The 47,895-nt window shown below is 39.1% G+C and carries 51 protein-coding genes and 2 riboswitches; of the genes, 31 read left to right on the top strand and 20 right to left on the bottom strand.

Going from position 1 to position 47,895, the window contains the following annotated elements:
- Positions 1-405 precede the first annotated feature (405 nt).
- On the top strand, positions 406-966 hold the full coding sequence (locus LJD61_RS19475) for a TDE2712 family protein (RefSeq protein ID WP_456298961.1): 561 nt from the start codon (positions 406-408) through the stop codon (positions 964-966).
- Positions 967-1,065: 99 nt separating this feature from the next.
- Here LJD61_RS19475 and gyrA read toward each other — a convergent pair whose 3' ends face one another.
- The 15 genes from gyrA to dnaA form a co-directional block, all read right to left on the bottom strand.
- Positions 1,066-3,474 carry a DNA gyrase subunit A gene (gene gyrA / locus LJD61_RS19470; RefSeq protein ID WP_255229259.1) on the bottom strand — a complete coding sequence of 803 codons (2,409 nt, stop codon included), beginning with the start codon at positions 3,472-3,474 and terminating at the stop codon, positions 1,066-1,068.
- A 213-nt stretch (positions 3,475-3,687) separates the two neighbouring features.
- Positions 3,688-5,142 carry a phosphatase PAP2 family protein gene (locus LJD61_RS19465; protein ID WP_255229253.1) on the bottom strand — a complete coding sequence of 485 codons (1,455 nt, stop codon included), beginning with the start codon at positions 5,140-5,142 and terminating at the stop codon, positions 3,688-3,690.
- Between the two features lie 125 nt (positions 5,143-5,267).
- Positions 5,268-6,095, bottom strand: a complete 828-nt coding sequence (locus LJD61_RS19460) for a MetQ/NlpA family ABC transporter substrate-binding protein (RefSeq protein ID WP_255229252.1) — start codon at positions 6,093-6,095, stop codon at positions 5,268-5,270.
- Positions 6,096-6,313: 218 nt separating this feature from the next.
- A complete protein-coding gene (locus tag LJD61_RS19455) occupies positions 6,314-6,982 on the bottom strand; it encodes a methionine ABC transporter permease (RefSeq protein ID WP_255229251.1) in 669 nt (222 codons plus the stop codon).
- Positions 6,966-7,988 (bottom strand): methionine ABC transporter ATP-binding protein, encoded by a 1,023-nt coding sequence (locus tag LJD61_RS19450; protein ID WP_255229250.1) that lies wholly within the window; start codon positions 7,986-7,988, stop codon positions 6,966-6,968. The genes LJD61_RS19455 and LJD61_RS19450 overlap by 17 nt, the downstream gene beginning before the upstream one ends.
- 67 nt (positions 7,989-8,055) lie before the next feature.
- Positions 8,056-8,163: riboswitch (SAM riboswitch) on the bottom strand.
- A 60-nt stretch (positions 8,164-8,223) separates the two neighbouring features.
- Positions 8,224-8,330, bottom strand: a riboswitch (SAM riboswitch).
- 56 nt (positions 8,331-8,386) lie between these two features.
- Entirely contained in the window at positions 8,387-9,181 is a 795-nt protein-coding gene (locus tag LJD61_RS19445) for an ABC transporter ATP-binding protein (protein WP_255229258.1), read from the bottom strand.
- The gene (locus LJD61_RS19440; protein WP_255229249.1) at positions 9,156-10,052 is read right to left on the bottom strand and encodes an ABC transporter permease; all 897 of its coding nucleotides are present in this window, start codon (positions 10,050-10,052) and stop codon (positions 9,156-9,158) included. Before LJD61_RS19440 ends, LJD61_RS19445 begins: the two co-directional genes overlap by 26 nt.
- Positions 10,049-11,089: an ABC transporter substrate-binding protein gene (locus tag LJD61_RS19435; protein WP_255229257.1), complete on the bottom strand. Its 1,041-nt coding sequence runs from the start codon at positions 11,087-11,089 to the stop codon at positions 10,049-10,051. The genes LJD61_RS19440 and LJD61_RS19435 overlap by 4 nt, the downstream gene beginning before the upstream one ends.
- Positions 11,090-11,336: 247 nt before the next feature.
- Positions 11,337-11,756 carry a HutP family protein gene (locus LJD61_RS19430; RefSeq protein WP_255229248.1) on the bottom strand — a complete coding sequence of 140 codons (420 nt, stop codon included), beginning with the start codon at positions 11,754-11,756 and terminating at the stop codon, positions 11,337-11,339.
- A 13-nt stretch (positions 11,757-11,769) separates the two neighbouring features.
- Positions 11,770-13,692 (bottom strand): DNA topoisomerase (ATP-hydrolyzing) subunit B, encoded by a 1,923-nt coding sequence (gyrB, locus tag LJD61_RS19425; RefSeq protein WP_255229247.1) that lies wholly within the window; start codon positions 13,690-13,692, stop codon positions 11,770-11,772.
- 20 nt (positions 13,693-13,712) lie between these two features.
- Positions 13,713-13,982: an extracellular matrix regulator RemB gene (gene remB, locus LJD61_RS19420; protein ID WP_255229246.1), complete on the bottom strand. Its 270-nt coding sequence runs from the start codon at positions 13,980-13,982 to the stop codon at positions 13,713-13,715.
- Between the two features lie 53 nt (positions 13,983-14,035).
- Positions 14,036-15,145, bottom strand: coding sequence for a DNA replication/repair protein RecF (gene recF / locus LJD61_RS19415; RefSeq protein WP_255229245.1), 1,110 nt, complete (start codon positions 15,143-15,145; stop codon positions 14,036-14,038).
- Between the two features lie 19 nt (positions 15,146-15,164).
- Complete coding sequence (yaaA, locus tag LJD61_RS19410) at positions 15,165-15,371, bottom strand: S4 domain-containing protein YaaA (protein ID WP_255229244.1); 207 nt, start codon at positions 15,369-15,371, stop codon at positions 15,165-15,167.
- A 311-nt stretch (positions 15,372-15,682) separates the two neighbouring features.
- Positions 15,683-16,774, bottom strand: a complete 1,092-nt coding sequence (gene dnaN / locus LJD61_RS19405; RefSeq protein WP_255229243.1) for a DNA polymerase III subunit beta — start codon at positions 16,772-16,774, stop codon at positions 15,683-15,685.
- A gap of 226 nt (positions 16,775-17,000) precedes the next feature.
- Positions 17,001-18,335 (bottom strand): chromosomal replication initiator protein DnaA, encoded by a 1,335-nt coding sequence (gene dnaA / locus LJD61_RS19400; protein WP_255229242.1) that lies wholly within the window; start codon positions 18,333-18,335, stop codon positions 17,001-17,003.
- Between the two features lie 701 nt (positions 18,336-19,036).
- Between dnaA and rpmH the strand changes: the two genes are divergently transcribed.
- The 9 genes from rpmH (at position 19,037) to noc (ending at position 26,662) form a co-directional block, all read left to right on the top strand.
- Positions 19,037-19,171, top strand: coding sequence for a 50S ribosomal protein L34 (gene rpmH, locus LJD61_RS19395; RefSeq protein WP_255229241.1), 135 nt, complete (start codon positions 19,037-19,039; stop codon positions 19,169-19,171).
- 51 nt (positions 19,172-19,222) lie between these two features.
- Positions 19,223-19,573 (top strand): ribonuclease P protein component, encoded by a 351-nt coding sequence (gene rnpA, locus LJD61_RS19390; protein ID WP_255229240.1) that lies wholly within the window; start codon positions 19,223-19,225, stop codon positions 19,571-19,573.
- Complete coding sequence (gene yidD / locus LJD61_RS19385; protein WP_255229238.1) at positions 19,570-19,779, top strand: membrane protein insertion efficiency factor YidD; 210 nt, start codon at positions 19,570-19,572, stop codon at positions 19,777-19,779. The genes rnpA and yidD overlap by 4 nt, the downstream gene beginning before the upstream one ends.
- A gap of 130 nt (positions 19,780-19,909) precedes the next feature.
- Entirely contained in the window at positions 19,910-20,572 is a 663-nt protein-coding gene (locus tag LJD61_RS19380) for a YidC/Oxa1 family membrane protein insertase (protein ID WP_255229237.1), read from the top strand.
- A gap of 4 nt (positions 20,573-20,576) precedes the next feature.
- Positions 20,577-21,257 carry an RNA-binding cell elongation regulator Jag/EloR gene (gene jag / locus LJD61_RS19375; protein WP_255229235.1) on the top strand — a complete coding sequence of 227 codons (681 nt, stop codon included), beginning with the start codon at positions 20,577-20,579 and terminating at the stop codon, positions 21,255-21,257.
- 47 nt (positions 21,258-21,304) lie between these two features.
- Positions 21,305-22,684 (top strand): tRNA uridine-5-carboxymethylaminomethyl(34) synthesis GTPase MnmE, encoded by a 1,380-nt coding sequence (gene mnmE, locus LJD61_RS19370; RefSeq protein WP_255229234.1) that lies wholly within the window; start codon positions 21,305-21,307, stop codon positions 22,682-22,684.
- A 394-nt stretch (positions 22,685-23,078) separates the two neighbouring features.
- On the top strand, positions 23,079-24,953 hold the full coding sequence (mnmG, locus tag LJD61_RS19365) for a tRNA uridine-5-carboxymethylaminomethyl(34) synthesis enzyme MnmG (protein ID WP_255229233.1): 1,875 nt from the start codon (positions 23,079-23,081) through the stop codon (positions 24,951-24,953).
- Positions 24,954-24,960: 7 nt separating this feature from the next.
- A complete protein-coding gene (rsmG, locus tag LJD61_RS19360) occupies positions 24,961-25,680 on the top strand; it encodes a 16S rRNA (guanine(527)-N(7))-methyltransferase RsmG (RefSeq protein ID WP_255229232.1) in 720 nt (239 codons plus the stop codon).
- A 190-nt stretch (positions 25,681-25,870) separates the two neighbouring features.
- Positions 25,871-26,662 (top strand): nucleoid occlusion protein, encoded by a 792-nt coding sequence (noc, locus tag LJD61_RS19355; protein ID WP_333783160.1) that lies wholly within the window; start codon positions 25,871-25,873, stop codon positions 26,660-26,662.
- Between the two features lie 222 nt (positions 26,663-26,884).
- Here the strand turns inward: noc and LJD61_RS19350 are convergent, their stop codons facing one another.
- Together LJD61_RS19350 and LJD61_RS19345 are read right to left on the bottom strand one after the other, a co-directional pair.
- The gene (locus tag LJD61_RS19350) at positions 26,885-27,154 is read right to left on the bottom strand and encodes a TMEM165/GDT1 family protein (RefSeq protein ID WP_255229230.1); all 270 of its coding nucleotides are present in this window, start codon (positions 27,152-27,154) and stop codon (positions 26,885-26,887) included.
- A gap of 1 nt (position 27,155) precedes the next feature.
- Positions 27,156-27,428 (bottom strand): hypothetical protein, encoded by a 273-nt coding sequence (locus LJD61_RS19345; RefSeq protein WP_255229229.1) that lies wholly within the window; start codon positions 27,426-27,428, stop codon positions 27,156-27,158.
- A 102-nt stretch (positions 27,429-27,530) separates the two neighbouring features.
- On the opposite strand from LJD61_RS19345, the gene LJD61_RS19340 reads away from it, so the two are divergent.
- The 5 genes from LJD61_RS19340 (at position 27,531) to LJD61_RS19320 (ending at position 31,340) form a co-directional block, all read left to right on the top strand.
- Positions 27,531-28,304, top strand: a complete 774-nt coding sequence (locus LJD61_RS19340) for a ParA family protein (protein WP_255229228.1) — start codon at positions 27,531-27,533, stop codon at positions 28,302-28,304.
- The gene (locus tag LJD61_RS19335) at positions 28,304-29,134 is read left to right on the top strand and encodes a ParB/RepB/Spo0J family partition protein (RefSeq protein WP_255229227.1); all 831 of its coding nucleotides are present in this window, start codon (positions 28,304-28,306) and stop codon (positions 29,132-29,134) included. The genes LJD61_RS19340 and LJD61_RS19335 overlap by 1 nt, the downstream gene beginning before the upstream one ends.
- Positions 29,135-29,244: 110 nt before the next feature.
- Positions 29,245-30,111: a PhzF family phenazine biosynthesis protein gene (locus LJD61_RS19330; RefSeq protein ID WP_255229226.1), complete on the top strand. Its 867-nt coding sequence runs from the start codon at positions 29,245-29,247 to the stop codon at positions 30,109-30,111.
- A 403-nt stretch (positions 30,112-30,514) separates the two neighbouring features.
- On the top strand, positions 30,515-31,012 hold the full coding sequence (locus LJD61_RS19325) for a DUF4446 family protein (protein WP_255229225.1): 498 nt from the start codon (positions 30,515-30,517) through the stop codon (positions 31,010-31,012).
- A 46-nt stretch (positions 31,013-31,058) separates the two neighbouring features.
- Positions 31,059-31,340: a YkuS family protein gene (locus LJD61_RS19320; RefSeq protein WP_255229224.1), complete on the top strand. Its 282-nt coding sequence runs from the start codon at positions 31,059-31,061 to the stop codon at positions 31,338-31,340.
- A 56-nt stretch (positions 31,341-31,396) separates the two neighbouring features.
- On the opposite strand, the gene yyaC is transcribed toward LJD61_RS19320, so the two are convergent.
- A complete protein-coding gene (gene yyaC / locus LJD61_RS19315; RefSeq protein WP_255229223.1) occupies positions 31,397-32,059 on the bottom strand; it encodes a spore protease YyaC in 663 nt (220 codons plus the stop codon).
- A 380-nt stretch (positions 32,060-32,439) separates the two neighbouring features.
- Between yyaC and LJD61_RS19310 the strand changes: the two genes are divergently transcribed.
- From LJD61_RS19310 to LJD61_RS19300, 3 genes are read left to right on the top strand one after another with little or no spacing between them, the layout of a single operon-like run.
- Positions 32,440-33,525: a DUF5711 family protein gene (locus LJD61_RS19310; RefSeq protein ID WP_255229222.1), complete on the top strand. Its 1,086-nt coding sequence runs from the start codon at positions 32,440-32,442 to the stop codon at positions 33,523-33,525.
- An 8-nt stretch (positions 33,526-33,533) separates the two neighbouring features.
- Entirely contained in the window at positions 33,534-34,139 is a 606-nt protein-coding gene (locus tag LJD61_RS19305; protein WP_255229220.1) for a CvpA family protein, read from the top strand.
- 11 nt (positions 34,140-34,150) lie between these two features.
- Positions 34,151-34,783, top strand: a complete 633-nt coding sequence (locus tag LJD61_RS19300; RefSeq protein WP_255229219.1) for a hypothetical protein — start codon at positions 34,151-34,153, stop codon at positions 34,781-34,783.
- Here the strand turns inward: LJD61_RS19300 and LJD61_RS19295 are convergent.
- Entirely contained in the window at positions 34,780-35,943 is a 1,164-nt protein-coding gene (locus LJD61_RS19295) for a DUF4097 family beta strand repeat-containing protein (protein ID WP_255229217.1), read from the bottom strand. The genes LJD61_RS19300 and LJD61_RS19295 overlap by 4 nt on opposite strands.
- Positions 35,944-35,957: 14 nt before the next feature.
- Positions 35,958-36,320, bottom strand: coding sequence for a DUF2089 domain-containing protein (locus LJD61_RS19290; protein ID WP_255229216.1), 363 nt, complete (start codon positions 36,318-36,320; stop codon positions 35,958-35,960).
- Between the two features lie 340 nt (positions 36,321-36,660).
- On the opposite strand from LJD61_RS19290, the gene yedF reads away from it, so the two are divergent.
- From yedF to dnaB, 13 genes are all read left to right on the top strand, one after another.
- Positions 36,661-37,245 carry a sulfurtransferase-like selenium metabolism protein YedF gene (gene yedF, locus LJD61_RS19285; protein ID WP_255229215.1) on the top strand — a complete coding sequence of 195 codons (585 nt, stop codon included), beginning with the start codon at positions 36,661-36,663 and terminating at the stop codon, positions 37,243-37,245.
- 209 nt (positions 37,246-37,454) lie between these two features.
- Positions 37,455-37,913, top strand: a complete 459-nt coding sequence (locus LJD61_RS19280) for an NUDIX hydrolase (protein ID WP_255229214.1) — start codon at positions 37,455-37,457, stop codon at positions 37,911-37,913.
- 142 nt (positions 37,914-38,055) lie between these two features.
- Complete coding sequence (locus LJD61_RS19275; RefSeq protein ID WP_255229213.1) at positions 38,056-38,910, top strand: mechanosensitive ion channel family protein; 855 nt, start codon at positions 38,056-38,058, stop codon at positions 38,908-38,910.
- A 77-nt stretch (positions 38,911-38,987) separates the two neighbouring features.
- Positions 38,988-39,212 (top strand): DUF951 domain-containing protein, encoded by a 225-nt coding sequence (locus LJD61_RS19270; protein ID WP_255229212.1) that lies wholly within the window; start codon positions 38,988-38,990, stop codon positions 39,210-39,212.
- Positions 39,213-39,306: 94 nt separating this feature from the next.
- A complete protein-coding gene (rpsF, locus tag LJD61_RS19265) occupies positions 39,307-39,591 on the top strand; it encodes a 30S ribosomal protein S6 (RefSeq protein WP_255229211.1) in 285 nt (94 codons plus the stop codon).
- Positions 39,592-39,611: 20 nt separating this feature from the next.
- Positions 39,612-40,019, top strand: coding sequence for a single-stranded DNA-binding protein (locus LJD61_RS19260; protein WP_255229210.1), 408 nt, complete (start codon positions 39,612-39,614; stop codon positions 40,017-40,019).
- Between the two features lie 60 nt (positions 40,020-40,079).
- Positions 40,080-40,295: a 30S ribosomal protein S18 gene (rpsR, locus tag LJD61_RS19255; protein WP_255229256.1), complete on the top strand. Its 216-nt coding sequence runs from the start codon at positions 40,080-40,082 to the stop codon at positions 40,293-40,295.
- A 194-nt stretch (positions 40,296-40,489) separates the two neighbouring features.
- Entirely contained in the window at positions 40,490-40,804 is a 315-nt protein-coding gene (locus tag LJD61_RS19250; protein WP_333783158.1) for a MazG-like family protein, read from the top strand.
- A gap of 10 nt (positions 40,805-40,814) precedes the next feature.
- Complete coding sequence (locus tag LJD61_RS19245) at positions 40,815-41,783, top strand: YybS family protein (RefSeq protein ID WP_255229209.1); 969 nt, start codon at positions 40,815-40,817, stop codon at positions 41,781-41,783.
- Positions 41,783-43,780: a DHH family phosphoesterase gene (locus LJD61_RS19240; protein ID WP_255229208.1), complete on the top strand. Its 1,998-nt coding sequence runs from the start codon at positions 41,783-41,785 to the stop codon at positions 43,778-43,780. The genes LJD61_RS19245 and LJD61_RS19240 overlap by 1 nt, the downstream gene beginning before the upstream one ends.
- Entirely contained in the window at positions 43,780-44,226 is a 447-nt protein-coding gene (gene rplI, locus LJD61_RS19235; RefSeq protein ID WP_255229207.1) for a 50S ribosomal protein L9, read from the top strand. Before LJD61_RS19240 ends, rplI begins: the two co-directional genes overlap by 1 nt.
- 16 nt (positions 44,227-44,242) lie before the next feature.
- Positions 44,243-46,063 carry a Lon family ATP-dependent protease gene (gene lonC, locus LJD61_RS19230; RefSeq protein WP_255229205.1) on the top strand — a complete coding sequence of 607 codons (1,821 nt, stop codon included), beginning with the start codon at positions 44,243-44,245 and terminating at the stop codon, positions 46,061-46,063.
- 14 nt (positions 46,064-46,077) lie between these two features.
- Positions 46,078-47,409, top strand: a complete 1,332-nt coding sequence (dnaB, locus tag LJD61_RS19225) for a replicative DNA helicase (RefSeq protein ID WP_255229203.1) — start codon at positions 46,078-46,080, stop codon at positions 47,407-47,409.
- Positions 47,410-47,895 lie beyond the last annotated feature (486 nt).

The following is a 47,895-nucleotide window of genomic DNA, read 5'->3' as shown; positions in this document are numbered from 1 at the left end:
CTACTCAAAAGAATTACATTCTTCATATCTAATACTGTTTAGTTTTCAAAGTCCATTTCACCGCCGGCTCATCGTGCCGACCTTTCCTATATTATCACGCATTAAACGAACTGTCAATATGATTTTTAGTTTTTTTCAACAGACCGCTTGCTGTGATTTTGTCCTGCGCTCCAGCAGGAATTATATATTATCATGAATTATTAGAGCTGTCAATATATTATTTATTGTTCTTTTTTCCATCTGTATTCACCAGATTGCATCAAATAATCACAACCAGCCGCGCTATTATTATTGGCCCGGATTATACTTTTAGATGCATGAAAAAGTATAAATTTTCCTTGCAAAATTGATTAAAAAAATAATGATAAAACTGACGATAAAACCAATGAACGTGTTATAATAATAATGAAAAAATCAAACAAGTATAAGCTGGGAGGTGAAAAGCGTTACCAAAACAATAATATTTGGCAACGAATTTACATGGCAAATATAAAAACAAATTTAAACGGTCTCGAGATCACACTGTTTTTTTGGAATTCAGTGATGGCAAAAGAAAAGGTGAATGAAAGCTTTTTGAACGATCTTTGTTCTATGAGAGAATTCTCATATATATATAATGAGGATTTTAACAGCGAATCTCTCAGAAGGGTGCTTAGCGCGCTGAATAACAAAGAACCTTTTTCCGGCAATAAGGCAGAAAGGAAGTACTATTCAAACAATCTGATGATACTGGAATACATAGATGAAGTTCAGCCTACTATTGATGCAATCAAAAGACTAAATCTGAACAAGCTCGGAGAAAGCGCTGAAGAAGATATGGAGATAATAATCGTACCGGCAACGGTTGGCAGCGTTCAAAAAATCGATAATATATTATTGGTAGACTTTTTTAGCCTGAAAAATACGGAAAATGGATTGGTTATCTCCGGTGAAAGCTTAGAAGCTGCTTTAAGAAATAAGATTTAGGGCAAGTTTGCAAAATAGCAAAAACACGGTTTTCTCACATCTGAAAACCGTGTTTTTCTATAAACTGAAACTTTCACCGCAGCAAAAGCCTTTTTTATTTTAGCATTCTTCATCTGGCACTATCTTGGCCAAGGCAACCACACTATCATTCTCTGCAAGCTTCATCAAAGTAACTCCCTGAGTGCTTCTGCCCATTACGGATATGCCATCGATAGCCATTCTTATTATAATGCCTTCGGCGCTTATCAGCATCACTTCGCAGTCATCCTTGACTACCTTTGCACCTACTAGATATCCCGTCTTTCCTGTGATATTAGAGGTTTTTATCCCCTTACCGCCGCGGCTTTGGACTCTATATTCGCTCAAAGGCGTTCTTTTGCCGAAGCCTTTTTCGCTTATTACCAGAAGCTCAGCATTCTCTTCCACTATATCTAATGCTATAACGCTATCATCGGGATTTAGGGTAACTCCCTTTACTCCCATAGCGCTTCGTCCCATATCCCTGACATCTGATTCGGGGAATCTGATGGACAGGCCATGCCTTGTTATAGCCATCAATTCCGATGTACCCCTTGTCAGCTTGACAGAGATGAGTTCATCCTCATCGCGCAATGTTATGGCATTGAGCCCTGTAACTCGCTGGGATGCATACTGCTTCAGCTCTGTTTTCTTTATGGTTCCCTTTTTTGTCATGAATATCAAATAGCCTTCGTCCTCAAAGCCTTTTATGGGAATTACGGCGCTCACCTTTTCATCTCCGTCAAGATGAAGCAGATTTACCAAAGCTGTTCCTTTTGCTTGTCTTCCGGCTTCAGGAATTTCATAAGTCTTAAGCCTATACATCCTGCCTTTGTTTGTAAAGAACAGCAGATAATTATGGGTTGAGGTAATAAACAAATGCTCAACGAAATCGTCTTCTCTCGTTTGAAGGGCTGTGATACCCCTGCCTCCTCTTCTCTGGCTCTTATAAGTATCCGCAGGAAGTCTCTTTATATAGCCATAGTGAGTCAAGGTAACGGCTACCTCCTGCTCATCTATCAGATCCTCTTCATTGAACTCTTCGGCGGACTGAGTTATTTTGCTCCTTCTCTTATCTCCATAGACCTTCTTTATTTCCAACAGCTCATTCTTAACTATATTTGATACCATAAGCTCGCTGGCCAGTATAGAATTGTAATATTCTATATCCTTTATGAGAGACAGGTATTCTTCTTCGATCTTGCCTCTTTCCAAGCCTGTAAGGCTCTTCAGCCTCATTTCCGCTATAGCAGTGGCTTGAGCATCGGATAAACCGAATCTTTCCATCATTCTCTCTTTGGCTTCAGGCACCGTTTTTGAGCTCCTCAAAATATTGATGATTTCATCGATATTATCTAGAGCAATCCTCAAGCCTTCCAATATATGAGCTCTTTCTTCCGCTTTTCTGAGATCATATTGGGTACGCCTTATTATTATTTCCTTCTGATGGGCAATGTAATGGTTTATCATGGTCTTTAAGTCCATTACCCTCGGCTGCCCTCTATCCAGAGCCAGCATTATTATGCTGAATGTATCCTGCAATTGGGTATGCTTATATAAAAGGTTCAAAACTACATTGGCATTGGCATCTCTCTTTAGCTCGATAACTATTCTCATGCCTTCTCTGTCGGATTCATCCCTCAGATCAGAAATGCCTTCAATCCTTTTATCCTTTACAAGGTCGGCAATCTTTTCAATAAGATTGGCCTTATTCACCTGATAAGGTATTTCATAAACCACAATCCTCTGACGATTGCTCGACATAGCTTCAATTTCAGCCTTAGCTCTGACTATAACCCTGCCTCTTCCTGTAGCATATGCCTTCTTTACTCCTTCTCTTCCCATTATCAAGCCGCCTGTAGGAAAATCAGGAGCTTTAATATGCTTCATCAACTCATCCAGTTCAATATCCGGATCATCTATACTTGCAATGACCCCGTCTATGACCTCGTTTAAGTTGTGGGGAGGGATTGATGTCGCCATACCAACTGCAATACCGTTGCTCCCATTGACCAATAAATTAGGAAATCTGGAAGGGAGTACAGAAGGCTCCTTTAAGCTTTCATCATAGTTTGGAATGAAATCTACGGTTTCTTTATTGATGTCCCTCATCATTTCCATAGAAATCTTGGCCATCCTCGCTTCTGTATAACGCATGGCAGCCGGGCTGTCTCCGTCAACAGAACCAAAGTTTCCGTGACCGTCAATAAGCATATATCTATGTGAAAAATCTTGTGCCATTCTTACCATAGTATCGTATACGGCCGCATCACCATGCGGATGGTATTTACCAAGCACTTCACCTACTGTGGTTGCAGACTTCCTATGAGGCTTATCCGGTGTAAATCCCAAATCATGCATTGCATATAGTATGCGTCTGTGTACGGGCTTAAGTCCGTCTCTTACATCCGGCAGTGCCCTTTGTACAATAACGCTCATGGCATAATCTATAAAGGATTTTTTCATCTCATCTTCTATGTTAATTTGCATAACATTTCCCTCTAAATTTTCCAATAACAACACCTCCTTCGTTTATAGAGAATAACATCGGCAGTTTTCCACCCAAATATAATTTAATTAAATATAAATATGGGAAATACCGATGGATTTAACAGCGTGCCTTTAACCCGTTGCTTTCAGGCACGATAGAATGGGACACTATAATTATAATTCTACGGCAGATTTTTGTCCAATTTTTTAATATTATTTCCAATTATCCATGATTATACAAGCTATAAGCCAAGATGTTCCTAACAACAAGCCGGCAAAAACATCGCTGGCATAATGAACTCCTAAATACAGCCTGCTGAATGCAATAATGATGGGAAAGATGATGAAAAAGCCTGTCATCAATCGCTTATATGGTCCATTATAATATTTGAATACCATATATGCCAGCATTGCATAAAATGTAAAACCAATAAAGGAATGGCCGCTGGGAAAGCTGTATTCTTTTTCTATTATTATCGCATACTCAGGCCTTGCTCTTTTGAATATATTTTTAATAAATATTTTGATGAAATTGGCTCCCAGAATATTTATTAAAAGTATAAATCCCGCCTTTAGCCTTTTCCCCCTGAACACCAGCAAACAGAAACAAAGCGCAACGGCAAAGGGTAAAAATGCAGAGGACGCAAAAAAGCTTACCCCATGCATAAAGCCTGTCATAAAAGCATTTCTCATCGGCATTATCCATCCGTTTACCGTTTGATCCATATGGGCCACAGTATCATTTCCTATCCCATAGGCCAAACCTGCTGCTAAAGCTAAAATAATAATTTCAGCAGCTATGGCATATTGAATCAGGCTTTTGAAAGGCCCTAAGCTATTATCCGAATTTCTAAATATAAAGATGTAGAACAATATTCCTATGATCAGAAAAATTACCGGGATATAGAGATATAATAAAAACTCATATCGTAGCTGTAAAAAGAAAAATTCGAAGGAAAAAGACATCAAAACAATGGATAGAATCAAAAATATAAACCCGCCATAGTTGTTTACAAGCTTTTTATAAACAGCTGCTGCATATTTGTTATTGCTGATGCCCCTGGAAAATAAACCTGATGATGCCATGTGTTTCCCATACTTTTTTTTCTTGATCAAATAATATATAAAGTATGCCAAAGCTCCGGCTGCTGCTATCCCTATGGTAAGCACATCAAAGTATTCGCTTATTATTCTCTGGGCCTGATCTCCCATCATATAGATTATTGCCCCTTCTGCGAAGAATCTGATTCCTCTCCCCAGGATGGAAGCGTTGACAAATACAGATTTCCTTATCTTGAATACTCCGGAAGCTATTGTGAAAAGCTTGTAAGGAATTGGGGTAAGGCCTGCTATAGCAACGGCCCATCCTCCATATCTGACAAAGTATTCTTCCACTTTCTTTATCTTCTCCTCGGCAAAGAATTTCAACAAGATAGGCCTTCCTGCCTTTGCACCGATATAGTAGCCGAATAATCCCCCTATAACCGAAGAAAAAGTTGTCAAAGCCGCATAAAATAACGCAAGCTCATGATTGATTATAGCCAATGGTATCAATATTAAATCCGGAGGTATAGGAAAAAATGAAGATTCGGCAAAGGACACTATAAAAAGCCCAAAACCTCCATATTGAACTATTATATCTACCATTGCCTTTACCCACTCGCTCATATGGCTCTCCTCAAAAATAAAGAATATAGGCAGCCATTAAATTACATTATTAATGACCACCTATATATTATACTCTAAACTCTGCTTTTTGTCTTATTGTTCAGTCAATCTCATTGTGCGCTTTATTAATATGCAGCGATTATTGCACCTTCATATTTTTCTTCAATAAATTTCTTTACTTCCGGACTGTTCAATGCATTGGACAATTCTTTCAAATCTTCTCTTCCTTCATCTCCGCCTCTTATAACAAGCGTATTGGCATAAGGTGAATTTCCGTCTTCTATCAGCAATGCATCCTTAACAGGGTTGAGATTTGCCGGAATGGCAAAGTTGGTATTGATTATGGCAGCATCTACATCTTCCAAGATCCTTGGCAGCTGTGCGGCCTCAATAGCCTGGAATTTAAGGTTTTTGGGGTTTTCTACCACATCATTCTCCGAAGAGCTTATGCTTCCTCCATCCTTTAGCTTGATGATTCCGTTTTCCTGAAGCAATAGCAAGGATCTGGCATTATTCGTAGCATCATCCGGGATTGCTATGGTGCTGCCGTCTTTTAATTCGGCTATACTATTTATTTTTTTAGAATATAATCCTAAAGGCTCCACATGAACCTTAGCTGCAGATACAAGGTTTAAACCTCTTTCTTTATTGAAATTATCCAAATAAGGCTGGTGCTGGAAGAAGTTTGCATCCAATTCTTTGTCTGCAAGTGCTGTATTTGGTTGAACATAATCATTAAAAACGATCACTTCAAGCTTTATGCCTTTCTTTTCTAATAAAGGCTTAACCACTTCCAATATCTCTGCATGGGGGATTGGGGTAGCTCCTACCTTCAGCACCGTTTCCTTCTCATTTTCTGCGGCTGCCGGTGCAGCCTCTTCCTTGGGTGCGCATCCAATGGTAAAGGATGCTAGTAATGATAATGCTAAAACTAGTGGTAATATTTTTTTCATATCTATAAAACATTCCTTTCATTTTTTATTTAATTCTTATTTGTCTTTCAACTGGCCAGGTTGAAAAACAGTGAAATATATATCAATTATCGATAATTATTTTTTTATACATTGCATCACGTTGGTAAAAAAATCCTCCAGTGTTTCTTCGTGAAAAGTTCCGTGCCTTTCAGTGGTTTCCGTCTCCTCTTTTGTCGCATTATTTATATTTTGTAAATCTATTTCAGTAACTTATTATATATCCTGCTCCCAATGCCCTGTATTATCTGAACCACTAAGATCAATACTATGACAGTCCCTATCATGACATCTTTTTGGAATCCCTGATACCCGAATCGTATGGCTAAATTTCCAAGGCCCCCGCCTCCTATGGCACCTGCCATAGCCGAATAGCCTATGAGATTTATTACTGTCAAGGTTATGCCTGATGCTATGGAAGGCAATGCTTCCGGTATCATCACCCTGAAAACTATCTGCTTTACATCGGCACCCATTGATTGAGCTGCTTCTATGATTCCGGGGCTTATCTCCTTTATTGCATTTTCAATGAGCCTGGCTACAAAGGGTATGGCTGCTATGGTCAATGGCACTATGGCTGCAGTTGTGCCTATCCTTTTTCCCACGATGAGCTTTGTCAGCGGAAAGACCGCAATCATCAGTATTATGAAGGGGAAGGATCTTGCTATGTTTATTACCCCGTTCAAAGCTTTATTCAAGCCCTTTCTTTCCCAAATATTGCCTTCCTCCGATATTGCTGTTATGATGCCCAGAGGCATTCCGAAAACAACCGAAAACAATGTGGATGCAAACACCATATATAGGGTTTCATAAAGAGGCTTGGGCATTAAAAGCATTATTTTTTTTATTGTTTCAATTAGAACTTCCATTATATTTCAACTCCTCTACTATGATGCCTTCATCCTTTAAGTATCCTATGGCAGCCTCTATTTTTTCATCTGTTCCCCTAAGGCCTACTACCAAATTTCCATAGGTTCTTCCTTGTATGCTGTTCATCTGCCCTGCCAGGATGTTTGCCTCAATATCGAAATTCTTTATGATTTTATATATCAACGGCTCTTTTGCCTTGTGGTCTAAAAATGTAATCCTCACAACCTCAGTATTTTCAGGATCATCTATTATATTTCTGTCAATGTTTAAGGATACGTCCTTTATAAAGCTCTTTGTGATAGGATGAGACGGCTTTGAAAATACATCATAGGTATTCCCCTGCTCCACTATACTTCCATCTGAAATCACAGCTACTTTATTGCATACCTCCTTTATGACCTCCATCTGATGGGTTATCATCACAATTGTTATTCCCAGCGTCTCATTTATGCTTTTCAGCAGCTTGAGTATGGAAGATGTGGTATTTGGGTCCAGGGCAGAAGTAGCTTCATCGCAAAGAAGTATTTTAGGGTTGGTAGCCAAAGCTCTGGCTATTGCTACCCTTTGCTTTTGTCCCCCGCTGAGCTGGCTGGGATAAGAGAGCTTTTTATCCTTTAGATCTACAATATCCAATAGCTCATCTACCCGTTTCTCCATTTCTCGTTTATCATATTTCATTATTTTTAACGGAAAGGCTATATTTTCTCTGCAATTCTTCCTGCTCAAAAGATTAAAATGCTGAAATATCATTCCTATATTTCTTCTCATATCCCTGAGCTCGCCGTCATTCAGCTTAACGATATCCTTATCCTCAATGAAAACACTGCCTTTCGTAGGTTCTTCAAGCCTGTTTATGCATCTGATGAGAGTTGATTTTCCTGCTCCGCTTAAGCCTATTATGCCGAAAATATCACCCTTCTCAATCCTGAGGTTAATGTTTTTGAGAGCTTCCGTATTTCCTTCCTTGCCTGTATATGTTTTGTAAAGGCCTTTTATATCGATCATCTTAGTACCCCCTCCGGTGTTAAAAACAAATAAAAAATCCCTCAATGATAAAAGAGGGATCACACCTCTCTTATCTCTCAGCTTTACGCTGCTGGAATTGACACCGATGCATTCGAATGAGAATGCCGGTTGTCGGGCTTCATCGGGCCAGTCCCTCCACCTCTCTTGATAAGAGCATAATATTAAATTTTATACAATAAAAAAACTCTTCTGAAAAACAGAAGAGGATAATTCCTTTCTATCTTTCAGCTTATGCTGCTGGAATTGACACCGATGCAATCAAATGAGAATGCCGGTTGTCGGGCTTCACAGGGCCAGTCCCTCCACCTCTCTTGATAGAATAAATATTCATTTATATAATAGTATAATACGCCCTCTTAACTATGTCAACTATTTTTTTATGCCAGCATCAAACGATCGCTGATGATATCTGACGATTCCTTTTGGCTGAATAAAGCTAAAAGCTTTTCTGCAGTGAGGGACTCTTTATCTTTATCTCTTATATCCAAAACAATTTTACCTCTGTGCATCATTATAAGCCTGTTCCCCATGCTTATGGCCTGCTTGAGATTATGGGTGACCATAAGTGTGGTTATTTTGCATTCCTTCACTATTTTATCTGTAAGCCCTGCAATGATCTCAGAGGTTTTGGGGTCCAAAGCGGCCATATGCTCATCCAGCAGCAAAAGGCAAGGATTTGATATGGCTGCCATCAGAAGGGCCATAGCCTGCCTTTGCCCCCCGGATAGGAGCCCTACCTTTACATCAAGCTTATCCTCCAATCCTAAGAACAATTTTGAGAGGGAATCTTTGATGTCCGATATTTTATTCTTTTCAATACCCCATGAAAAGCCGTATCTATTATTTTTATTCCATGCCATGGACATGTTCTCCAGTACGGTCATAGAAGGCGAGGTTCCCATCTTAGGATCCTGAAACACTCTGCCTATCAGCCTGCTGATTTTATATTCAGGGGTTTTGGAGATCTCTTTTTCATTGAGCAGAATCGAGCCTTCATCGCTTTGTATGCATCCTGAGATAATGTTTAATAAAGTGGATTTTCCTGCTCCATTGCTGCCTATGATCGTTATAAAGTCTCCATCTTTGATTTCCAGGGATAGTCCTTGAAAAAGCTTATTTTCATTGACCGTATCCCTATTAAAGGTTTTATGCAGATTTTGTATCAGTAACAGCTTTTACACCCCCAGAAAGTAGATTTCTCCCAAACTTAACCTTCAAACCGCCGTTATAAACCGCAAGGGCAGCTATTACTATAACAGAGGTTATAAGCTTTAAATCCGTGGGAGGCAAGCCGGCCTTCAAGGCTATGGCTATACTGCCCTTGTAAAGCAGTGATCCGAAAAGAGCGCAGGCTGTACCAGATATTATAGGTAATGCTTTTAATATGGTTTCTCCCATTATGATAGAAGCCAGGCCCATAACTATTATTCCGCTCCCCATTCCTACATCGGAAAACCTCTGGTATTGAGCCATGACAGAGCCTGCCAGAGCCACCAATCCGTTTGAAAGCATTATGCCCATTATTTTGATAATTCCTATATCTACGCCTAATGATGTGACCATGGTATGATTATCACCGGTAGCCTTCAATATAAACCCAAACTTTGTCTTGAACATCAAATCAAGAAGCAGCTTTACGATCAAGGCCAATATCATTATCACAAATACGGGAGGAATTTCTCCCGAGAAAATAGTTTTTGCATTGAAAAAAGGAGTATTAGCCTTTCCCATGATCCTCAGATTTATAGAATATAAGCCTATCATCACCAATATGCCCGAGAGCAGATTTGTTATCTTAAACTTAACATTCAGCACTCCTGTAACAAATCCCGCAGCCATGCCTGCACATATTGAAAGCATACAAGCCAGAATGGGATTGGCTCCTTTTACCAAAAGCATCGCCGTGACAGAGGCACCCAGCGGAAAAGTGCCTTCAACCGACAGATCTGGAAAATCCAAAATTTTATAAGTTATATAAACCCCAAGGGACATGATAGAAAATAAAAGTCCCTGCTCCAATACCCCTATCCAGAAATTGTTCAATTGGCTGCACCGCCTTTTATGATTTCAGCCTTGTCTATTATTTCCTGGGGTATGGAAATATTTAATTTCTTTGCAGCATCAGAGTTTATTGTAAGAGCTGTATCTTTTTCATATAGAGTCTCTATCGGCATATCCTCAGTCTTAGCACCGCTCAATACTTCAAAAGCCATAAGCCCCGTCTGGAAGCCGAGCTTGTAGTAATCTATTCCTTCTGTGGCAAGAGCACCGCCTTCCACATGGGCTCTTTCCGAACCTATTACTGGTATATTATTCTCAGTGCATTTCTGGGATATTATAGCCATGGATGAAGCCACCATATTATCTGTAGGCACGTATAGAACGTCTATCTTGCCCTTCAGCGAGTCAACAGCCTGAGGTACTTCATTGGTGCTGGTAATTCCGCTTGCTATTATTTCCAAGCCGTATTCACCGGCTATTTTCTTTGCCATTTGAACCTGTATTTCTGAATTTCTTTCACTGGTATTATATAAAATACCTACCTTTTCAGCGTCAGGTATAAGCTTTTTAAGAAGCTCAAATTGCTTGCCCATAGGTGCAGCATCGCTTGTGCCTGTGACATTTGTTTCTGATCTGTCCAGAGATTTTGCAAGACCTGCATCTACAGGATCCGTAACAGCAGTTATGAGTATTGGTATATCCTTTGTGGCATTATAAGCTGCCTGGGCTGTAGGGGTTGCTATTGCAAATATCATATCTTTTTTGCTGCTTGCAAAATTTTGTGCGATAGTCTGAGCCGTAGGAATATCACCCTGGGCATTCTGGAAATCTACCTTGAGGTTCTCACCATCTTTTAAGCCTTTTGAAGCCAATGCATCGATAAAGCCTTGGCGAGCGGAATCCAAAGCCGGATGTTCGACTATTTGCGTTATTCCTATTTCTATGGGTTTGTTTGTCTGGGCTGTGGTCCTGGAAGCTTCATCGCCTGCCGGTGCTTCTGCATTGCTGCATCCGGAAAATAATGAAATGATCAATAAAAGAACCACAAAAAGAACTGATAATTTTTGTTTTACTACCATACTACCATCCTCCAAATATATATTTAGTTTTTCTTCAAATCCATCAGGCAAGTCATAATATAGCATATTTATACTTCCTGTGGATCAAAAAAACTGACCATGATAGGCCAGCCTTTTCTGCAATACCACGCTGTAAACTACCATTCTACCAAACTACAATTTCAATAAATATAAATAAGATTGTATTATATAGAAAGTGAAATGTCAATAAAAAAAATAATATTGGAATATTTTAAATATCCCAATATTATTTAAAATCCGGGACAGCCCGGTGGGCTAACCCTATAACCACATCGTTGAGATGGAGCACGCCCATGCTCATGAATATACATATGCTCAAATGTTCACCGGATCTGGCTATGCCGATTTTCCCGCCTATATTGTATCCGTTGGCTTTCATGGCTATCTGCATCAAAGCTTCCTTGGTTGCACCTATGACGGCACCGTCATGAACATGGCAATCCTTTGTTATGCCGCTCCTTTTAGAAGCTACAACAGCTCTTTCAATTATTTTGGGTATTGAGGAATTAAAATCTCCCCCGATATCCACTGCCGCAGCAAGTATGTTCTTATTTTTCAGATCCTTTATCATCAATTCTTCCGAGGCTCTGGATGATATAGCCAAGTTTATCGCAGCCTTGGCAACATCAAAACTGTCAAAAGGCATGCTCGCACCCCCGTCATATATCTAAATTTCTGACATACTTTGCATTTTGTTCTATAAACTCTTTTCTTGGTTCTACCTTATCGCCCATAAGAATAGTAAATATCTCGTCTGCAGCTACCGCATCCTCCAAGGATACCTGAAACATTGTCCTTGTCTCAGGGTTCATGGTAGTATCCCAAAGCTGTGTAGGGTCCATCTCACCAAGGCCCTTATATCTTTGTATACTTATATTTTCTCTTCCAACTTCTTTAAGAATTTTTTCCAAATCCTTATCATTGTAGGCGTAATAGTCCTTTGCTTTTCCTTTGCCTGATTTTCTGACTCTATAAAGAGGAGGCTGAGCTATATAAACATTTCCAGATTCAACCAGAGGCCTCATATATCTATAGAAGAAGGTGAGCAGCAATGTCCTTATGTGAGCGCCGTCCACGTCAGCATCCGTCATAAGGATTATTCTTCCGTATCTCATCTTTTCTATATTGAAATCATCACTTATTCCTGCACCAAAGGCTGTGATCATGGCTCTTATCATTTCACTTGATAATATCTTATCTAATCTGGCCTTTTCAACATTGAGTATCTTACCTCTGAGAGGCAGTATTGCCTGAAATCTTCTGTCCCTGCCCTGCTTTGCAGAACCGCCTGCTGAATCTCCCTCGACAATATATATTTCGCATAGTGAGGGATCCTTCTCTGAGCAATCTGCAAGCTTTCCGGGCAAAGTAGTGCTCTCCAGAGCCGACTTTCTCCTTGTCAGCTCCCTGGCTTTTCTGGCAGCTTCTCTTGCCCTGGATGCAGTAACCGCCTTTTCTATGATGGTCTTTGCCGTAGAAGGATTTTCCTCCAGAAAGGTTTCCAATCCTTCGAATATGATGTTATCGACTATGGCTCTCACTTCAGGATTTCCAAGCTTTGTCTTGGTCTGGCCCTCAAACTGGGGATCAGAAATTTTTATGCTTAAAACGGCGGTTAAGCCTTCCCTTGCATCTTCTCCCTGAAGGTTTGAATCATTTTCCTTTATTATTTTATATTTTCTGGCATAATCATTGATCGCTTTTGTTACCGCATTTCTGAAGCCTATTGCATGTGTACCGCCTTCTATGGTGTTTATGTTATTGGCAAAGCTGAAGATATTTTCATTGTAGCTGTCATTATACTGAATCGATGCCTCAACGATGATATCATCCTTGCTGGATGCAATATACAAGGGTTCAGGATGCAATACCTCTTTATTTTTGTTCAAGAATTGTACGAAGGACACTATCCCGCCCTCATATTGATATACCTTTTCTGTATCTGTCCTTTCATCTTTGAGGGTGATCTTGACTCCCTTATTCAAAAATGCCATTTCTCTGAGCCTGTGCTCCAATATTTCAAAGTTGTATTCAAGCTCATCAAAAACCTGATCATCGGGCTTGAAGGTTATCTTTGTACCTGTGTCTTTTGAATCGCCTATCACCTTTAATTCGGTCACAGGGTTTCCTCTTTCGAATCTTTGATAAAATATTTTTCCTTCTCTTTTTACTTCTACCTCAAGATATTCCGAAAGAGCATTTACAACGGATACACCTACTCCATGCAAACCGCCTGATACTTTATATCCGCCGCCTCCGAATTTGCTTCCCGCGTGAAGCACTGTCAAAGCAACCTCTACTGCAGGCTTGTTTAGCTTTGGATGCATTCCTACGGGAAAACCTCTTCCGTCATCTATATTCGTCACTGAATTATCCTTATGGATTATTACTTCAATATTTTTACAAACACCGACCAAAGCTTCATCTATGCTATTGTCCACTACTTCCCAGACAAGATGATGAAGTCCCTTGGAACCGGTGCTGCCTATATACATTCCCGGTCTTTTTCTTACTGCTTCAAGACCTTCCAGTACTTGTATCTGTTCAGCCTCATATTGCTGATTTTGCTTTTTTTCCGCCATAAAAACTCCCCCTATATATCTTACTTCAATGAAACATCGTTTAAAAATCCGGATCTTTTATAAAGAGTAACAGATGATATAGGAGATAAATAGATGACCGTCTTATTATCTCTTTCAGAAAGTATAAAAGATTTTGGCGAATCTTTTGAGATTTTTATTATAAAATCTTCATCATCTGCCGTTTGAAGAAACTCTTTTGTATTTTGAGAAACGCTGCTCGATTCTATATCCATTATCGCAATTATATCTTTCAAAGGCACTACCACATCCCCACCGAGGTGAATAAACATAAAAAAAATCCTCCTTCGCAATATCCCCGAATAATAATATTATAACCTTTTAATCATTTATTGTATACTTTTCCGCTTCTTACATTAAAAATCTTATATGTGGATTTATCCCCTAAATACAGATTTTCATAATCAGTGCATGTAATGATCACCTGCACATTCTTTATAAAGGAAATCAAAAAGCCCTGCCTTAATTTATCCAATTCAGAGAAAACATCATCGAGGAGCAAAACAGGTGTTGATCCCGTTTCATCTTTTATATATTCCATTTCAGAAAGCTTTAAAGATAGAAGAACAGATCTTTGCTGTCCTTGAGAGCCGTAATTCCTTACTTCCTTATCATTTATAAACAGATTAAGCTCATCCCGATGGGGCCCGTACTGTGTGAGCTTGCGCCTCATATCTGAAGCCCTGGCTTCCGTCAGCCTTTTCTCAAAAGCATTTTTTATATCGGTTATTTCATGCTTTCCATAAGCTATGGAAGGCATATACTTCAAATGAAAATCCTCTCTTCCTCCTGATAGCTCCTTATTTATTTTCCACGCTTTATTATCTATGCTTTCAACAAATATCTGCCTGTCTTTTATGATCCTGGAGCCATATTCTATCAGCTGATGATCCCAGATATCCAAGGTTTTTTCTATGATTCCGTCATTTTTCTCATTGCATAAGAGCACATTTCTTTGGGCCAAAACCTTTAAATATTGGGTAAAATTATAATAATATTTAGGCTTTGTCTGAGATAATATAGAATCTATGAACCTTCTTCTCTCTGAAGGCCCTTCCTTTATTATTTTCATATGATCAGGCGAAAATATAACCGTATTCAGCTTTCCCAATATATCGCTCAGCTTATCAAGCCTCACTCCGTTGACCTTTATTTGTTTCTTTTGATTCCTTTTCAGTACAAAATCTATGTTGTAATCAAAATCATCTTTATTAAACTTTATACATATACGGGAATCATTTTTATCCCATTTGACCATCTCGTTATATTTATTGGTTCTGTGAGACTTTCCCATGGTAAGCAAATATACAGCTTCGATCACATTGGTCTTTCCCTGGGCATTCTCACCGTAAAATATATTGATGCCGGGATCCAATTCTATATATTGTTCACTATAGTTTCTAAAATTAAGCAAAAATATGCTCTCAATATTCAATAAAAGCACTCCCCGACAGTTAAACTATCTTATACTTATGCCCTTCAAATTCTATTATATCGTCAGCCCTCAGTTTTTTGCCTCTGGCTTTTTCAACTGATCCGTTCACAGTTATTCTGCCTTCCATAATAATGTTTTTGGCCTCTCCTCCTGTATTTACAAGGCCTGCAAACTTCAAAAACTGATCGAGCTTGATATATTCAGTATCTATCTTTATTTCCAACACTTCAATTCACTTCCTTAAAGATCAATATTAATTTACTGCAATAACTCTAATTTTAGCTGTTTATGAATCTCTATTGTGCTAACTGATAACGATTGCGAAAGCTCCGGGACTAAGACTTTGTAAGCTTGCATAGGGTTGCGTCAAAACTCGCTTTAGCTCAAACAGTTGACGCAACTTTTCCTATACTTCGCTAACAAACTCTAAGCCCCTTCACAATGCACTCTTTTATCAGTCAGGACAATAGGTTAAAACAAAGTTTTTTAGTGGAATCAATATTCTATATAAAACCACCCGGTTAGGGTGGTTAATGCTTATCTCCTTCTTACCGGAAGTATTAAGTATAAAAATCCGGAATCCTTGGCGGGTTTTATTATGCTGGGGCTTACGCTGGTTGTAAATTCAATGGTTATCTCATCTCTTCCGATTACCCTTAAAGCATCTATCAGATATTTGGGATTAAATGCAATCTCTATATCTTCTCCATTTTTTGATATTTTTACCTCTTCGTGAACATCTCCATTATCACTGTTGGATTTAATATTCATAATATCATCATAGACTTCGAATTTTATGCTGTTGTTTGAATCCCTTGCGAATAAAGCTGCTCTCTCGCAGGCGTCCAGCAGGTGTTCTGTCTTTAGTGCTATTTTAGTCTTATATTCAGTAGGAAGCAGCTGCTTGTAATTTATAAATTCTCCTTCAAGAAGGCGTGAAATTACAGTGGTGTCTCCCGTTTGAAATAATACTTGATTTTTGGAAAGGAAGATGCTGACGGGTTCCTCACTCTCGTCAAGTATTTTACCTATTTCAATCAAAGTCTTTCCGGGTATGACCGCTTTGAAATTTTCATCGTTTAAGGCACTCGTCACTTTAACAGCCATTCTGAAACCGTCCAGAGCTACCATGGTCACTTGATCTCCAGCTATTTCCAATAAAACTCCCGTCAATATAGGCCTTATTTCATCATTTGAAACAGCTACTATGGTTTGCTTGATCATCTCTTTGAGCATAGAATTTGTCAGACTGAGTCCTTTTTCTCTGCTTACATTGGGCAGCTCAGGGAATTCATCCCTGGATAAGCATAGGACTTTGAATTCAGAATTTTCGCTTTTTATGTAAACAAAATTATCTTTAGTTTCGATCTCCACATCTGAGTCCGGTAATTTCCTTACAATCTCTCCGATTATTTTTGATGAAACTACGGTGCTGCCTTGTTCTATGACATCCACATTTGATGTGGTTTCTATACCCATCTCAAGATCTGTGGATACCAACGTGAGCTTTCCGTTTTTGGCTTGAAACAAGATGCCTTCTAATATAGGAAGAGTTGTTTTTGACGGTACTGCTTTTTGAACAATATTTATGCTTTCCAACAAGGTTGATTTGTTTGTTATTATTCTCATTGTGGATAACCTCCGATTTTCTCTTATTATTAAATAATATAATAAATAATACTAGTAATAGTAATAGGGCCTGTTGATTTGTTAAAAAGCCGATCAAACAGCTAAAAAACTGAGTTCCTATTGTTGATAGATTGTTGAAAAGTAATGCCTTTATCAGAGCCTTTTATAAACAACCTTTTTTGGGGTTCTCGCTATCAACAGCTTATTTGCAGTTTGTCAACATTTATTAAGTATTTTCAATTTTGCTTTTAAGATCATTTATTATGTTTTTTAATTCAGGGTCTATATTCATATCTGAAGATATTTTGTCGTAGGCATGCATTATGGTTGTATGGTCCCTTCCAAATTCTTCACCTATTTTTGGAAGGGAAAGGTCCGTCATTTCCCTGCAAAGATACATCGCGATCTGCCTTGGGTAGACGATGGATCTAGTCCTTTTCTTTGCATTAAAGTCTTCAACTTTTACATTGAAAAATTCACCTACTTTTTCTTTTATCAAATCTGCAGTTATAAATTTAGGCTTGGAATTTGATATGATGTCTTTTAATGCTTCGCTTGCCAGCTCTTCATTTATTTCTCTGTTTGTCAGGGACGAATATGCTACTATTCTTATTAACGCGCCTTCCAGCTCTCTTATATTAGAAAGAATTTTTTTGGCTATATAAAGCATTACATCATCGGGTATAACCAGATTTTCAATCTTTGCTTTTTTCTTCAATATAGCGATTCTTGTTTCGAGATCCGGAGGCTGAATATCGGCTATAAGTCCCCATTCAAATCTTGATCTGAGCCTGTCCTCTAGTGTAGGTATTTCCTTTGGAGGTCTATCACTGGAAATAATTATTTGCTTGTTTGCTTCATACAATGAATTAAAGGTATGGAAAAATTCTTCCTGGGTTCGTTCCTTTCCTGCAATGAACTGAATATCATCCACCAATAGTATGTCTATATTTCTGTATTTGCTTCTGAATTCTGTATTCCTGTCATCTCTGATTGAATTTATCAATTCATTTGTAAAGGTTTCAGAAGATACATATACGACCTTTGCTCTTTTGTTCTGATTTAAGGCATAGTGTCCTATGGCATGCATTAGATGGGTTTTTCCCAAACCTACTCCTCCGTATATAAAAAGTGGATTGTAAGCCTTTGCGGGAGATTCTGCTACTGCAACCGAAGCTGCATGAGCAAGCCTGTTGCTGTTGCCTATTACAAAGGTATCAAAAGTATATCGTGGGTTCAAAGAAGTATTGACTACCTCTTCGACTTCTTTTCTCCCCATGACATTATTGGATTTTTCCATATCCGCTTCTGCCTCGTTCACAGTAAATTTTAGTTCATGATACTTTGAAGTGACTTGTTTCAGCGCATTCTTGATAAGTGTAGCATAACGGGTTTCTATGATACCCTTGGTGAAATCATCGGGAACATGAAACAGGATCATTTCATCATTGATCATTATTGGCGTTATGGATTTGAGCCAAGTATTGAAGCTTACTTCTGTAAGTTCAACTTTAATAATATCAAGGGTTTTATCCCATATCTCATAATTTTGGGGGTTCATTTCCATCCTCCTCATAGTGCATATTGAAAAACTATGCTGTTTAAACAAAAGCAAATTGTGAATAAAATATTGATAATATGTTAATATAATATTGCATAAATAAATTGTCCACAAATTGGGCAAAAAAAATATTAACAATTTCAGCTTATTAATTTTAGTTGATTTCATTTGATTATTAACAAAAATGATAAAATCAATACACAAAATATATTAGTTATGCACAAATTTATACACAACTTGTGCATAAACTGATAACTTTGACAGCAAATAAAAAGTTATACACAATCTTAAACTAATATTAGCAAATTGGAGCCAGGAATTCAATTGAATTTTAAAGGTTATCCACAGCAAATAAAAATATATTTCGCGGCCATAGCCAAAGGCCGGTAACTTATATAAGCGACGCTGGGCTCCCGGATAGGGCATTTTGAACTGAGAATACTGTTAATATTTATTGTTGAATGTGAGATTTAACTTAAATTTCTTGACAGTAAATATTAATATATATATAATTTTAATGTACGGTGGCGTATTATGCTTGAACGAGACTTCATTTTGTGAAACAAAATGTTAGCCGAGTCCATGCTGGACTTAGGCGCCCTGGGGTACTCGTTGCTTATATAAACGGGGAAGTTTAGGACGGGTTAGTCCAGTGTTAATGTGCAATATTTATATACACATAGTCGTTGGGGGGTGTAATGATGTTAATGACATACCAGCCAAAAAAAAGGCAAAGAAAAAAAGTACACGGCTTTAGAGAAAGAATGAGTACTTTAAACGGAAGACAGGTTCTTAAAAGAAGAAGAAGAAAAGGTAGAAAGAGATTAACAGTGTAAGGCCGCTTTTTGTGGCCTTTTTCTCTACATGCCTCATCAATGGAGGATAATATGAAGATCCCCGGAAGAATTAAAAAAAATTCTTTGTTTAAAAAAGTATATGCCAACGGCAGATATTACGCTGAGAACTCTTTGGTGCTTTATATCTTAAAAAGCGATGAAGATACAAATAAAGTCGGATATTCGGTGAGCAAAAAGATTGGCAACAGCGTCAAGAGAAACCGTGTAAAAAGATTGATGAGAGAAAATTTCAGAAAGATCAGCTGTTTTATAAAAACAGGATATCTTATTGTTTTTACAGCGAGGGTAAAAAGCAGCGAAGCAAGCTATTATGATATTGAAAGAGATATGATGAACGCTGTTAGAAGAGCCAGACTTCTCAAAGAAGATGTAAAGAGATGAAATATATAATAATATTTTTGATAAGACTCTACCAATTGGTTATATCTCCTATAAGTCCCGGAAAATGCCGTTTTATTCCTACCTGCTCTAATTATACTCTTGAAGCTGTGAGGAAGTACGGAAGCATAAAAGGTACTGTTTTAGGAATAAAGCGGGTAATGAAATGTCATCCCTTTAATCCTGGAGGATATGATCCGGTGCCATAAAATATGGAAGAAAAACTTGGGAACATTCCGCTGCATCAATAAAAGGGACATTCTTAAACCTGTGATTCCCGCTTTGCAGCAGTGTGGGTTCCATTGATTAGATAAACATTAATATTTAGGGGGAGATGTTTTGCTAGATATAATTTCCAGGCCGTTTGGTGCGTTGCTCAAGCTGCTATTTGATTTTACGGGAAGCTATGGCTATGCCATAATATTTTTCACAATCATTACGAAAATATTGTTACTGCCTATCAATATAAAACAAACACAATCGACTAAGAAAATGAATGAGATCAATCCTAAGATGAAAGAGATCCAGACAAAATATAAAGGCGATCCGGAAAAGATGAATCAAAAGCTGATGGAGCTTTATAAAGAGCATAACTATAATCCGGCTTCAGGTTGCCTTCCTGCGCTTATACAGCTCCCGATAATAATTGCATTATTTGGCGTTTTGCAGAATCCTACAAAATTTGTTTTTACCCCCGAAGAATTTGCAGCGATTGCCAAGGGTTTTTGGTGGCTGGCTGATTTGGGCATGCCTGATAAATGGTATATACTTCCTATATTGTCTGCACTTACTACCTATGTACAAACAGCCATGATTTCGGCAAAGGGCAATATGGATCCTACGATGAAATCAATGAACACCGTAATGCCTTTGATGATAGGTTTCTTTACTTTAAAATTCCCTTCAGGAATAGCTTTATATTGGGTAGTTGGTAACATATTTACTATATTACAGCAGTATTTTATGACCAAAGCTCTGCTCGGTCATAAAGGAGGCGAATAATTAAATGAAATGGGTTGAAAAGTCGGCCAAGACGGTTGAGGAAGCTGTAGAGCTGGCCATACAGGAGCTTAACATCACCAAAGACAAGGCGAGCATAGAAATATTGGAGCAGCCCAGCAAAGGATTCTTGGGATTGATAGGAAGCAAGCTTGCAAAGGTAAAAGTTACTGTAAAAGAAGAAAAAACGACAGAACCTGAAGTGCCTGCAAAAAAAGAAACATCTGCAGATAGAAGCAAGGAAAAGGACATAGCCTATAGATTCCTGAGAGAAGTTCTTAATTGCATGGATGTAAAGGCGGAAATAAAGATTAAACATACAGAAGCCGGTCTTTATATCAATCTTATAGGCCCGAAGATGGGAATTATTATAGGAAGAAGAGGTCAGACTCTCGATTCCCTGCAATACCTGGTAAGCCTTGTTGTCAACAAGGATAAGGGCAGGGATGATTACTTAAGGGTGGTATTGGATACAGAGAATTACAGATCAAAAAGAGAAGAAACTCTTATAAGATTGGCAAACAGGCTGGCGGAAAGAGTGGTAAAGACAAGAAAGAGAATGGAATTGGAGCCTATGAATCCATATGAGAGAAGGATCATCCACTCTGCTCTGCAGGATTACCCCGGTGTTATTACATACAGCGAAGGGGAAGAGCCTAATAGAAAGGTTATTATCGCTTGCAAATAACCCAGTATGAAAATACTGGGTTTATCATATTTGAAAGAGGTGGTAATGTGCTGGAGGATACCATTGCTGCCGTAGGAACGGCCCCCGGAGAAGCCGGGATCGGGATAGTGAGATTGAGCGGGAAAGATTCGCAAGACATCTTAGGCAAAATATTCCGAGGGAAAAAAGTAAAAGATATCAATGATATGCCGTCCAGATACATGACCTACGGCTTTATTTTTGACGATGAAGGAAGCAAAATTGACGAAGTTCTTGCTGTGATCATGAGAGCACCTTACTCATATACAGGTGAAGATGTAGCCGAGATACATTGTCATGGAGGCATAATACCCATAAGAAAAATAATGGAATTGGTATTAAAAAAAGGCGCCAGGATGGCTGAACCCGGAGAATTCACCAAGCGCGGCTTTTTAAACGGCAGGATCGATCTTGCTCAGTCTGAAGCTGTGATTGACGTGATAACGTCAAAGACGGATGAAGGCCTTAAAAATGCGATGAATCAGCTGCAGGGTGAACTGTCAGTCAGGGTAAAAGCTGTTATGGATATGCTTTTATCTATGCTGGCCCATATCGAAGCCTCTATTGATTTTCCGGAGCATGACATTGAGGAGATCACTGCGGAGAATATCAGATCCAAGGGCCTGGAGGCAAAAGCAATACTTAAAGAATTGCAGAATACCTATTATGAGGGAAGAATCCAAAGAGAAGGTCTGAGCACCGCCATAATCGGACGCCCCAATGTAGGAAAGTCTTCTCTGCTGAATCTCCTGCTCAAGGAAAACAGGGCTATAGTAACCGACATCCCGGGGACTACAAGAGATATAATCGAAGAATATCTCAATGTAAAGGGTGTGCTCATAAAGCTCATAGATACGGCCGGCCTTAGAGAGACTGAGGATGTGGTTGAAAAGATCGGTGTGGAAAGGACGAAGGAAGCTATAAATGATGCGGATCTTGTTATTTTTGTAATCGACGCTTCAAAAAAGCTGGATCCTGAAGATATGCTTATAGCATCAATTCTGAATGATAAAAGGGTAATCATTGCCGCAAATAAGATGGACATGGGCATTGATGCAGAATTAGATTTATTGGAGGATCGTTTTGAAAAGGAAAGAATAATAAGAATGTCTGTGAAGGACAAAAAAGGGATTGAATTGCTGGAGGAAGCCATATGGGATGCAGCTTACAGCGGAAGCGTGAAAACCCGGGGCAGCGCCGTGGTATCAAATATCAGGCATAAATCTCTTATAGACAAGGCTCATGAAAGCATAGACAGGGCGCTGGAAGCGATAGATGAAGGAATACCTCTTGATCTGATATCCGTAGATATAAAGGATGCATGGAGGTTCTTGGGAGAAATAACAGGCGATACTGTGGAGGAAGACATAATAACTGAAATTTTCAGCAGATTCTGCATAGGTAAATGACGATTTTAGAACTCAGGGTTCAGAACTCAGAACTCAGGGTTTTTGGGTGAGGCTTTGGGGTCTTAAGGTTACGGAGAGCACGGAAAGACACGGATTTTTTCACGGAAAATCACGGAGGGTTTCTATATTTGATTTTGCGGCAATAACTTTAATTTAATCTGTTGCGCTAACTGATATAAGAATGCATCGTGAAGGGACTTAGAGTTTGTTAGCGAAGTCAAGGTGAATTGCGACACAGGAGCAAGAGAAGGTGCCCTGGGGCAATAGGATCAGTTGCGTCAACTGTTTGAGCCAAAGCGAGTTTTGACGCAACCCTATGCAAGCTTACAAAGGCTTAGTCCCGGAGCTCTAGCAATCGTTATCAGTTAGCACAACAGAGGTAGTAGGTGAAAATATGAATTATTTTGCAGGGGAATATGATGTAGTGGTTATCGGTGCCGGCCATGCAGGCTGCGAAGCTGCTTTGGCATGTGCCAGAATGGGCATGAAAACCCTTGTGACGGCCATTAATCTCGACAGTATAGCAATGATGGCATGCAATCCGTCTTTAGGCGGACCTGCTAAGGGCAATCTTGTAAGGGAAATAGATGCTTTAGGCGGAGAAATGGGCATTAATATCGATAATTCCATGATACAGATAAGAACCTTAAATACAAAAAAAGGTCCTGCTGTAAGAGCTTTCAGGGCTCAAGCAGATAAGAAAAAATATTCCGAAAAAATGAAGGAAGTTCTGGAAAATCAAGACAATCTTCATATAAAGCAAACAGAAATAATTGATATATTGACAAAGGATGGCGATGTGACAGGAGTCGTCACAAATTTGGGTGCTCAATATAGCTGCAAGGCTGTGATAGTGGCTACAGGAGTATATCTGAACGGGAAGATAGTGATTGGAGATGTCAGCTATGAAGGAGGCCCCAACGGCTTATTTCCTGCTAAGAAGCTGTCCCAATGCTTAAAAAATCTTGGCTTTGAAATCAGAAGATTTAAAACGGGAACCCCTGCCAGGATAGATGGAAAAATGGTAGACTATGATCAAATGTTGGAGCAGCCTGGAGATGAAGAAATGAAGCTGTTTTCTTTTATGTCAAAGGATATAAAGATACGCCAAAACAGCTGCTATCTGACTTATACCAATGAAAGGACCCATAAGATCATAAGGGATAATATTCACAGATCACCCCTCTATACGGGAGGAGTCGAAGGAGTAGGCCCCAGGTATTGCCCTTCCATTGAAACGAAGATCGTTAATTTTCCGGAAAGAGACAGCCATCAGATATTTATAGAGCCTGAAGGCCTAAATACCAGAGAGATGTATGTGCAGGGCATGTCCTCAAGCTTGCCGGAAGATGTTCAAATAGAAATGCTGAGATCGATCAAGGGCCTGGAAAACTGCCAGATGATGAGAACAGCATATGCCATAGATTATGATTGCATAAATCCGCAGGAGCTTAAACTGACCTTAGAAGCCAAGAATATAAACGGTTTGTATTTTGCCGGGCAGATAAATGGCAGCTCCGGATATGAAGAAGCCGCAGCCCAGGGGCTTATGGCGGGAATAAATGCCGTATTGAAACTTAAAGGAGAAGAACCCTTGATCCTGGACAGATCAGAGGCTTATATAGGGGTGCTCATAGATGATCTGGTAACAAAAGGGACTAATGAGCCCTATAGGATGATGACCTCCCGAGCAGAGTACAGATTGGTACTGAGACAGGATAATGCGGATTTAAGACTTACGGAAAAGGGATATAATATAGGCCTGGTGACAGAAGAAAGATATAAACAATTCATAGCTAAAAAAAGCAATATAGAAAATGAAATAAACAGGCTGAGGAACAAATCCATCGGTTTTACAGAAAAGGTGAAAGAGTTTTTAAAGAAATACGATAGTGCGGATATAAAAAGCGGTATAACCCTTTATGAATTGATAAAGAGGCCTGAGATAACCTACGATTCACTGGCACAATTGGACGAAGATATGCCCGGATTGACCGATGAGGAAGCAGAAGAGTTGGAAATACTGATAAAGTATGAAGGATATATAAAAAAGCAGCTCATACAAATTGAGCAATTTAAGAAGCTGGAAGGTAAAAGGCTTCAGGATGATATTGATTATAAAAAAATAAAAGGCCTGTCCACGGAAGCAATGCAGAAGCTATCGGAGATAAAGCCTTCAAATATAGGTCAGGCATCGAGGATATCGGGGGTATCTCCGGCGGACATTTCTGTGCTACTGGTTTATTTGGAGCAAATCAAAAGGAGATAGTGTTTATATGAACAATGTTGATATATTGATCAAAGGCTTGGAAAGCTTAGGAATGGGCATTGATGCAGAGAAATTGGAAAAGCTCATTGCATTTAAAGACATCCTTTTGGACTGGAATGAAAAAATAAACCTCACTTCGATAACAGATGAAAAAGAAATATATATAAAACACCTTATTGATTCTGTCACCTGTCTCAGCAGCGGAATGATAAAAGCAGGAGATAAAGTAATAGATATCGGAACCGGTGCAGGCTTCCCCGGTATGGTGATAAAAATATTGAGGGATGACATCAGCATGACCTTGCTGGATTCTTTGAATAAAAGGGTTATTTATCTTGAGGATGCAGCAAAGAGGCTGGCATTGAATCAAGTTGACATAATACATGGAAGAGCTGAAGAATTCGGTGTAAAGCAAGGATATAGAGAAAGCTTTGATATAGTATTATCAAGGGCTGTTGCCTCATTGAATGTGCTGGCTGAATACTGCGTTCCTTATGTAAAAACGGGAGGATATTTCTTATGTCAAAAAGGCCCTTCTTATAAGGAGGAGCTGGAGGAAGCCGCCAAAGCCGTGGAGATTTTGGGAGGGAGCTTGGAAAGGGTAGAAGAGTATCGTTTGCCCTATAGCGATATCACCCATTATATATTGGTAATAAAAAAGATTAAAAATACTCCGACAAAATATCCGAGAAAACCTGGAAAACCTGCAGCCAGTCCTATAAAATGATTCAGCAAAGGTAGAAATTATATGATATTTGACTGAATATGCAGGTCAAAAGTCTACTGCTATAAGAAGGAACATAGTGAAGAATGGCGAATAAATAAAGAGGCTGGGTCTGTTGATATAATTCTTTCTAAATAGATATGCAAGCCTGGGGAATATCAATTCCCCTTGAAATGTAGAGGGGATGATAGAGTTGAATGAAAACAAATCAATAACAAATATTTCTATTGAAAACATAGCTCCTAATCCGTATCAGCCGCGAAAAAACTTTAATAATTTATCCCTTGATGAGCTTTCCGAATCTATCAAAGCTTATGGGGTGCTGCAGCCCATTAATGTCAGAAAAATTGGAGAAGACGGCTATGAATTGATTGCAGGAGAGAGACGGCTTAGAGCTGCAAAGATTGCAGGATTGGAAAAGATTCCGGCTATAATTGTAGAAGTGGTGGAACAGGATTCTGCAGTAATAGCACTTATTGAAAATCTGCAAAGGGAAGATTTGAATTTTCTCGATGAAGCAGAAGGCTATTATAATTTAATTAATGATCATGGCATGACTCAGGAAGAGCTAGCCAGAAAAGTAGGAAAAAACCAATCCACTATAGCTAACAAGCTGAGGCTTTTAAGACTGCCTTCGGATATAAAAAAAGAGATATTAGAAAATAATCTGACAGAAAGGCATGCAAGAGCTCTTCTGAAGCTTCCGGAGGAAAAGCTCCAGAACAAGGTGGTAAAGGCTATAATAAGCCGTTCTTTAAATGTAAAAAAGACGGAGGAGCTTGTAGAAAAATATCTGGATGAAATAGCGGCGACAAAGGAAAAGCCGGCTGATAAAAGAATAAGAGGTAAGATAAATTATAATATATATATAAACACTATAAAGAATACATATAAGGAAATAGTGAAAACCGGCTTTAAAATGCAGTATAATCAAGAGGATAAGGGCGATTATATCGAAATAAGCATTAAGGTGCCAAAAGCGTGATAGGAGAACGGAGAACACGGATTGGCACGGATTTTTACACGGATTAACACGGAGAGTGTTTATTTGAATCAATTAAAAGTCCGTTGAATTTTACTGAAGATTAATTAATCACACTGTAAATGCTGTTTGCGGTGTGATTTATCTTTTTGCTATCCTCCCGTGTTTTTTCGTGAAAAATTCCGTGTCTTTCAGTGGTTTCCGTCTCACCCTACGACGCATTGTTTATATTTTATTTAGCAGCACCAATATGCCCATTATTATAAAAAGGATGCCTGCCGCATTTTGAATGAAATGAGGGGGTATATATTTTGTTATGTAAGTACCTGCAAATACTCCCAAAAGTGAAGAACAGATCAGAGCCAAGCACGCACCGATAAAAACCGGAAAGGGTGAGCTATGCTTTGCTGATAAAAGCATGGTCTCCAATTGAGTCTTATCCCCCAACTCAGCTATAAAAACCAACCAAAATGTAGATATGATTATTCTTGCCATTTTAATCCTCCTGTATTGCAGATATTATGACTTTGAAAATCGATGCTATTACATAACCTATAAAGCCTCCCCATAAAACTGTAAAAATAAATATATTTTTGTCGTACAGCACTTCCTGCTTGCTCATTATTGCTTTTCCTAAGCCAATAGATAAAAACACCGGTGCAGAGCGGATTTTTGAAGGAAGCTGATTATTTTTGAAAAAATCTATCCAGGCAAAAATCCCCCAAGCAAATCCCAAACATATACATTTTGAATATATTTTTTTATACATATGGCCCACCTTCATATTTCTTTGTATATATTATTCATTTGTACTTTCATATATTATAACTTTGTATTAATATAATTATATGGAGAAGGTGAGGTGTGGAATATGTCGAAATCTATTGCAGTGTTCAATCAAAAAGGTGGCGTAGGGAAAACAACAACAGTGATAAATTTATCTGCATGCCTTGCCAGCCTTGGAAAAAGGGTCCTTATGATAGATATCGATCCCCAAGGCAATACTACAAGCGGCATCGGTTTGGATAAGAACAGCTTAAAATATACCATTTATGATGTACTTATAAATAACATTTCTCCGCGGGAATGCGTAGAAGCTACGACACATGAGGGCTTATACATAATACCTGCAAGCGTGCAGCTTGCAGGTGCTGAAATAGAGCTGACTTCATTGAAGGGGCGAGAACTGAAGTTAAGGGAATGCATAACCGAAATAAAAGAGGATTATGATTACATCTTTGTTGATTGCCCTCCGTCTCTAGGTTTATTATCGGTAAATGCATTATCAGCCGTAGATAGCGTTTTGATCCCAATACAATGTGAGTACTATGCCTTAGAAGGGGTAAGCCAGCTGATGAGAACGTACACATTGGTAAAAAAGAGTTTAAATAAGGAATTGGAAATTGAAGGCGTTGTAATGAGCATGTTTGACGGAAGGACTAACCTTTCCATTCAGGTGGTTGAGGAAGTGAAGAAATATTTCAAAGGAAAGGTGTATAGAACTATGATACCCAGAAATGTAAGGCTTGCGGAAGCGCCAAGTCATGGTCTGTCCATATTGGGGTATGACCCCAAATCAAAGGGTGCAGAGGCGTATCTTGAACTGGCAGAAGAATTTATAGATTTATCCGAGGAGGCGATATGATGGCTAAGAAAGCTTTGGGGAAAGGCTTGAGTGCTCTCATACCGGAAAATCCGGAGCTTAGCAACGACAACAGCGTTCTTCAATTGAAAATAACCGAAATAGAAGCTAATGAAAATCAGCCCAGGAGAAAATTTGACGAAGAGGCTTTAAATAGTCTGGCTGAGTCAATAAAAGAACATGGCATTGTACAACCTATAATTGTGAGGCGGGATGGAGAAGGCTACCAGATCGTAGCCGGTGAGCGGCGCTGGAGAGCTGCCAGGATAGCAGGCTTAAAAGCCGTTCCGGTGGTGGTGAAAGATTACAGCGAGACCCAAATTTTAGAGATAGCGCTGATAGAAAACTTGCAAAGAGAGGATTTAAATCCTATTGAAGAAGCCAATGCCTATAAAACATTGATGGAAGAGCATTCATTCTCACAGGATGAAATAGGAAAGAGAATAGGAAAGAGCAGGTCAGCAATAACAAATTCTTTGAGATTATTGAACCTTCCTGCTGAAATAGTTGAGCATCTGGTTTCCGGCAAATTAACAGCTGGACATGCCAGGGCAATATTGGCTTTTGATGATGACAAAAAGAGAATAGAAGTGGCTGAAAGAATCATCAACGAGGGGCTAAATGTGAGGCAGGTAGAAAAACTATCAAAAGAAAAGAAATCTGTAAAAAGGGTAAAAACTAAATCTGCAGAAATATGTGATATCGAAGAAAGATTAAGAAATATTTTTGGAACCAAAGTTACCATAACTCACAGCAAAAAGAAGGGGAAAATTGAAATTGAATATTATGGAATTGATGATCTGGATAAAATTCTAGATTTACTGGAAAAATAATGACCTTCTATTTTGCCTCTAGAGACGTTTTAATCAGGTGAATAATAATAAAACACTATAAAAAGAAAAACTTCGTTATAAGCCAAAATTTTGGTTTTGGAGGTGATTTCATGAAACAATATATTTTGAGCTCCTTTATTTCAAAATTTGGAGGAGGAAATAAGGCTGCGGTTGTTTTTGACGATGAAGGATTGAATGAGAAAGATATGAAAGCCATAGCCAAATATAATAATTTTTCAGAAACAGCCTTCATAAGCATTAAAGAATCCTGCTATCCGGATTTCAATATAAGATATTTTACTCCTGAGGAAGAAGTCGATATATGCGGCCATGCTGCGCTGGCTTCCTTTTTCATTCTTGATAAGCTTGGATATCTGGAAAAGGAAGAAGCTTATCATTTGACCAGAGCAGGAAAGCTGAAAACGATAAAAAGAGAAGATATATTTTATATACAGATGAAAGAGCCGGAGATAGTTGGTTCTATTGATGCAGAAGATATTGAAAAGATCACTACTCTTAAAGAACAAGATATAATAACAGATATAAATGGAAAAATATCAATAGTCTCTACAGGCCTAAAAGATGCTATAATTGAAGTCGATTCTATGCAAGCTTTAAAGAATATGAGCATAAAAAAAGAAGAGATGATCGCCTTCTGTAAGAGCAAAGACATAGTAGGAGCTCATGTTGTTTCACGTGAAACAATTGAAGAGGACTCAGATTTTTCCTGCAGAAACTTTGCTCCTGCAGTGGGCATCGATGAGGAATCGGCGACAGGAACCTCCAATGCTTCTTTGATATACTACATAAAAACTATGGCAAAAGAAAAAATAGAAAAGACTTCATTCAAGATAGAACAAGGTTATTTCATGAACAGCCCCAGCAATATTTTTGTATATGCTGATGAAAAAGAAAAGATTGAGATATATGTAGGCGGAAGAGCGCAAATCCTTGAGTTCCAAGAGCTGAGCTGCTAGTGTTTCACGTGAAACATCACCATAGAGCTCAGGATTCGGAGCTCAAAACTCAGGAGCTAGGGTTGGCGCTGGGGTCAGGAGGACGGGGAACACGGATTGACACGGAATCTTTCACGGATTAACACGGTGGGGTTTTAATTGTTGTGCTGGCTGATAAAAGAGTGCAGCACTGAACTAACCCGCCCTAAGACTCCGCCGCTATAAGCGGTGAGTGCTAAGGGCGGCTAGGTCCAGTATGGACTCGACTAACATTCAGTTGGCACTGAATGAAGTCTCGTTCAATGTGGAGGGACTTAGAGTTTGTTAGTTTTGACGCAACCCTATGCGAGATTACAAAGTCTTAGTCTCGGAGCTCTCGCAATCGTTATCAGTCAGCACAACTCAGATAAGACGAGGTGATAACATGAACTTATTAGAGTTAATAAACAATAATTATATAGTGAGCTTAATATTTGCATCAGCCATTTTGATATTGCTGATCTGGAATATCATCCTCTCAGTCAGCCTAGTGAGGGCTAGAGGCAAATATAAGAAGATGATGAGGGGAAGCTCAAACAAAAATTTGGAGCAGATGATGGCCGATTATATGTCAAACATTGATACTACCGTGGGGAGAATTGATCTTCTGAACCAGGAGATGGTTCATCTTAAAGAGCAAACCGACAGGTGCATTCAGAAGTTTAATATTATAAGATATAATGCCTTTGCTGAAGCAGGTTCTGATCTGAGCTACTCAATTGCGATGCTGGACAATTATAACAATGGAGCGATTATTACATCCATATATGGAAGGAATGAAACCGTGACTTATGCTAAGCCTGTTGAAAACGGTGCTTCAAGATACCCATTATCTGTAGAGGAAGAATTGGTTCTGGACAGGTGCATAAAAAGCAGAAGATAGTATAATACCACCTCTGGAAAGGGATAATAACCCTGGAGGTGGTATTATGGTTATTGCGGTAGAAAAGGGATTGAAAAGCTTAAAGGAGCAATTAGAAAGCATGGGCTATGAGTGCTTTTATATAGGAGAAAACCGTGTGGCAGATGCAATAATATATAAGGATAAGGATAACCAACCGTATTTTGAGGTAAATAAATCTTCGATCACAAATGCGCTGAGCTCATATGGCGCTTCAGCCCATGGGGCTCTTTTGATCAACGCGGGGAACAAAAGCATAGATGAAATAGTAAACATACTTACACGCAGGACATATAGCCCGTTGCTCTAGTTATGAGTCGCAAGCCTGGAGTCTGAGCATAGAACTCAGCATTAAGAACCGAAGCTTTAGGTGGAGGCTGTGGGGCCAAAGGAATACTCATAATCAGAGATATCAGGAGCCATTGGCTCAGGCCGATCCATCGGGAGGTCTTGCAAGCCTGTTGCTGAAGAGCGCTTCGGGCCGAAGCGCTTCCATAGGCTGTATCGTATGCCGCCGGATATCACATTTGCCAGATTCATCACCAGGCTAAGGCGGGTGTTCTGGAGGACCATTACCTCCATGAAGCCGCAGACATTCACGATGCCTGTTATGCTTATATTTCCTACCGAAGGCAAGGCTTTATTCACTCCTGCTCCTGGGAAAAGAGGGCCCTCTCTGACATTGATGAATCCTACTCTATCGATTTTCCCCAAACAAGCATCTATAGCGATTACAAAGGGGTTGGGGAAGAGATTCAGTTTATCTATGTAATCCTTCAAGTTCTTGGCATGGACAGGCTCATCCAAAGAACCATATATATGCACATTCTTAAGCTTCATATCTTTAAGCTTATGCCCTACCAAGGGTCCAAGGCAATCGCCGGTTGATCTGTCGGTACCGATACAAAGCAGTACGGTATCGGTGTAATTGTCATTGTAGTTTTTCTTGAAAATTTCTTCGAAGTAGCTCGAAAAATAGATAAAAGAAAAAGGTTTAGAAACATCTACGGACTTTTCGTATAAGCTCATATCATGTACTCCTTAGCATATTCTGTTGTGCAGATTGATTCTGGACATCCATTTTGCCTACTGATGCGATAAGCCTTTTCAAATTGCAAGCATCCATCAAGCCGACACAACGAGTTGAATTATTCTAAAATAAAGTATTTCCCAAAAACCATTTTTAAATACAGTGATGAAATGACAAACCTTGTTGAAAAGCGCAGCGGCAAGAAAAATTTTCTACTGATGCGCTATAAAATGATATAATCAAATTATATAGCTGTTGCATGCGGCTTGTGCCAGCATATTGCCTGATCCGCTTTGGGATGTTGATAAGTATATAAATTCGATACATTTTAAGGAAACTTCTTTTAATAATTTACGTATATACATTGGGGGTAGGATAAATGGTAAAAAAAAGAGCTTTGCCCTATTTGATCTTGATCATTGCCGTAATCTTTTTTATAGCTTTGCTTATGTTCAAAAATCTTTTCTACGGAGTAAGTGTATCAATAGGTGATATAAAACGGCTGGAGATTCAACAAGAGCTCACTCCAATATCAAATGACAGTATGCTGTTTACTTATGACGGTATTATGATAGAGGGTGAAAACTCAAATCTGCGGGCGAGAAATATGGAAGGCACCATACTTTGGACCATAAAGCTGAAAGGCAATGTGAGCAGCATCATTGGCTGTGGCAAAGACATTGTTGTAAATATAAATAACAGGAGCATCGCTACTATATCGAAATCCGGAGAAGTGCTGTGGCAATATGAGCTTGCAGTACCTGCATCTAATATACTCTCTTCAGATAGCGGACTGCTTATGATTCAATATAAAGAGGATGCATATAACTCCTTCGAAATATTCAGCATCAAAGGAGTCAGAAACTGCAAGGCGGCTATAGGCAATGCCCATGTGATTTCCTTTGACGGAATAATCGGAAAGAGCTATACGGTTTCTCTGCTGGATGCTTCCTCCAACAAGGTGGTCACAAAGATAGCTACATATAACAACAAGGGTGAGATACTATGGGCAAATAATTTTGAAGATATGCTGGTATCAAAGATAAAATACAACAATAAGGGAGATTTGGTTGCTATATCTGAAAGCTCAATCAAAAAATTCAGATCAGATGGGAAGATGGTTAAAAATCTGGATTTTTCCAACCCTTTGCTCAAGGCATCCGCGGGCAATGATATTATAGTATCATTAGTAAAAAATGCAGGGTTTTACGATGTATTTATCCATGATTACAATTTAAAGCAAATTGGCTCAGCTGCTGTTAAAACAAAGCCTGACAGTATTTTTGCAGGTAAGAATTATTTCCTGCTTTATGATAAGGACAATTTGACATTATCGGGCAGGCAAGGAAAGATGTTGGCTGTATATGAATCAAATATTGACATAAATAGCGCATACATAAATAATGATTCAGACATATATATAATTTCCAACAGGAAGCTTCAAAGGCTTACCTTTCAAAAGTAGGTGATTTTATGAACTGGGTGGATTATATTATTGTGTCAATAATTACAATAGGAGTTTTATATGGAGCTGCAAGAGGCTTGATACATGGGCTGTTCAGCATAGGAGGGCTGATAGTATCGATCATCGCAGCTAAGAAATACAGCGGGCTTGTTGCAGAAGCTTTGGTGGCGTATACAGGCATAGAAAATAAGCTGCTGGAGTTCATTCAAAAAAATAAGATTACAGAAGCATTTGCTTTTTCTTTGCCTGTAGAGAAAGGTTTTGATGATCTGTACCAGTACATAACCATGGTCATAATAAACTGTATAGCGCTGCTTTTGGCATTTATGGCTGTACGCATATGCATGTTGCTCCTTGAAGCTTTGCTTAAAGGGGTGTTTAGGCTTCCCGTTCTTAGCAGCATTAATCACAGCGGCGGCGCAATACTTGGGCTGGTTCAATCTATACTGATTTTGTTATTCATCTATGCCATATTTATACCCATTGCATCTGTTGAAAAATTTAATTTTGTGCAACAGGCTATAGAGGCTTCATTGCTATCAAAGTATTTCTATAAATATAATTTTATGCTGAGTTGGGCATTGGATACGGCCTTGAATATATTTATTGATTAGGAGTGATTTTAGTGAACAAGAGACGTTCCATTTTAGGTGTGCTTTTGATATTGATCGGCATCTCTGCTATTTTAAAAAATTTGGGAGTAATGCCCGGTAATTCTTTTGTGCTGTTTGGGGGTATATTCCTATTATATTTATGGTATATAAAAAGACAGCAGATTTTTTTGGTTTTGGGGTCTTTGGCTGTATTCTCAGGGGCCTTATCTTTGATTCAAGATCTGGGAATCTTTCGCTTCAGAATGTCTGGCGAACTGATGCTGTTGGCCCTGGGCATACTGTTTTTGTTCTTCTATTATACCAAAGGGATCTTTGGCTTTGTATTTCCTGGAGCTATATTAATTTCTCTGGCCGTATATGTATTCCTCATGGAAAATTTCAATTCAGCAAAGCTGTGGCCAAGCTACTTCCTCTTGCTGGGGTTTGCATTCTACTTGATATATTTCATTGCCTTTTATGAAAGAAGCAGCTGGCCTTTGGTAGTCGGTACTATTCTAAATCTTTTAGGCCTCGTTTTTTTGGCCTTCAGCTACGGGCTGCTGAATTGGAGGCTTTATCAGTATTACAATTATGTCTGGCCTATATTGCTGATCCTGATCGGCATATTATTATTGATGAAGATTTTCGCCGGAAGGCCTCGCTAATCATCAGCGATATTGATAGATGAATTAGAGGTAGAGGCATCGATCAATATTTTTTGGGCGGAGGCTTCATAGCTGCTGCTGATCACAGAAGCTTCGGCCTTCATATTGCCGTTCCTCCTATCAATCATATAAGAGGCCCCAAGTTCCGGTATATTGATGTTGCCAAGAGATGTTCTGGCATTGATCTTATAACCGGAGCTATTATTTTTTGGAAGGTTTATTTTTATTTTTCCGTTGGAGGTTTGAAGCGTATATTCAGCTTCACCGTCATTTATAGAATCGAATCGGCTTAAATATATGCTTCCATTGCTTGTGTTGGATTTCAATATGTCGAAGCATGAATCCTCCAGCTCAATATTGCTGTTTGAGGTATCGATTGCCGCATAAGCTGCTTTGGAGCCTGAAACAATGATCTTGCTGTTGTTCGTCTTTGCATTAAGTTTGACAAAGCTTGAATCCAAGACTTCGATTTTAGCATTGGAAGTATTGCAGTGCAAGATTTCGCCCTTTAGGTTTTCTATTCGGCATTTAGAGTTGCTTGTTTCGATTTCCAAGCTGTCTATATATTGAGGCGCTTTAATTTCCAATGAGCCCCAGGCTTTTGCGGGGAAATCCGTACTGATGAAGATCACACCGTTCTCGTACTTGGCGGATATATACTTGTCAATATCCGCATCTTCAAAGAACAGGTTCAGCTTCATGCTGACGGAGACTTCAGGCTTATCAGCTGGGACTGCCGATACGGATAAATTTTGAGTTTTGAGCACCACCCTTATCTTGTCATTATTTTCAATGGGGAAGGAATAATTTTTGGATAGGGTTTTGTACATATCGGTGTTATTAAAGCCTGTGCTGATATAGTTGACCATCTTGTCTGCAAATTTGACTGCAGCTTCTGCAAAATCCGTACTCACGTTTTCAACCTTTGATACGAAGTCAGGGCCGAATTTATCTGCCAGCTCCTCAGCTTTTTTGCTGAACTTGTTTATAGTGTCATTGAATTTATTGTTTGAATAGGTTTGCTCCGTTTTAAATTCCTTTGAGGAGCTTTTTTCTGATGCAGTTGCATTGCTTTCTATGGAGCTTAGAAGCTTTAATGCTTCTTCGGAAGTTATTTTACCCTCCTCAAGCATTTTGAGAATCATCATTTTTTCATCCATTAAACTTAGACCTCCTAATCATTCATCATCTTTATTGCCTCTTCGGCAGTGATCTCCCCATTATAGAGCTTTTGAAGCACATCTTTCTTGTATTCGGGTTCTTCCGGCTGGCTTTTGTAACCCAAAGCTTCAATAAGGCTCTCCAGCTTGTTCTTGACCGTAGGATATGAGATCCCCATCTCTTTTTCGATTTCCTTTATATTTCCTCTATTTTTGATGAAGATCTCAGCAAATTCTTTTTGCTCCTTTGTCAGCAGGCAAAATTTGCACAGATTAAAATGCCCTTCGATGGATGTACCGCAGCTTTTGCAATTAAGCTTCACTACTTCTAAGTCTTTGGAGCATACAGGGCACTTTCCTAAAACCTCTTTTTTCATTCAATCAACTCCTGATGGCAATATATTTGGCCAAATATCTGATCATAAACCTGGATATTAACGATAAGGTCAATATTTTAATTCCATTTTACACCTAAATTTAAATATGTCAATATAAATATTAATATTATTAAGATAATATATCAATAATATTAAGTTTTTTAATAAAAAAATTAATATAGCCTATTGTGCCAATGCAATCTTATAACAGCGAGCACAATAGAACAATATAGAGATTATCTATGGACTATTATTGTATTATCGAATAATTCTATAGTTATTATGCTGCCAATAAAATTGAAGTAATATATATATAAGATTTAGCTGAGGAGGGAAAAAGGTGAAAGAAATTGATGCTAGAGGATTAAAATGTCCGGAGCCTGTTATAATGACGAAGAAAGCTCTGGAAGCGTTAGAAGAAGGTGTTGTGCTTTCTATTGTTGATAATATCACTGCTAAGGAGAATGTGAGCAGGCTGGCTGCAAATTTGAATCTGGGGTATGAAATAGAGGAGAAAGATGGCTGCTTCTATATTTCTATAAATAAGGTCAAGGATGATAAGCAAAATATTAATGCCAAGACCAATGATGACATAGCTATAGTGATAACAACGGATAAGCTCGGAAGCGGAAATGATGAGCTGGGCAAGGTGCTGATGAAAAGCTATCTTTATGCGCTGACGGAATCATCACCTATGCCGAAGTCCATGATGTTTCTAAACGGAGGAGTAAAGCTTACTACAGAAGGTGCAGAGGCTTTGGATAATCTTGTGAAGCTGAGTGAGGCAGGAGTTGAAATAGTAAGCTGCGGTACTTGCCTGGATTTTTATGGTCTCAAAGAAAAGCTTAAGGTAGGAGTAGTCGGAAATATGTATTCCATTGTAGAAAAAATGAATGCGGCAGGAAAAGTGATCAATATTGGGTAAGTAAAAGCCGGTGATTTGCAAATCACCGGCTTTTACTTATTATCCCTCTCATATTGATACAAATTAAAGGATTTTAGGGTCAGAGAAGCAATCTATGTATAAACTATGTAAAATATTTGTAATTCTGCAATTATATAATGTAAAATTAGATGAATGAAGAATTGTATTTCATGGCGAAATATTTAGTATTCAATTTTGGAGGGGTAAATATGGATAGACATTTTACAGTTTCGGTATTTATTGTTCATAAAGATAAAGTGTTATTGCACTCACATAAAAAGGCTAAAAAAATGCTTCCTTTGGGTGGTCATATAGAAGTTAATGAATTACCCGAAGAAGCATGTATTCGTGAAGCACATGAAGAATCAGGACTGGAAATAAGTCTATATAGCCCAGTTAACGAAGAACTAAAAAAATCATGTGCATTGGCAGGAGAAAAACTATTAATAAATCCTATGCACACAATTTTTGGTGAAATAACTCCAGAGCATTGTCATATAGACTTTGTTTATTATGCAACTGCAAAATCTTATGAAACAAGACTGGTCGATGGAGAATCTAATTTGCTCAAGTGGTGCACTAAAGAAGAATTTAAAAATGCTGATGATATTCAAGAAAATGTCTTAACAATGGCTAATGAAGCGTTAGAATTATTAGGTGAAAGATAGATTATTCCATTTATCGGCACTATTCTTTAATAGAGCGTAATTATAATATATAATAGAGCAAAGATTAAATATAATATGTTGTTCAAAAATGCTAAAATTAAATATAGTCGCAAAAATGCTAATCGATTAGTGAGGTAGAGATATGGAACAACTGAAAATGAAGATAATAAGCCTCCTCGCCGGGACGGGCTCCTTCAATGTATACTTATCTGCAGCTTTGAAGATACTCTTTATAATCATCTTCTGGCGCATCGTAAATGCTGTTTTGAACAAGGTAATAAATAATTTTTTTAAGCTTTCACCCAGGCTCAGAATGGATGAAAAGAAGTCCAATACCTTATCGGGTTTGATGAAAAGCATAATAAGGTATACAATTTATATAATAATGGCAATATCCGTGCTCAATGTGCTGAACATACCCACTCAGTCCATATTGGCAGCTGCCGGATTGGGAGGCCTGGCCATTGGCTTTGGAGCTCAAAACCTTGTAAAGGATGTGATCTCAGGATTTTTTATACTGTTTGAGGATCAGTACGCGGTCGGGGATTATGTATCTATAGGTTCAGCCACAGGAAATGTGGAAGATATAGGTTTGAGGATAACAAAAATAAGAGCTTTCAATGGGGATTTGCACATAATACCCAATGGGGAGATTAAAACAGTTATAAACCATAGCCGTGGAAATTCACTGGCAATCATAGATATCAGCATTGCTTATGAAGCTGATGCGGATAAAGCGATAAGCATTTTGAAGGATATAGGCAACAGCTTTTATGAGAATAATAGAGATAGGGTCATAGAACCGCCGGAGGTTCTGGGCATAATCAGCTTCGGAGAGTCGGATGCAAAGATAAGGATGATAATGAAAACAGCTTCTTTAAAGCACTGGTCTGTAGAAAGAGAAATGAGAAAGATAATAAAAGAAGCTTTTCGCAAAGAAAATATCGAGGTACCCTATCCCAGAAGAGTGTACATAAGCCGGCCCGATAAGGAATGATGGGATGCCAAAGGGAGCGGATTTTATGCATTCCGGATATATAAATGTAATCAATAAGGAATGATTGGAGGGTAAATATGTATTATCCGAAAAAATATAGTGTGGGAGACATTGTTGAGACCAGAAAAGGGCACCCTTGCGGCAGCAACCAGTGGGAAGTGACAAGGGTAGGTGCTGATTTTAAGATCAAATGCCTGGGATGCGGCAGAGTAGTCATGCTTCCCAGAGTAAAATTTGAAAAGTCTGTAAAAAAAGTAATAAAATCTGTCCAGCCTGAAGAAAATATTGAGATAGACAGTTGATATAAACAAGCGTTAATGGTATAATGTTATGGCGTAAATTCCTCGCTCTGCGAGAGCAGGGCCGTTAGTCCGTGGGGAGGAGGTGAATATTATTATGAATTTATATGAAACAATTTACATCATAAAGCCTGATGTAGAAGAAGAGGCTGTAAAGCCCATTGTAGAAAAGTTCAAAGCTCTTATTGAAGTAAACGGAGAGTTTGAAACAATCGACGATTGGGGCAAGAGAAAGCTTGCTTATCCTATTGAAGATTATACAGAAGGCTATTATGTTTACATGAAGTATAAAGCAGGAAGCGAAATTCCAAGAGAGTTGGATAGAGTATTTGGTATAACTGAAGATGTACTAAGACATCTTATAGTAAAAATTGAAAAATAACAAAGGGCGGTGTAAATAGTATGAATAAAGTTGCTCTTGTTGGCAGATTGACCAGAGACCCTGAAATAAGGTACACTCCCGACAATCAAATGGCTATAACCAGGTTTACTGTTGCAGTGGATAGAGCCTTTAAAAGAGACGGTCAACAGGCTGCCGATTTTTTACCTATCGTGGTTTTTGGCAAAATAGCAGAGAATGTTCATAAATATATGGGCAAGGGCAGGTTGGTGTCAGTATCAGGGAGGCTTCAGTCCAGAACTTGGGATGACCAGGAAGGCAAGCGCCATTATTCGTATGAGGTAGTCGCCGATGAAGTTGGATTTTTGGATAGAGCCTCTGATTCAAGGAGCCAGGCTGGACAAAGCGGCTTTGGCCTTGAGACAGAAGATTTCCATCCTGTAGACGAGGAAGACGATCTTCCATTTTAGTATGGATAGGAGGGAACGGTTTTGAATAGACGTGGAAATTCAGCCGGTGGCGGCGGAAAAATGCGCAAGCCGAAAAAGCGTGTTTGCAACTTTTGCATTGACAAGGTTGAATCAATAGATTATAAAGATGTAAATAAACTGCGCAGGTATATTACTGAAAGAGGAAAGATTATACCAAGAAGAATTTCAGGAAACTGTGCAAAGCATCAAAGACAGCTTACTCTGGCAGTTAAGAGAGCAAGAAACATTGCCTTACTGCCTTTTACAGCAGAATAAAATTTAACCCGGGATAAAAACCTGGGTTTTTTCTTTTGTTGTACACAAAAGCCTGGTGTGCTATTATAATAATTAACATTGGCAGTATTCTCAATTAAGGCGGAGTATAGGTTATTTGCTGCTATCAGCAGTATAATAGAAATATGCATATGATAGCTTGGTTGCATATGGCATGGATGAGGGGGGGAAGCGCATTGCAAAAGGAAACTGATATTACGAGAAATATCAGAATAATCGAGTTCTTAAAAAGTGAGCTTTTGACATCTGTAGCATCATTACATCAGATATTGCTCAAGGGAAGCAAGGCAAGCCGTGATGCTCTTTTGGACATATTGGCGAACCTGGTAATGGTTACATATATATTAGGAAAACGCCTTGGGCTATCTTATGGAGTAATTGATTCTAAAATAATGGACAAAATAAAAATTGGCATGCTTGAAGAGCATGAAACAGAGAAATGGTATGGTGACCTATCAGACCTTTCCGATTATTTGCAGAAACATAGATAAGAGGTGCATAATGAAAAATAGTATGAATACAAAAGCCTTGGTGGAAGGCGCTATCTTTGCTTCCGTAACAGCAGCTTTGGGAATAATGGTCTACTATATGCCTTTGCTCTCCTTGATAGGTATGTTTTGGGCGACTCCTATAATAATCATCGGCTTCAGGAATGGATTCAAGGTCAGCTTTATATCTGCAGCAGTAGCCGGAGCAATTGTTTCCATATTTACAGAGCCCTTCAGCGGCCTATATCTTTTTATGGTATTTGGGATATCGGGTATTGTTATGGGCTGGCTGATGAACAGGAAGGTCAGTCCGAGTGTAAATATCACCGTCTCCGGTCTGGTGTTGGCCTTATGCTCCGTTTTCGGAATACTGTTTGGTTTTTTTATAGCCGGCCAATCAGCCGCTCAGGTTATAGAGCAGCTTATGAAAATTATGAACGAATCTATAGATACGACAGTAAGCCTTTATAAGTCCATGGGTATATCGGAGGATCAGTTGAACAGCATTGTAACAATGATGAAAGAAGGCATAACGGCCATGCAATACATAATACCCACATTATTTCTTATGAACGGCATGCTGTTTTCATTCATCAATTTCAAGGCCGTAAAGCTGATACTTGGAAGGATGAAATATCAGATAGAAGATGTAAAACCCTTTTCGCAATGGAGGCTTCCGGATAATTTTTCTCTGGGCATGCTGGTAATAGTGCTTTTGACTATGATGGCTTCATACTTGCAGATACCGAACATTCAAACGGTTCAGATAAACATAATTTATATTGTAAGGTGGGTGTTTACTATCGTAGGCTTGTCTGCCGCTTCATTCTTTCTGGAAAAGTACAAGGTGGCCAGGCCCTTTAAGGTGTTTATACTCGTATTTTTATTTCTTACCTTATCCAATTACCTTACAATTGTCGGACTCATTGATGCGATTTTCAACTTTAGAAAATTAGATAAAAGGCATATCGGGGGGATATGATGAAAGGCAGGTTTTTTTACAGGATGATATTGCCTGACTCCAATATCTATCTGTGGATAATAGGCGTCGGTATCTTGATCATCGGCTACTATAATCTGTTTATAGGATTGCTGGGGGCAATACTGTTGCTCTATCTTATTTACTACAATGTTAAGCAAAAAACTCAAAAAAAGGAGGAGCTCAGGCTCTATATCGAAAAGCTGTCGGAAAGTGTGGACTTTGCAACAAAAAATGCCATACTGAATTTGCCGTTTCCTTTGGTAATTTCTGATGACGAGGGCAATATCAGCTGGTATAATTCCTTATTCCTGGAGATATTCCAGGGCGATTATCTGCTGGATAAGAAAGTGGATACATATTTGCCGGGCTATGACACAGAAATTATTTTGAAAGAGGAAAAGAAGGAATTCAGGAACACAAAGGTCAAGGACAGGTATTATGATTTGCATTGCGAGCCCTTTAATGTATCAGAAGATGGCAAGGATAAGAGGATCATAATTACATACTTGGTTGATAAAACCGAATACATGAATCTCAAGAACAGGTATCTTGAAGAAAAAAATGTGGTTGCCATATTAGAAGTCGATAATCTGGATGAAGTTTTAAAGGATGTGGAGGAAGCATCCGAGCCGGTGATATTGGCTGATCTGGACAGGATCATCGGCTCCTGGGCGGCAATAAACAATGCATCGATACAGAAATATTTCAACGGGGAATACATACTTCATTTTAATCAAAAACAGCTCACTTTAATGGAAGAAAAACGTTTTGAAATATTGGATACGGTAAGGGAGATAAACTCAGGCAATAAAATTCCTTTAACTCTCAGCATAGGTGTGGGAGTAAACGGGAAAACCCATGCAGAGCTTCAGAAATTTGCCAAGAGCGCTATGGATATAGCTTTGGGGCGCGGCGGCGATCAGGCGGTAGTGAAAAATTATGATAAGCTTTCTTTCTATGGCGGTAAATCAAAGGCTGTAGAAAAGAGGACCAGAGTAAAAGCCAGGGTAATCGCCTATGCATTGAGACAGCTCATCGAGCAGTCACAGGATGTGCTCATAATGGGCCATGAGATGCCGGATTTGGATTGCATGGGCGCTTCTTTGGGAATATATAGATGTTGTAAAAATCATAATAAGCCGGTTAGAATAGTATTGGACGGAGTTAATGCAGGTATAGATAATCTATGGGCAGAGCTTAAGGAAGATGAAGAGTATGACGATGTCTTTGTGAAAAGAAATGACGCCATAGCCATCGCAAGCAAGGGCACTCTTCTTATAGTGGTGGATGTTCACAGGCCAAGCTTTACCGTTGAGCCCCTTTTGATTGAGAAGGTGGAGAAAAAGGTGATAATAGACCATCACCGAAGAGGCACGGAATTTATAGATGATGCGGTGCTCACATATATAGAGCCTTATGCATCCTCTACAAGCGAGCTTGTAACCGAGATACTTCAGTACATGTTTGAAAAGCCTAAGATCAAACAGATTGAAGCAGAAGCACTGCTGGCAGGTATTTTCATAGATACCAAGAATTTCTCATTCCAGACCGGAGTGAGAACCTTTGAAGCCGCATCCTTCTTGAGGAGGGCGGGAGCTGATACTACTTTGACCAGGCAGCTGTTCCAGGACAATATGGATACCTTTTTAGCGAGAGCCCAGGTTGTAAAAAATGCACAAATGTATAAAAACAATATTGCTATCTCAGTTATATCAAAGCATATAGACAATCCTGCTTTGATAGCTGCCCAGGCAGCAGATGAATTATTGAACATAAAAGGCATCAACGCTTCTTTTGTGCTGTCCGAGATAGAAAACTACATATTTATCAGCGGCAGATCCCTGGGGGATATAAATGTGCAGGTAGTATTGGAGAAGCTTGGCGGCGGAGGGCATTTGACGGTAGCAGGTGCCCAGCTTTCAGACATAGATATGGAGGAAGCCATAGCTTTGGTCAAGAAAGCAGTTGATGAATATATAAAGGAAGGTGAGAGATAATGAAAGTCGTTCTCTTGCAAGATGTAAAATCTCTTGGGAAAAAAGATGATATAGTAAATGTAAGTGATGGTTACGCCAGGAATTATTTATTTCCGAGGAAGCTTGCTGCGGAAGCTACTGCAGGCAAGCTGAATGAGATCTCCGACAAAAAAAGCTCATTGGAGAATAAAAAGAAGAAAGAGCTGGAGGAAGCTAAGGCATTGGCCGAGAGGCTGAGCAAGATTGAGCTTGTGATCAAGACAAAGGCCGGTGTCAACGGAAAGCTTTTTGGTTCCATCACCGGCAAAGATATCGCAGAGCTCATAAAGCAAAAACATAAAATTGAAATAGATAAAAAGAAGATAGTGCTGGATGATGCCATAAAGGCATTGGGGACCCAAGATGTAGAAGTAAAGGTTTATCCGGAAGTATCGGCAAAAATCAAAGTAACAGTTACAGAAGAATAAGGAAGAGGGATCAACGTTGGGAAGTAGCATAGTATGCAGCAATGATGAACTATTGGATGTACTTATAGACTATAGCAGGAAGATTTATGGGGACAGCAAATGCGTAGGTCTTGATGATCTCAAGGACCCGAAAGCAAAAGCGCAAAGGCTTTGGGATATATTAAACCCAAATGAAGAAATTTCTGCAGCAAAAGATCAGGATGATCTGGACCAACTTCTTATGAAACTCAAGGACAAGCTGTCGGATAGAGCAGCCAGAGTATATACGGAAAAACTGATAAATCAGCAAATACTCCACAAAATGGAGGAAAACGAAAAAGAGTATCTTAATCAGATAAAACTCCAGGTTATAAAAAAACACTCAGATAATGAAAATGCATCCACTCTAAAGAGATATGCGGAATTGGAGAAAAAAAAGAGGGTATTTTTGACGAAACAAATTTCCGATATTTTGAGACCTCAAGAAGAGGATGAAATAATTGGGCAATCCAAGGGCGTAAAGGCGTTGATATCAAAGATTGCTTCGCCATATCCCCAGCATGTGATAATATACGGTCCTCCGGGAGTAGGCAAGACCTCTGCTGCCAGGATCGCCCTGAAGGCTGCCAAGGAGAGAAGGTACAGCCCTTTTAGAAAGGATGCGCCTTTTATTGAGGTGAATGGAACTACACTGAGGTGGGATCCGAGAGAAGCGGTAAACCCGCTGCTGGGCTCTGTTCATGATCCCATATATCAGGGGGCAAGAAAAGACCTGTCCGATATCGGAGTGCCTGAGCCAAAGCCAGGTCTTGTCACCGATGCTCACGGAGGGATCTTGTTTATCGATGAGATAGGCGAGTTGGATCTAATGCTCCAAAATAAGCTTCTTAAAGTATTGGAAGATAAAAAGGTGAGCTTTGATTCTTCCTATTATGATGAAAGCAGCGACGATATGCCTAAATATATCCATATGCTCTTTAAGGAAGGGGCACCTGCGGATTTTATCTTGATAGGAGCTACTACAAGGAGGCCCGAAGAAGTAAACCCTGCCTTAAGATCCAGGTGTGCAGAAATATTTTTTAATCCGTTAAGCCCCAGCGATATAGAATCCATATTGGAAAGCGGAGCAAAGAGGCTTGGCATAAGCATAGACAAAGAGGCTAAGAAGCTTATCGGCAAATACACCTACGATGCAAGGAAAGCGGTAAATGTACTGCTGGATTGCTACTCAAGCCATTTGTTTGAAAAGCCCGATGAGAGAGTGGTCATAGATTATGGGCGGGCCTATGAAGCATTGGGTTCTCTCATAAGGGATGAATATGCAAAAGCCAATGACGGCTCTGAAGTCGGCAAGATATACGGAGCCGGAGTAAGCGGATACTTGGGCAGCATAATCGAATTTGAAGCCTTGTCCTTTAAGAGGGAGGATGAAATGGGCTCCGTAAGATTCAATGAAACTGCCGGTTCGATGATAAGGGATTCACTTTTTAATGCCCTTGCAGTGCTAAAAAACAATATGAACATAAATCCTGACAAATATGATATCCATGTTAATTGCATAGGCGGGGGCAAGGTAGACGGGCCATCCGCCGGAGCTGCCATCACTTGCCTTTTGTATTCTTCGATGGCAGGGGTACCCTTGCGCGGTGATTGCTGCGTGACAGGAGAAATATCCATAGGAGGGAGCATAAAGGCAGTAGGGGGAATAAGAGAAAAAATAAGCGCTGCCATAAGAGCAGGCTTTAAGAATATGGTGATACCTTTTGAAAATAAAAGCGACGCTTATGATATTGAAGGTATAAACATAATATATGCAGGCAATATAAAAGAAGTAGTGGAATTTTTAACCAGATGTTGATTTGAGGTGTGAATATGAATGAGCTGATACAAAGGATACCGCCGAACAGTCTGGAAGCGGAGCAATCTGTTTTGGGAGCAATGCTTTTGGATAAAGAGGCTATTTCTGCAGCTACGGAGATACTAAAGGGGGATGATTTTTACAGGGAGGTCCATAAAGAGATCTATGAAGCAATAGTAGATATATATAATGAGAATAACCCTGTAGACCTTATTACCATAACTGAAAAGCTAAAGGGAAGAAACACCTTGGATGCAGTTGGGGGTATAACATATCTTACCCAGCTTATGAATATTGTGCCTACGACTCACAATATAGAACAATATGTAAAGATTGTAGAACAGAAATCCTTGCTGAGAAAGCTCATAAGGTCATCTAACGATATCATATCCAAATGCTATGATAACCCTGAGGATCCTGTTTCAGTAGTGGATCAGGCGGAGAAAAGCATATTTGATATATCCTTGAACAGATCCACCCAGGGTTTTGTTCCGATAAAGAAAATATTGACTGCGAATTTTGACAGGATAGAAGAGCTTTATTTGAATAAAGGAAAAATTACGGGAATACCAACAGGCTTTTCGGATTTAGATCAAAAGCTGTCGGGCTTGCAAAGGTCGGATTTGGTACTGATCGCGGCAAGGCCTTCCATGGGTAAATCTGCTTTGATGATGAATCTGGTGCAAAATGCTGCAGTAAGAGAAAGCATCCCTGTGGCCATATTTTCTCTGGAAATGTCAAAGGAGCAGCTTTCTCAAAGACTGCTATGCTCAGAAGCATTGATAGACGCTCATAGACTGAGAACCGGGGATATATCGGAAGATGAATGGATAAAGCTGGCCCGGGCTATGGGGGTGCTGGCCGATAAACCTATATTTATAGACGACACTCCCGCGATATCCGTAACTGAAATAAGGGCTAAATGCAGGCGATTAAAAATTGAGCATGGGCTTGGGATGATAGCCATAGATTATCTGCAGCTGATGTCCGGTGCCGGCGGCAGATACGACAGCAGGCAGCAGGAGGTCTCTGACATATCAAGATCGCTTAAAGCGCTGGCCCGTGAGCTGGAAGTGCCGGTGGTAGCTCTTTCTCAGCTGAGCCGTGCGCCGGAAGTAAGAGCAGATCACAGGCCTATACTATCAGACCTAAGGGAATCCGGAGCCATAGAGCAGGATGCGGATGTGGTCATATTCCTTTACAGAGACGAATACTATCATCCCGATTCGGAAAAGAAAAACATAGGTGAAGTAATAATTGCCAAGCAGCGTAACGGCCCTACAGGGACAGTAGAATTGGTATGGCTGGGGCAGTTTACTAAATTTGCAGATAAGGCAAAGATATAGAAGCATCGTTAATGCAATCCTCCAGTTCAAGTCAATGCTATAAAGTAGAATTATGTATTAATATGAATCATAAAAACCGCGAAATACGCGGTTTTTAATTTTAGGATTTTATCAATAAGGAATGAGTTATCCACAGAATTTTATGTAACGAGTGGATAACTCGAATAACGACTAAAATATGAGCTTTTAAACCCTTGAAATTACATATTTTCAAAAGGATATTCGAACATATGTGCATATCTCTGTGGATAATGTGGATAATGTGGATTTAAAAAATCTGAATTTACAATGTGAGTGAATGCAGAATATTCATATAAATTGATGTATTATGGCATATTAACATAATATATGTTGAAATATTGAAAGCAATCTTCAACAAAAAAAGATGAATTAAATATTTTTGTCGGCTTGATGCAGATTTGTGTTGTGGATATCTTTGCGGCATAAGTAGTCGGAATATAAAGACACATCAGTTCAAAACAAGAA

This window comes from Lutispora saccharofermentans (genome assembly GCF_024363565.1).
In the GTDB taxonomy this organism is placed as follows: Bacteria; Bacillota; Clostridia; order Lutisporales; family Lutisporaceae; genus Lutispora; species Lutispora saccharofermentans.
This window is presented reverse-complemented; position numbering and strand designations above follow the sequence as displayed.

What these genes read in the sequence shown, in the direction of transcription:
- LJD61_RS19475 (WP_456298961.1), top strand. Translation starts at nt 406, where the DNA reads ATGAAAAAATCAAACAAGTATAAGCTGGGAGGTGAAAAGCGTTACCAA.
- gyrA (WP_255229259.1), bottom strand. Translation starts at nt 3,474, where the DNA reads ATGCAAATTAACATAGAAGATGAGATGAAAAAATCCTTTATAGATTAT.
- LJD61_RS19465 (WP_255229253.1), bottom strand. Translation starts at nt 5,142, where the DNA reads ATGAGCGAGTGGGTAAAGGCAATGGTAGATATAATAGTTCAATATGGA.
- LJD61_RS19460 (WP_255229252.1), bottom strand. Translation starts at nt 6,095, where the DNA reads ATGAAAAAAATATTACCACTAGTTTTAGCATTATCATTACTAGCATCC.
- LJD61_RS19455 (WP_255229251.1), bottom strand. Translation starts at nt 6,982, where the DNA reads ATGGAAGTTCTAATTGAAACAATAAAAAAAATAATGCTTTTAATGCCC.
- LJD61_RS19450 (WP_255229250.1), bottom strand. Translation starts at nt 7,988, where the DNA reads ATGATCGATATAAAAGGCCTTTACAAAACATATACAGGCAAGGAAGGA.
- LJD61_RS19435 (WP_255229257.1), bottom strand. Translation starts at nt 11,089, where the DNA reads ATGGTAGTAAAACAAAAATTATCAGTTCTTTTTGTGGTTCTTTTATTG.
- LJD61_RS19430 (WP_255229248.1), bottom strand. Translation starts at nt 11,756, where the DNA reads ATGCCTTTTGACAGTTTTGATGTTGCCAAGGCTGCGATAAACTTGGCT.
- gyrB (WP_255229247.1), bottom strand. Translation starts at nt 13,692, where the DNA reads ATGGCGGAAAAAAAGCAAAATCAGCAATATGAGGCTGAACAGATACAA.
- remB (WP_255229246.1), bottom strand. Translation starts at nt 13,982, where the DNA reads ATGTTTATTCACCTCGGTGGGGATGTGGTAGTGCCTTTGAAAGATATA.
- dnaN (WP_255229243.1), bottom strand. Translation starts at nt 16,774, where the DNA reads ATGAGAATAATAACAAACAAATCAACCTTGTTGGAAAGCATAAATATT.
- dnaA (WP_255229242.1), bottom strand. Translation starts at nt 18,335, where the DNA reads ATGAACCCCCAAAATTATGAGATATGGGATAAAACCCTTGATATTATT.
- rpmH (WP_255229241.1), top strand. Translation starts at nt 19,037, where the DNA reads ATGTTAATGACATACCAGCCAAAAAAAAGGCAAAGAAAAAAAGTACAC.
- rnpA (WP_255229240.1), top strand. Translation starts at nt 19,223, where the DNA reads ATGAAGATCCCCGGAAGAATTAAAAAAAATTCTTTGTTTAAAAAAGTA.
- yidD (WP_255229238.1), top strand. Translation starts at nt 19,570, where the DNA reads ATGAAATATATAATAATATTTTTGATAAGACTCTACCAATTGGTTATA.
- jag (WP_255229235.1), top strand. Translation starts at nt 20,577, where the DNA reads ATGAAATGGGTTGAAAAGTCGGCCAAGACGGTTGAGGAAGCTGTAGAG.
- mnmG (WP_255229233.1), top strand. Translation starts at nt 23,079, where the DNA reads ATGAATTATTTTGCAGGGGAATATGATGTAGTGGTTATCGGTGCCGGC.
- rsmG (WP_255229232.1), top strand. Translation starts at nt 24,961, where the DNA reads ATGAACAATGTTGATATATTGATCAAAGGCTTGGAAAGCTTAGGAATG.
- LJD61_RS19350 (WP_255229230.1), bottom strand. Translation starts at nt 27,154, where the DNA reads ATGGCAAGAATAATCATATCTACATTTTGGTTGGTTTTTATAGCTGAG.
- LJD61_RS19345 (WP_255229229.1), bottom strand. Translation starts at nt 27,428, where the DNA reads ATGTATAAAAAAATATATTCAAAATGTATATGTTTGGGATTTGCTTGG.
- LJD61_RS19340 (WP_255229228.1), top strand. Translation starts at nt 27,531, where the DNA reads ATGTCGAAATCTATTGCAGTGTTCAATCAAAAAGGTGGCGTAGGGAAA.
- LJD61_RS19335 (WP_255229227.1), top strand. Translation starts at nt 28,304, where the DNA reads ATGGCTAAGAAAGCTTTGGGGAAAGGCTTGAGTGCTCTCATACCGGAA.
- LJD61_RS19330 (WP_255229226.1), top strand. Translation starts at nt 29,245, where the DNA reads ATGAAACAATATATTTTGAGCTCCTTTATTTCAAAATTTGGAGGAGGA.
- LJD61_RS19325 (WP_255229225.1), top strand. Translation starts at nt 30,515, where the DNA reads ATGAACTTATTAGAGTTAATAAACAATAATTATATAGTGAGCTTAATA.
- LJD61_RS19320 (WP_255229224.1), top strand. Translation starts at nt 31,059, where the DNA reads ATGGTTATTGCGGTAGAAAAGGGATTGAAAAGCTTAAAGGAGCAATTA.
- yyaC (WP_255229223.1), bottom strand. Translation starts at nt 32,059, where the DNA reads ATGAGCTTATACGAAAAGTCCGTAGATGTTTCTAAACCTTTTTCTTTT.
- LJD61_RS19310 (WP_255229222.1), top strand. Translation starts at nt 32,440, where the DNA reads ATGGTAAAAAAAAGAGCTTTGCCCTATTTGATCTTGATCATTGCCGTA.
- LJD61_RS19305 (WP_255229220.1), top strand. Translation starts at nt 33,534, where the DNA reads ATGAACTGGGTGGATTATATTATTGTGTCAATAATTACAATAGGAGTT.
- LJD61_RS19295 (WP_255229217.1), bottom strand. Translation starts at nt 35,943, where the DNA reads ATGGATGAAAAAATGATGATTCTCAAAATGCTTGAGGAGGGTAAAATA.
- LJD61_RS19290 (WP_255229216.1), bottom strand. Translation starts at nt 36,320, where the DNA reads ATGAAAAAAGAGGTTTTAGGAAAGTGCCCTGTATGCTCCAAAGACTTA.
- LJD61_RS19280 (WP_255229214.1), top strand. Translation starts at nt 37,455, where the DNA reads ATGGATAGACATTTTACAGTTTCGGTATTTATTGTTCATAAAGATAAA.
- LJD61_RS19275 (WP_255229213.1), top strand. Translation starts at nt 38,056, where the DNA reads ATGGAACAACTGAAAATGAAGATAATAAGCCTCCTCGCCGGGACGGGC.
- LJD61_RS19270 (WP_255229212.1), top strand. Translation starts at nt 38,988, where the DNA reads ATGTATTATCCGAAAAAATATAGTGTGGGAGACATTGTTGAGACCAGA.
- rpsF (WP_255229211.1), top strand. Translation starts at nt 39,307, where the DNA reads ATGAATTTATATGAAACAATTTACATCATAAAGCCTGATGTAGAAGAA.
- LJD61_RS19260 (WP_255229210.1), top strand. Translation starts at nt 39,612, where the DNA reads ATGAATAAAGTTGCTCTTGTTGGCAGATTGACCAGAGACCCTGAAATA.
- rpsR (WP_255229256.1), top strand. Translation starts at nt 40,080, where the DNA reads ATGCGCAAGCCGAAAAAGCGTGTTTGCAACTTTTGCATTGACAAGGTT.
- LJD61_RS19245 (WP_255229209.1), top strand. Translation starts at nt 40,815, where the DNA reads ATGAAAAATAGTATGAATACAAAAGCCTTGGTGGAAGGCGCTATCTTT.
- LJD61_RS19240 (WP_255229208.1), top strand. Translation starts at nt 41,783, where the DNA reads ATGAAAGGCAGGTTTTTTTACAGGATGATATTGCCTGACTCCAATATC.
- rplI (WP_255229207.1), top strand. Translation starts at nt 43,780, where the DNA reads ATGAAAGTCGTTCTCTTGCAAGATGTAAAATCTCTTGGGAAAAAAGAT.
- dnaB (WP_255229203.1), top strand. Translation starts at nt 46,078, where the DNA reads ATGAATGAGCTGATACAAAGGATACCGCCGAACAGTCTGGAAGCGGAG.